The sequence below is a fragment of the Rhodococcus triatomae genome, assembly GCF_014217785.1.
Taxonomy (GTDB): Bacteria; Actinomycetota; Actinomycetes; order Mycobacteriales; family Mycobacteriaceae; genus Rhodococcus_F; species Rhodococcus_F triatomae.
This window is the reverse complement of the sequence record NZ_CP048814.1, coordinates 975137-1031883: the sequence shown is the minus strand read 5'-3', so window position 1 is coordinate 1031883 and position 56747 is coordinate 975137. Positions and strand designations below refer to the sequence as shown.

General features: G+C 68.9%; 55 protein-coding genes and 2 tRNA genes (1 of these 57 cut by a window edge). 31 read left to right on the top strand and 26 right to left on the bottom strand.

Translation table 11 applies throughout. The features are described from left to right. The 4 genes from G4H71_RS04765 to G4H71_RS04750 form a co-directional block, all read right to left on the bottom strand. On the bottom strand, nucleotides 1–406 hold the 5' portion of the coding sequence (locus tag G4H71_RS04765) for a DUF3558 family protein (RefSeq protein WP_072737980.1). It extends 146 nt beyond the left edge of the window; 406 of the gene's 552 nt are visible here — the first part of the coding sequence; its start codon is at nucleotides 404–406; its stop codon lies beyond the left edge, outside the window. Between the two features lie 141 nt (nucleotides 407–547). Beyond that, nucleotides 548–1105 (bottom strand): DUF3558 family protein, encoded by a 558-nt coding sequence (locus G4H71_RS04760; protein WP_072737979.1) that lies wholly within the window; start codon nucleotides 1103–1105, stop codon nucleotides 548–550. Next, nucleotides 1102–1518: a hypothetical protein gene (locus G4H71_RS04755; protein ID WP_072737978.1), complete on the bottom strand. Its 417-nt coding sequence runs from the start codon at nucleotides 1516–1518 to the stop codon at nucleotides 1102–1104. Before G4H71_RS04755 ends, G4H71_RS04760 begins: the two co-directional genes overlap by 4 nt. Before the next feature lie 90 nt (nucleotides 1519–1608). Then, nucleotides 1609–2484: a cyclase family protein gene (locus G4H71_RS04750; protein WP_072737977.1), complete on the bottom strand. Its 876-nt coding sequence runs from the start codon at nucleotides 2482–2484 to the stop codon at nucleotides 1609–1611. 233 nt (nucleotides 2485–2717) lie between these two features. On the opposite strand from G4H71_RS04750, the gene G4H71_RS04745 reads away from it, so the two are divergent. Next, a complete protein-coding gene (locus G4H71_RS04745) occupies nucleotides 2718–4205 on the top strand; it encodes an alanine/glycine:cation symporter family protein (protein ID WP_072737976.1) in 1488 nt (495 codons plus the stop codon). A 16-nt stretch (nucleotides 4206–4221) separates the two neighbouring features. Here the strand turns inward: G4H71_RS04745 and G4H71_RS04740 are convergent, their stop codons facing one another. From G4H71_RS04740 to G4H71_RS04720, 5 genes are all read right to left on the bottom strand, one after another. Further along, entirely contained in the window at nucleotides 4222–4914 is a 693-nt protein-coding gene (locus G4H71_RS04740; protein ID WP_072737975.1) for a hypothetical protein, read from the bottom strand. Nucleotides 4915–5055: 141 nt separating this feature from the next. Then, nucleotides 5056–5697 carry a DUF2461 domain-containing protein gene (locus G4H71_RS04735; protein ID WP_072737974.1) on the bottom strand — a complete coding sequence of 214 codons (642 nt, stop codon included), beginning with the start codon at nucleotides 5695–5697 and terminating at the stop codon, nucleotides 5056–5058. 60 nt (nucleotides 5698–5757) lie between these two features. Then, nucleotides 5758–6738 carry a ribose-phosphate diphosphokinase gene (locus G4H71_RS04730; protein ID WP_072737973.1) on the bottom strand — a complete coding sequence of 327 codons (981 nt, stop codon included), beginning with the start codon at nucleotides 6736–6738 and terminating at the stop codon, nucleotides 5758–5760. Next, nucleotides 6735–8222 (bottom strand): bifunctional UDP-N-acetylglucosamine diphosphorylase/glucosamine-1-phosphate N-acetyltransferase GlmU, encoded by a 1488-nt coding sequence (gene glmU, locus G4H71_RS04725; RefSeq protein ID WP_072737972.1) that lies wholly within the window; start codon nucleotides 8220–8222, stop codon nucleotides 6735–6737. The genes G4H71_RS04730 and glmU overlap by 4 nt, the downstream gene beginning before the upstream one ends. Before the next feature lie 39 nt (nucleotides 8223–8261). Beyond that, nucleotides 8262–8332 (bottom strand) — tRNA-Gln (locus G4H71_RS04720). A gap of 244 nt (nucleotides 8333–8576) precedes the next feature. Here G4H71_RS04720 and G4H71_RS04715 point away from each other — a divergent pair. The 3 genes from G4H71_RS04715 (at nucleotide 8577) to G4H71_RS04705 (ending at nucleotide 13814) form a co-directional block, all read left to right on the top strand. Continuing rightward, nucleotides 8577–9170 (top strand): TetR/AcrR family transcriptional regulator, encoded by a 594-nt coding sequence (locus G4H71_RS04715; RefSeq protein WP_072738077.1) that lies wholly within the window; start codon nucleotides 8577–8579, stop codon nucleotides 9168–9170. Between the two features lie 151 nt (nucleotides 9171–9321). Next, on the top strand, nucleotides 9322–12969 hold the full coding sequence (mfd, locus tag G4H71_RS04710) for a transcription-repair coupling factor (protein WP_072737971.1): 3648 nt from the start codon (nucleotides 9322–9324) through the stop codon (nucleotides 12967–12969). Then, the gene (locus G4H71_RS04705) at nucleotides 12966–13814 is read left to right on the top strand and encodes a nucleoside triphosphate pyrophosphohydrolase (protein WP_072737970.1); all 849 of its coding nucleotides are present in this window, start codon (nucleotides 12966–12968) and stop codon (nucleotides 13812–13814) included. The genes mfd and G4H71_RS04705 overlap by 4 nt, the downstream gene beginning before the upstream one ends. 58 nt (nucleotides 13815–13872) lie before the next feature. Here the strand turns inward: G4H71_RS04705 and G4H71_RS04700 are convergent, their stop codons facing one another. Continuing rightward, nucleotides 13873–14796, bottom strand: coding sequence for a type IV toxin-antitoxin system AbiEi family antitoxin domain-containing protein (locus G4H71_RS04700; RefSeq protein ID WP_072737969.1), 924 nt, complete (start codon nucleotides 14794–14796; stop codon nucleotides 13873–13875). A gap of 152 nt (nucleotides 14797–14948) precedes the next feature. Here G4H71_RS04700 and G4H71_RS04695 point away from each other — a divergent pair, with 152 nt between their 5' ends. The 7 genes from G4H71_RS04695 to G4H71_RS04665 all read left to right on the top strand — a co-directional run bounded on the left by G4H71_RS04695 (nucleotide 14949) and on the right by G4H71_RS04665 (nucleotide 19817). Then, entirely contained in the window at nucleotides 14949–15680 is a 732-nt protein-coding gene (locus G4H71_RS04695; RefSeq protein WP_246442799.1) for a lytic transglycosylase domain-containing protein, read from the top strand. A gap of 148 nt (nucleotides 15681–15828) precedes the next feature. Continuing rightward, the gene (gene eno, locus G4H71_RS04690; RefSeq protein WP_072737967.1) at nucleotides 15829–17115 is read left to right on the top strand and encodes a phosphopyruvate hydratase; all 1287 of its coding nucleotides are present in this window, start codon (nucleotides 15829–15831) and stop codon (nucleotides 17113–17115) included. A 13-nt stretch (nucleotides 17116–17128) separates the two neighbouring features. After that, a complete protein-coding gene (locus tag G4H71_RS04685; protein WP_072737966.1) occupies nucleotides 17129–17800 on the top strand; it encodes an FtsB family cell division protein in 672 nt (223 codons plus the stop codon). Further along, nucleotides 17797–18333: a DUF501 domain-containing protein gene (locus tag G4H71_RS04680; RefSeq protein ID WP_072737965.1), complete on the top strand. Its 537-nt coding sequence runs from the start codon at nucleotides 17797–17799 to the stop codon at nucleotides 18331–18333. Before G4H71_RS04685 ends, G4H71_RS04680 begins: the two co-directional genes overlap by 4 nt. Beyond that, nucleotides 18330–19274, top strand: a complete 945-nt coding sequence (locus G4H71_RS04675) for a Ppx/GppA phosphatase family protein (RefSeq protein WP_072737964.1) — start codon at nucleotides 18330–18332, stop codon at nucleotides 19272–19274. Before G4H71_RS04680 ends, G4H71_RS04675 begins: the two co-directional genes overlap by 4 nt. A 13-nt stretch (nucleotides 19275–19287) precedes the next feature. Further along, nucleotides 19288–19361 (top strand) — tRNA-Leu (locus tag G4H71_RS04670). A gap of 63 nt (nucleotides 19362–19424) precedes the next feature. Continuing rightward, nucleotides 19425–19817 (top strand): hypothetical protein, encoded by a 393-nt coding sequence (locus G4H71_RS04665; protein ID WP_072737963.1) that lies wholly within the window; start codon nucleotides 19425–19427, stop codon nucleotides 19815–19817. 107 nt (nucleotides 19818–19924) lie between these two features. On the opposite strand, the gene G4H71_RS04660 is transcribed toward G4H71_RS04665, so the two are convergent. The 11 genes from G4H71_RS04660 to G4H71_RS04610 all read right to left on the bottom strand — a co-directional run bounded on the left by G4H71_RS04660 (nucleotide 19925) and on the right by G4H71_RS04610 (nucleotide 29756). Beyond that, complete coding sequence (locus G4H71_RS04660; RefSeq protein ID WP_139183109.1) at nucleotides 19925–20128, bottom strand: hypothetical protein; 204 nt, start codon at nucleotides 20126–20128, stop codon at nucleotides 19925–19927. A 63-nt stretch (nucleotides 20129–20191) separates the two neighbouring features. Then, complete coding sequence (locus G4H71_RS04655) at nucleotides 20192–21307, bottom strand: baeRF11 domain-containing protein (protein WP_072737961.1); 1116 nt, start codon at nucleotides 21305–21307, stop codon at nucleotides 20192–20194. 94 nt (nucleotides 21308–21401) lie between these two features. Further along, complete coding sequence (locus tag G4H71_RS04650; protein WP_072738076.1) at nucleotides 21402–22364, bottom strand: TIGR03557 family F420-dependent LLM class oxidoreductase; 963 nt, start codon at nucleotides 22362–22364, stop codon at nucleotides 21402–21404. Nucleotides 22365–22381: 17 nt separating this feature from the next. After that, nucleotides 22382–22729: a UBP-type zinc finger domain-containing protein gene (locus tag G4H71_RS04645; protein ID WP_072737960.1), complete on the bottom strand. Its 348-nt coding sequence runs from the start codon at nucleotides 22727–22729 to the stop codon at nucleotides 22382–22384. Nucleotides 22730–22782: 53 nt separating this feature from the next. Continuing rightward, complete coding sequence (locus G4H71_RS04640) at nucleotides 22783–23781, bottom strand: oxidoreductase (protein WP_072737959.1); 999 nt, start codon at nucleotides 23779–23781, stop codon at nucleotides 22783–22785. Nucleotides 23782–23833: 52 nt separating this feature from the next. Next, nucleotides 23834–24976 carry an oxidoreductase gene (locus G4H71_RS04635; protein WP_072737958.1) on the bottom strand — a complete coding sequence of 381 codons (1143 nt, stop codon included), beginning with the start codon at nucleotides 24974–24976 and terminating at the stop codon, nucleotides 23834–23836. Between the two features lie 82 nt (nucleotides 24977–25058). Next, on the bottom strand, nucleotides 25059–25802 hold the full coding sequence (locus G4H71_RS04630; protein ID WP_072738075.1) for an SDR family NAD(P)-dependent oxidoreductase: 744 nt from the start codon (nucleotides 25800–25802) through the stop codon (nucleotides 25059–25061). 17 nt (nucleotides 25803–25819) lie between these two features. Next, nucleotides 25820–26743 carry a 3-oxoacyl-ACP reductase gene (locus tag G4H71_RS04625; RefSeq protein ID WP_072737957.1) on the bottom strand — a complete coding sequence of 308 codons (924 nt, stop codon included), beginning with the start codon at nucleotides 26741–26743 and terminating at the stop codon, nucleotides 25820–25822. 113 nt (nucleotides 26744–26856) lie between these two features. Then, the gene (locus G4H71_RS04620; protein WP_072737956.1) at nucleotides 26857–28311 is read right to left on the bottom strand and encodes an MFS transporter; all 1455 of its coding nucleotides are present in this window, start codon (nucleotides 28309–28311) and stop codon (nucleotides 26857–26859) included. Between the two features lie 48 nt (nucleotides 28312–28359). Then, a complete protein-coding gene (locus G4H71_RS04615; RefSeq protein WP_072737955.1) occupies nucleotides 28360–28857 on the bottom strand; it encodes a nuclear transport factor 2 family protein in 498 nt (165 codons plus the stop codon). Next, nucleotides 28854–29756: an LLM class F420-dependent oxidoreductase gene (locus tag G4H71_RS04610; protein WP_072737954.1), complete on the bottom strand. Its 903-nt coding sequence runs from the start codon at nucleotides 29754–29756 to the stop codon at nucleotides 28854–28856. The genes G4H71_RS04615 and G4H71_RS04610 overlap by 4 nt, the downstream gene beginning before the upstream one ends. A 234-nt stretch (nucleotides 29757–29990) precedes the next feature. On the opposite strand from G4H71_RS04610, the gene G4H71_RS04605 reads away from it, so the two are divergent. The 7 genes from G4H71_RS04605 (at nucleotide 29991) to bphC (ending at nucleotide 36845) form a co-directional block, all read left to right on the top strand. Then, nucleotides 29991–30878, top strand: coding sequence for an IclR family transcriptional regulator (locus G4H71_RS04605; protein ID WP_072738074.1), 888 nt, complete (start codon nucleotides 29991–29993; stop codon nucleotides 30876–30878). A gap of 81 nt (nucleotides 30879–30959) precedes the next feature. Further along, nucleotides 30960–31835: an alpha/beta fold hydrolase gene (locus tag G4H71_RS04600; RefSeq protein WP_072738073.1), complete on the top strand. Its 876-nt coding sequence runs from the start codon at nucleotides 30960–30962 to the stop codon at nucleotides 31833–31835. Beyond that, complete coding sequence (locus G4H71_RS04595) at nucleotides 31825–32652, top strand: 2-keto-4-pentenoate hydratase (protein WP_072737953.1); 828 nt, start codon at nucleotides 31825–31827, stop codon at nucleotides 32650–32652. The genes G4H71_RS04600 and G4H71_RS04595 overlap by 11 nt, the downstream gene beginning before the upstream one ends. Nucleotides 32653–32662: 10 nt before the next feature. Beyond that, nucleotides 32663–33586 carry an acetaldehyde dehydrogenase (acetylating) gene (locus tag G4H71_RS04590; RefSeq protein ID WP_072737952.1) on the top strand — a complete coding sequence of 308 codons (924 nt, stop codon included), beginning with the start codon at nucleotides 32663–32665 and terminating at the stop codon, nucleotides 33584–33586. 33 nt (nucleotides 33587–33619) lie between these two features. Then, nucleotides 33620–34663, top strand: coding sequence for a 4-hydroxy-2-oxovalerate aldolase (gene dmpG / locus G4H71_RS04585; RefSeq protein WP_072737951.1), 1044 nt, complete (start codon nucleotides 33620–33622; stop codon nucleotides 34661–34663). 44 nt (nucleotides 34664–34707) lie between these two features. After that, complete coding sequence (locus G4H71_RS04580; protein WP_072737950.1) at nucleotides 34708–35886, top strand: acyl-CoA dehydrogenase family protein; 1179 nt, start codon at nucleotides 34708–34710, stop codon at nucleotides 35884–35886. 35 nt (nucleotides 35887–35921) lie between these two features. Continuing rightward, nucleotides 35922–36845: a biphenyl-2,3-diol 1,2-dioxygenase gene (gene bphC, locus G4H71_RS04575; protein ID WP_072738072.1), complete on the top strand. Its 924-nt coding sequence runs from the start codon at nucleotides 35922–35924 to the stop codon at nucleotides 36843–36845. 83 nt (nucleotides 36846–36928) lie between these two features. On the opposite strand, the gene G4H71_RS04570 is transcribed toward bphC, so the two are convergent. Genes G4H71_RS04570 through G4H71_RS04560 form a run of 3 tightly spaced genes read right to left on the bottom strand, consistent with a single transcriptional unit; the run spans nucleotide 36929 to nucleotide 39136 of the window. Then, entirely contained in the window at nucleotides 36929–37720 is a 792-nt protein-coding gene (locus tag G4H71_RS04570; RefSeq protein ID WP_072737949.1) for an SDR family NAD(P)-dependent oxidoreductase, read from the bottom strand. Nucleotides 37721–37737: 17 nt separating this feature from the next. Then, a complete protein-coding gene (locus G4H71_RS04565; protein WP_072737948.1) occupies nucleotides 37738–38001 on the bottom strand; it encodes a hypothetical protein in 264 nt (87 codons plus the stop codon). After that, complete coding sequence (locus tag G4H71_RS04560) at nucleotides 37979–39136, bottom strand: 3-ketosteroid-9-alpha-monooxygenase, oxygenase component (protein ID WP_072737947.1); 1158 nt, start codon at nucleotides 39134–39136, stop codon at nucleotides 37979–37981. The genes G4H71_RS04565 and G4H71_RS04560 overlap by 23 nt, the downstream gene beginning before the upstream one ends. Before the next feature lie 250 nt (nucleotides 39137–39386). Between G4H71_RS04560 and hsaA the strand changes: the two genes are divergently transcribed. The 6 genes from hsaA to G4H71_RS04530 all read left to right on the top strand — a co-directional run bounded on the left by hsaA (nucleotide 39387) and on the right by G4H71_RS04530 (nucleotide 46312). Then, entirely contained in the window at nucleotides 39387–40553 is a 1167-nt protein-coding gene (hsaA, locus tag G4H71_RS04555) for a 3-hydroxy-9,10-secoandrosta-1,3,5(10)-triene-9,17-dione monooxygenase oxygenase subunit (RefSeq protein WP_072738071.1), read from the top strand. A 137-nt stretch (nucleotides 40554–40690) separates the two neighbouring features. Further along, on the top strand, nucleotides 40691–41302 hold the full coding sequence (locus tag G4H71_RS04550; RefSeq protein ID WP_072737946.1) for a TetR/AcrR family transcriptional regulator: 612 nt from the start codon (nucleotides 40691–40693) through the stop codon (nucleotides 41300–41302). A gap of 95 nt (nucleotides 41303–41397) precedes the next feature. Then, entirely contained in the window at nucleotides 41398–42561 is a 1164-nt protein-coding gene (locus G4H71_RS04545) for a steroid 3-ketoacyl-CoA thiolase (protein ID WP_072737945.1), read from the top strand. A gap of 40 nt (nucleotides 42562–42601) precedes the next feature. Next, a complete protein-coding gene (locus tag G4H71_RS04540) occupies nucleotides 42602–44791 on the top strand; it encodes an acyl-CoA dehydrogenase family protein (protein ID WP_072737944.1) in 2190 nt (729 codons plus the stop codon). 1 nt (nucleotide 44792) lies between these two features. After that, nucleotides 44793–45662 (top strand): MaoC/PaaZ C-terminal domain-containing protein, encoded by an 870-nt coding sequence (locus G4H71_RS04535; protein WP_072737943.1) that lies wholly within the window; start codon nucleotides 44793–44795, stop codon nucleotides 45660–45662. Next, nucleotides 45662–46312 carry a PaaI family thioesterase gene (locus tag G4H71_RS04530; RefSeq protein ID WP_072737942.1) on the top strand — a complete coding sequence of 217 codons (651 nt, stop codon included), beginning with the start codon at nucleotides 45662–45664 and terminating at the stop codon, nucleotides 46310–46312. Before G4H71_RS04535 ends, G4H71_RS04530 begins: the two co-directional genes overlap by 1 nt. 101 nt (nucleotides 46313–46413) lie before the next feature. Here the strand turns inward: G4H71_RS04530 and casG are convergent, their stop codons facing one another. Continuing rightward, nucleotides 46414–48075, bottom strand: coding sequence for a steroid-24-oyl-CoA synthetase (gene casG, locus G4H71_RS04525; RefSeq protein ID WP_072737941.1), 1662 nt, complete (start codon nucleotides 48073–48075; stop codon nucleotides 46414–46416). Nucleotides 48076–48244: 169 nt separating this feature from the next. Between casG and G4H71_RS04520 the strand changes: the two genes are divergently transcribed. From G4H71_RS04520 to G4H71_RS04500, 5 genes are read left to right on the top strand one after another with little or no spacing between them, the layout of a single operon-like run. Beyond that, nucleotides 48245–49465: an NADH:flavin oxidoreductase gene (locus tag G4H71_RS04520; RefSeq protein WP_072737940.1), complete on the top strand. Its 1221-nt coding sequence runs from the start codon at nucleotides 48245–48247 to the stop codon at nucleotides 49463–49465. Then, nucleotides 49462–51135 (top strand): steroid-22-oyl-CoA synthetase, encoded by a 1674-nt coding sequence (casI, locus tag G4H71_RS04515; protein ID WP_484592957.1) that lies wholly within the window; start codon nucleotides 49462–49464, stop codon nucleotides 51133–51135. The genes G4H71_RS04520 and casI overlap by 4 nt, the downstream gene beginning before the upstream one ends. A 41-nt stretch (nucleotides 51136–51176) precedes the next feature. Further along, nucleotides 51177–52061 carry an LLM class F420-dependent oxidoreductase gene (locus G4H71_RS04510; protein WP_072738069.1) on the top strand — a complete coding sequence of 295 codons (885 nt, stop codon included), beginning with the start codon at nucleotides 51177–51179 and terminating at the stop codon, nucleotides 52059–52061. Next, nucleotides 52058–52852 (top strand): SDR family NAD(P)-dependent oxidoreductase, encoded by a 795-nt coding sequence (locus G4H71_RS04505; protein ID WP_083342779.1) that lies wholly within the window; start codon nucleotides 52058–52060, stop codon nucleotides 52850–52852. Before G4H71_RS04510 ends, G4H71_RS04505 begins: the two co-directional genes overlap by 4 nt. 16 nt (nucleotides 52853–52868) lie before the next feature. After that, the gene (locus G4H71_RS04500) at nucleotides 52869–53786 is read left to right on the top strand and encodes a TIGR03619 family F420-dependent LLM class oxidoreductase (protein WP_072738068.1); all 918 of its coding nucleotides are present in this window, start codon (nucleotides 52869–52871) and stop codon (nucleotides 53784–53786) included. Nucleotides 53787–53815: 29 nt separating this feature from the next. Here the strand turns inward: G4H71_RS04500 and G4H71_RS04495 are convergent, their stop codons facing one another. After that, nucleotides 53816–54238, bottom strand: coding sequence for a nuclear transport factor 2 family protein (locus G4H71_RS04495; protein ID WP_072737938.1), 423 nt, complete (start codon nucleotides 54236–54238; stop codon nucleotides 53816–53818). Nucleotides 54239–54339: 101 nt separating this feature from the next. Here G4H71_RS04495 and G4H71_RS04490 point away from each other — a divergent pair, with 101 nt between their 5' ends. Together G4H71_RS04490 and G4H71_RS04485 are read left to right on the top strand one after the other, a co-directional pair. Then, entirely contained in the window at nucleotides 54340–55506 is a 1167-nt protein-coding gene (locus G4H71_RS04490; RefSeq protein ID WP_072737937.1) for an acyl-CoA dehydrogenase family protein, read from the top strand. 94 nt (nucleotides 55507–55600) lie between these two features. Further along, a complete protein-coding gene (locus tag G4H71_RS04485; RefSeq protein ID WP_072737936.1) occupies nucleotides 55601–56704 on the top strand; it encodes an acyl-CoA dehydrogenase family protein in 1104 nt (367 codons plus the stop codon). Nucleotides 56705–56747 lie beyond the last annotated feature (43 nt).

Sequence of the window (56747 nt, the reverse complement as noted above, 5' to 3'; positions counted from 1 at the left end):
TGTCCATGGAGGCGAAGCAGTTGGAGCCGACGGTGAAGTCGGCGATGGACACGTCACGTCCGTTGATCTGGATGCGCTTCTTTTCTTCGAGGCGCTCGTCGGCCACGACGTCGTCGAAGGTCTTACCCATCGCGGCGAAGGTGGCACCGTAGCCGGGGTGGATGTGGGCGAAGGTGCACTCGTGTGAGATCGGGTTCGGTCGGTCGGTGCGGTCGTGCTCGAGGTCGAACCCGACCTGTGCGAGTGCGTCGAAGGAGAGGTCGTCGCAGGGGTGGTAGGTGATCGGGATCGGTGCCGCGCTGGTGGCGGTCGGAGGTGTCGCGTCGTCTCCGCTGCAGGATGTGATTGTGGCCGCGGTGAGGAAGCCGAGTGCGCCGAAGACGGCGATGGAGCGCGAGTGGGTCACTGGTTGATTCCGATCGAGTGGTAGCCGCTGAGGTCGTAGGTTCGCGATCCGCGGACGTTGTGTGCACCGTGCTCTCGAAGGTTCGAGGGCGCGGTGTGCAGTATGTCCGCGGCTTCGGGGCGCCGTCGGTGTTCGTGCGGGCTAGAGCCGGTCGGGGAGGTGGGGTGCGAGTGCGGTGAGGATGCGTTCGGCTTCGCTGCAGGCCTGTTCGATGGTGGTCACGGATTCGTCGGGGCGATTGGCGGTGGGGGAGTAGGTGACGGAGAGTTGGAGGACGCCGGGTTCGATGTCCATGGTGGCGAGGCAGTCGGAGCCGACGGTGAAGTCGGCGATGGATACGTCGCGGCCGTTGATCTGGATGCGTGTGTGTTCGTCGAGGCGTTCGTCGGCGACGACGTCGTCGAAGGTCTTGCCCATCGCGGCGAAGGTGGCGCCGTAGCCGGGGTTGCGGTGGGCGAAGGTGCATTCGTGGGAGATCGGGTTCTGGCGGTCGGTGCGGTCGGGGCTTCTCACGGAGAAGCCCACTTCTTCGAGTGCGTCGAAGGAGAGGTCGTCGCAGGGGTGGTAGGTGATCGGGATCGGTGCCGCGCTGGTGGTTGTGGCGGTGGGCGAGTCGGTGTCGCTGCCGCAGGCGGTGAGTGTCGTGACGGTGAGGAGGCCGAGTGCGCCGACGGCGGCGAGGGTGCGGGGGTGGGTCACTGGTTGGTTCCGATCGAGTGGTAGCCGTCGGCGGACTGGGCATCGGTGGTGAGGTAGGCGTCGAGTACTGCCTGGAGCGAATCGCGAAGATCGAGCGCGTAGTCGATGTGCGCTTGGAGGTAGCCGACGGCGGAGCTCTCGTCGGCGATTTGGCCGCCCCCGCGGGCCTTGTGCTGGAATTTCTGCACGATCAGCCTCGAGGTCTCGATGTCTGCTTCACCGATTCCGAGGGTTTCGTAGTACAGCTCGCGGCTTGCTCGGTTCTGCAACTGTTGGAGGTCTTCAACGTAGTCGTTGCAGTAGTTGATGCACTCGCGCATCTTGTCCGGGTCGAGGCTGAGTTGGCCGCTGCCGATGGCTGCGGCGGAAAATGCCTGCCAGCTCCCCGGCGCGGGTGCGTCGCTTCCGCTCATGGTTGTGCTCCCTCCCTGTACGGCTGACGGCCGCTGCACGTCGGCCGAACTCCCCGGCGCGCACCATACCAGCAGGGGCCGGGTCGGCGACTACACGAACGCCAGCACCCGGGCAGGCCCACCGGACCCGCCCGCATGGGTCGGCGCACCGACGACGACGGAGGCGCCGACGGGAGGGAGCCGGTCGAGGTTCGCGAGCACCTCGACGGCGTAGCGCCCGGCACCCAGCGCCGCGAGGTGCGCTCCGTAGTCGGTGCTGTTGCCGGCATCGATGCTGAGCGTGTCCGACCCGAGGGCCACGATGTCGCGCTCGCGAATCAGGTACTCCACCGCTTCGGCGTCGAAGCCCGGTGTGTGCTGCACCCCGAGCCGGTCCTGATTGGTGAACGCGCCGGGCTGTCCGAGCCGGGCCTGCCAGCCCGAGTGCATCGCGACCAGCGCCCGGCGCGGGATCTCCCCGTGCGCGGCTTCCCACTCCTGGACGTCCTGCCGCGTGAGCAGCGCGTCGTTGTCGGCGTGGGCTTTCGCGGCTATGTCGACGACGACGAGCGGCGCCACCAGGTCCTCGGGCGGGATCCTCTCGACGGTGACCCCGCCGGCATCGGCATGCGCGGGGGCATCGACGTGGGTGCCCGTGTGCTCTTCGAGCCGCAGTTCGGCCGTGTAGAAGACCCCGGTGGGGATGCCGATCGATCCGAGCGAGCCGGTCCCGCCGGAGATCGACGAGAGTGTGCGCATCTCGAACGGGCGACTTCCCGGCCACACCGGAAAGCTCGGGGACAGGACGTGCGAGAGATCCACGATCGAGCGGCCGTCACCCGGTGCGGCCGCGGCACGGGTGGCCATCGCGGGCAGCATCGTCGCGCCGAGCGCGGCGGCGCCGACGGCTCCGAGTACCGATCGCCTGCTCAGTCGCCGCCGTCCGAACGCCTCGTACACGTGGTGCATGAGGTGGGGTGAGCACATGGACGGTTCCTCCGAGCCTCTGGTTGTCCGCTGTCACGCCCCGCCACAGCGCCGAGCCGCGCGCCTCAATGTAGGCGAATCGTCGAAAACCTGCGGCGAAACCGGCCCCGGCGCGCACTCGGAGCACCCGGATACCTCGCGGTAACAAGACGGTCGTATCGTTTCCCGGTCGCGACCACGCGGCGGCATTCCTCACCAGGGATGTCCAGAACGAGAAACGGGGAACCCGCACCGTGACCGACGTGCTCGAAACGATCAACAGCTGGGTGTGGAGTCCCGCACTCGTCTACCTCTGTCTCGCGGCAGGCCTGTACTTCACCATCCGCACCCGCGTCGTCCAGCTCCGCGCCGTCGGCGACATGGTGCGGCTGATGTTCCATCCGGGAAAGTCCGACGCCGGTGTCTCGTCGTTCCAGGCGCTGTCGATGTCGCTGGCGGGACGCGTCGGCACCGGCAACATCGCGGGCGTGGCCACGGCGATCGCCTTCGGCGGCCCGGGCGCGGTCTTCTGGATGTGGATGGTCGCGTTCCTCGGGGCGTCGACGTCGTTCGTGGAGAGCACCCTCGGCCAGATGTTCAAGGAGAAGGACCACCAGGGCCACTATCGGGGAGGCCCGGCCTACTACATCGAGAAGTGCATGGGCCAGCGCTGGTACGCGCTGTTGTTCGCCGCCGTCACGGTCGTGGCGACCGGGGTGCTGCTGCCCGGCATCCAGGCCAACGGCATCGCCGCGTCGATGAACACCGCGTGGGGGCTTCCCGAGTGGAGTGTCGCCATCGCGGTCGTGATCGCGCTGTCCTTCATCGTGGTCGGCGGGGTCAAGCGGATCGCGGCGTTCGCGGGCGTCGTCGTCCCGTTCATGGCGGTCGTCTACATCGGGCTCGCGCTCGTCGTGGTCCTGGTCAACGCCTCCGCGATCCCGGACGTCCTGCGGTTGATCCTGTCCAGTGCCTGGGGCCTGGATGCAGGCTTCGGTGCGGTCGTGGGCCTGGCGATCGAATGGGGTGTCAAACGCGGGATCTACAGCAACGAGGCCGGGCAGGGCACCGGCCCGCACGCGGCGGCGGCCGCCGAGGTGTCGCATCCTGCCAAACAGGGTCTGGTCCAGGCGTTCTCCGTCTACATCGACACCCTCTTCGTGTGCTCCGCCACCGCGTTCCTCATCCTCTCGACCGGCATGTACAAGGTGTGGGGCGGGGGTGGCAGCGACGGCGAAGTCCTTCACGACGGGTTCGCCGGCGCACAGGTCGAAGCCGGCCCGGCGTTCGCGCAGGCGGCATTCGACACACTCTGGTCGGGAGCGGGCGCCAGCTTCATCGCGATCTCGCTCACGTTCTTCGCCTTCACCACCGTGGTCGCCTACTACTACATGGCGGAGACCAACATCAACTACCTGCTGCGCGACGTGAGTCGGCCCGGCGTCCTTCCGGTCGCCACCCGGTTCCTGCAGCTGTTCTTCCTTGTCGCGGTCGCCTACGGGGCGGTGTCGACGGCCGGTGTCGCGTGGACACTCGGTGACATCGGAGTCGGTGTGATGGCGTGGCTGAACATCATTGCGATCTTCATTCTGCAGAAGCCCGCGCTTCTGGCTCTGCGTGACTACGAGCGGCAGAAGCGAGCGGGCCTGGACCCGCAGTTCGACCCTGTCGCGCTCGGCATCCGAAACGCGACGTTCTGGGAGAGGCGTGCGGAGGAGCGCACGCGAGACCGTGTGATCTGAGGGGGCCGGATCGCCGTCAGCGGGAGGCGGCGATCCGGGCCTTCTCGAGCGCGGCGAGCGTGCGCAGAATCGTGGCCTTCTGGTTCTCGAGATTCTTCAGGCGGGCCTTGGCCGCCAGTCCGGAAGCGTCGCCGACGAGGGCGATCTGGGCGTCGATGGCACCCATCTGATCGAGCAGGCCGGTTACCCGCGCCTCGAGAGCGGCGACGTCGACGGCGTCGGTGCGGACCGGCGACGGAGCGGGGGTCGAGGGGCGCGCAGCCTTCGGGCGGCTCGTCGCGGCAGCGGGCGGCGGCGTGGGGGCTGCGACGCCTGCGCCCGCGGAGACTCCGCTGTCGCGGTGTTCGACGACACCGGCGGCACGCGGCCGCAGAGCCTTGCGCACGGCGGCGGGGTCGGGGAGCTCCGTGAGCCGAATCTCGTTGAGCGCCCGGCGCGCATCGCGGGCGCCGAGGCGGTGCTCGTACTCCTCGTCGTCCTCGGACTGCAGGGTGCCGCCGAGGGGGCGAAGGCCGTACATCCCGAGGAACTTGCGGGCCTCGTCGATGACTTCCTCGTGAGTCCGGCAGGTCGCGCAGCGCGGTTCGTTCCGGTACATCTCCACGGAGTCGTCGTTCCCGCACCACACACAGGCTCCGGGAGTCCAACGGCGGATGTTGCGGATGGTATCGATGTCAGTGGAACCGGGAAGCGTGTGCGCGTCGATCACGAGCAGCCACAGTAAGGGACGCGAATTCGGCGCCTCACACCGGGGTAATTTCTTCCGCAACCACGTGACGCAGATCATCGGCATCGGGGGATGTACGGTGCAAAGTCTTGTGCTACACGGCGTTTGACGTACCGGTAGGTCTCATTCAGTGGAGTCCACCGCAGTGGTGAGCCACTCCACGAGGGGGCGCATCGCGCGCCACGACCGACGGATCTGCGTCGCGGCCTCGGGCGTCGCGAGCCAGTCCGGGGAGACGTGGCGGATGCTCGCGGTGAGCGATCGATGGCGGAGCAGATCCAGCCGGGGATGGTCGTCGGCCACCCCGCGGGGCCGCGTCTTCAGTCGGTCGCCGCCGATCTCGAAGCCCGTCGAGCGCACCCTGCCGACGATGCGGGCGAGCTGCCGTCCGCGCCGCTCGTCGTCCACCGCGGCTCGATACCGCGCGAGTTGCGCAGGGGTCGACGCGTAGAAGCCGCCGGCAACGAGTAGCCCGGCGGCATCGATCTGCGCGTAGTACCCGGCGCCCGAATACGATTCCACGAACAGACCCTGGTGGGTCTTGTAGGGAGACTTGTCCTTGGCGAAGCGCACGTCGCGGTGGGGGCGGAACAGCTTGCCGTCGCCGAACTCCGGCTCCAACTCCGCGAGCAGTGCCGTCATCGGAGCCCGTACCGCGTCGTCGTAGACGGACCGGTGCGCCGCCCAGAAGCTCTTGCTGTTGTCCGCCTCGAGGTCCTCGTAGAAGTCGAGTGCGGCGACCGGGATGCCCGTGAACGCGCTCATGGGTCCATCGAAGCAGATGCGGGACGGAGCGCGCAGCGTCGCGCCCCGTCCCGCATCGGCTCAGGCGTTGCCGTTGAACAGCGAGGTGACGGAACCGTTCTCGAACACTTCCTTGATGGTGCGTGCGAGCAGCGGCGCGATCGAGAGCACCGTCAGCGTCGGGAACTGCTTCGAGTCGTCGATCGGCAGCGTGTTGGTGACGATGACCTCGCGGGCACCGCACTCGGCGAGGCGGTCGCGGGCCGGATCCGAGAGGACGCCGTGGGTTGCCGCGATGATGACGTCGCCGGCCCCGGCCTCCTTCAGGATCTTCACGGCGCCGGCGATGGTGCCGCCGGTGTCGATCATGTCGTCGATGAGGATGCAGGTTCGGCCCTCGACATCGCCGACGACGCGGTTGGACTTGACCTGGTTGGGCACCAGCGGGTCGCGGGTCTTGTGGATGAACGCCAGCGGGGCGCCACCGAGGGTGTCCGCCCACTTCTCGGCGACGCGGACGCGACCCGAGTCGGGGGAGACGACGGCGATATTCTCGGTGCCGTAGTGCTCGCGGATGTACTCGGCGAGCTGGCCCTGCGCGTGCATGTGGTCGACCGGGCCGTCGAAGAAGCCCTGGATCTGGTCGGTGTGCAGGTCGACCGTGATGATCCGGTCCGCGCCCGCCGTCTTGAGCAGGTCCGCGATGAGCCGGGCCGAGATGGGCTCGCGGCCACGGTGCTTCTTGTCCTGACGGGCGTACGGGTAGAACGGGAGGATCGCCGTGATGCGCTTGGCGGATCCGCGCTTGAGCGCGTCGATCATGATGAGCTGTTCCATCACCCACTCGTTGAGCGGGGCGGGGTGGCTCTGCAGCACGAAGGCGTCGCAGCCGCGCACCGACTCCTCGAAACGGACGAAGGTCTCGCCGTTCGCGAAGTCCCGCGCGGTCTGCGGGGTGATCCGCACGTCGAGTTCCTTCGCCACCTGCTCAGCCAGCTCCGGATGGGCGCGACCTGCGAAGAGCATGAGGTTCTTCTGGTTGTCGATCCAGTTCGCGGTCACTGCTGGTTGCCATCCTTTTGTTCTTCATGGGGATCTGCATCCGGGCCGGATGCTCGTGCATTCGATGCTGCCTCAGCCGCCGGTGTGCCCGGACGGTTTCGCTGCACCCATCCTTCAATATTGCGCTGCTTGCCGCCGGAGACGGCGAGCGCCCCCGGGGGGACGTCGAAACGCAACACGGTGCCGGCGCCGGTGTATGCGCCGTCACCGACCCGGACCGGGGCCACGAACATGGTGTCGGAGCCGGTCCGGACGTGTGAACCCACAACGGTGCGTGACTTGTTCACGCCGTCGTAGTTGACGAAGACGCTCGAGGCGCCGATGTTGCTGTGGTCGCCGATGGTGGCGTCACCCACGTACGTGAGATGCGGCACCTTCGAGTGCGCACCGATCTCCGCGTTCTTGGTCTCCACATAGGTGCCGATCTTGCCGTGCGCCCCCAGCACCGTGCCCGGGCGCAGATAGGAGAAGGGGCCGACCGAGGCCTCCGCGCCGATCGACGACTCGCTGCCCTGGGTCCGCACCACCGACGCGCCGTGGCCGACGACGACGTCGGTGAGCGTGGTGTCCGGCCCGATCCGGGCGTCCTCGCCGATCACGGTGCGCCCGTGCAGTTGCGTGCCGGGATGCAGGGTGACGTCCTGGCCGAGGGTGACGTCGACGTCGATCCAGGTACTGGACGGGTCGACGACGGTCACACCCGCACGCATCCACTTCTCCAGGATCCGGCGGTTCAGCTCGCCGGCGAGGGTGGCGAGCTGAACCCGGTCGTTCGCCCCGGCGACCAGCACCGCGTCCTCGATGTGCCGGGCGCGGACCCGGCGCCCCGCCCGACGGGCGATCGCGATGACGTCGGTGAGGTAGAGCTCGCCCTGCGCGTTGTCGGCGCTGAGTTCGGACAACGCGGCGCGCAGCGTCACCGCGTCGAAGGCGTAGACGCCCGAGTTGACCTCGGTGATCGACCGCTGCGAGTCGGTGGCGTCGGCTTCCTCGACGATCGCGTTGACCTCACCGTCGGTGGTCCGCAGGATGCGTCCGTAGCCGGTCGGGTCCGGGGCGGTCGAGGTGAGCACGGTGACGGCGGCGGCCGGCTCGGCGGTGTGCTCGTCGATCAGCGCGGTGAGCGTGTCGCCGTCGAGCAGCGGGACGTCTGCGGCGGTGACGAGGACGGTGCCGGTGAAGTCGGCGGGAAGCGCTTCGAGCCCGCAGCCCACGGCGTGGCCGGTGCCGTTCTGTTCCTCCTGGACCGCGACGTCGACGGAGCGCCCCAGCGCACCGGCGACCTCTTCGACGGCGGCACCGACCCGGGCACGGTCGTGACCGACGACGGCGATCAGGTGTGCCGGGTCCAGCGAGGCTGCGGCGTGCAGGGCGTGCGCGAGCATCGTGCGTCCGCCGAGCGGATGCAGCACTTTGGGGGTCTTCGACCGCATTCGTGTCCCGGCTCCGGCGGCGAGGACGACCACGGCGGTCTGCACTGGCATGAAGCTCCCTTTGCGTCGATCTCGAGGTGCTGCTCTCAGCTCCGCCGCCAGGACTCGAACCTGAACTATCTGAACCAAAATCAGAGGTGCTGCCATTACACTACGGCGGATTGCCACGCTCTCGGGCCCTCACGCCCGGTTGCGCGAGAGAAATACTCGCACGCCGACCCGCCGCCCGTCGAACCGCTTCGCGGAATCCGGCGCGTCCGCCCGATAGGCTGGTGGCGACCTGCGGAAACTCGCGGACCCGGCAGGTCCGCTCGCAGCGTCGCGGAAGGAGCGGCAGTCACGGTGGTGTCACCGGAGGAGCAGTTGGCCCGGCCCGCGGTGCAGACCCGGCCCGCGCGCACGCGGATGACGGGTACCCAGCGTCGCGAGCAGTTGATCCAGATCGCCCGGACCCTGTTCGCCGAGCGCGGCTACGAGGCGGCGTCGATCGAGGAGATCGCGCAGCGTGCGAGCGTGTCCAAGCCCGTCGTCTACGAGCACTTCGGCGGCAAGGAAGGGCTCTACGCGGTCGTCGTCGATCGGGAGATGTCCCGGCTGCTCGAGATGGTCACCAACGCGCTGACCAAGAATCGGTCCCGCGTGCGGGTCGAGCGGGTGGCGCTGGCGCTGCTCTCCTACGTCGAGGAGCACACCGACGGGTTCCGGATCCTGGTCCGGGATTCCCCGGTGGCCGCGCCGGACGGCACGTATTCGAGCCTGCTCAACGAGGCCATCAGCCAGGTCGCGCACCTGCTCGCCGCGGATTTCTCCAAGCGCGGATTCGACCCCGGTCTCGCCACCATGTACGCCCAGGCCCTGGTCGGGATGGTGTCCACGACCGCCACCTGGTGGCTCGACGAGCGCACTCCGTCGAAGGAGGTCGTGGCCGCCCACCTCGTCAATCTCTGCTGGAACGGGCTGACCAACCTCGAGGCGAACCCGGAACTCGGTGACGACTGAATCCGGTGGCGACGGTGGTGGGGTTGACGGTGGTGGCGACTAGGCTGTGTCCGGTTGTGGGCGAGTCCCGCGCCACCGTCCCCGGTCGCCGTCCGTCACCGCCGTAGTCCGTACCGCCGTCATCCGTACTGCCGTATCTGAGGAGTCAGTCGTGTCCTCGTCCGCCACGTCCACGTCGTCACCGGGAACACCGCTCGCAGGTCTTGCGGCGGCGGCCCTCGCCGACCCGGCCCTGACCCGGGTCCGCGACGCGGTCGGGCAGGCCTCGCTCGACATCGTCGCGCCCGCCGCGGTGCGGCCGTTCGTCGCGTCCGCCGTCGCCGAGCGGACGCAGCTGCTGGTGGTGACCGCGACCGGCCGTGAGGCCGACGACCTCGCGATCGAACTGCGGGAGATGATCGGCGACGGAGTCGCCCAGTTCCCGTCCTGGGAGACGCTCCCGCACGAGCGGCTCTCGCCCAGCGCGGACACCGTGGGCCGACGGCTGGAGGTGCTCCGTCGTATCGCCCGGCCGGACGACCGGCTCTACGGGCCGCCGCTGCAGGTGATCGTCACCACGGTCCGTTCCCTCGTGCAGCCGATGGCGCCGGGTCTGGGCGAGATCGAACCGGTGGTGTTGCGCGCCGGTGTCGAGCACGATTTCGAGCGCCTGATCACGCGCCTCGTCGAGATGGCGTACACCCGTGCCGACATGGTGGGCAAACGCGGCGAGTTCGCGGTACGCGGCGGCATCCTCGACGTCTTCCCGCCGACGGCGGACCATCCGGTGCGGGTGGAGTTCTGGGGCGACGAGATCACCGAGATCCGGTCGTTCTCCGTCGCCGACCAGCGGTCGATCCCCGAAATCGAGGTTGAGACGGTCCTCGCGACACCGTGCCGGGAGCTGATGCTCACCGAGGACGTCCGGGACCGGGCCGCGCAGCTGGCGAAGGACAATCCGGCCGACGCCGCCCTGGTGGAGATGCTCGACAAGATGGCCGGCGGTATCCCGGTCGAGGGCATGGAGGCGCTACTGCCGATCCTGCGCTCGGGGGAGTTGCAGCTGCTCACCGACGTGCTGCCCGCGCAGACCCACGTGTTGGTGTGCGACCCGGAGAAGGTGCGCACCCGGGCGGCGGACCTGATGCGTACCGGCCAGGAGTTCCTGGAGGCCTCCTGGACCGCGGCCTCGATCGGTGCGGACGCACCCATCGACGCGGCCGCACTGGGTGGCGACGGCATCGATCTGGCGGCCTCCGCCTACCGCTCGCTGCGGCAGGTCCGGGACAGTGCCGAGGCCTCGGGGCGGCCCTGGTGGACCGTCAGCCCACTGGCATCGGGCAGCGGCGAGGAGATGGAGCTGCCCGTCACGGCGGCACCACAGGTACGCGGGTCGGACGAGCTCCTGTCCGAGTTGTTCGTGAGCCTGCGCGCGCACGTGAGCACGGGTGGCCGTGCGGCTGTCGTCGTCGCCGGTGCCGGTACCGCGCAGCGTGCTCTCGAACGCCTGCAGGACGCCGAGGTGCCCGCGGCCAGGGTCGAGCCGGGTACGCAGCCACCGCGTGGGCAGGTCGCCGTCCTGTGCGGCTCGTTGCACGAGGGACTGGTGCTTCCCGGCGACGCCTCGGTGCCGGGGCTCGTCGTCGTCGCCGAGGCGGACCTGACCGGCAACCGCGTCGCCCAGGCCGGCGACGGCAGGCGGCTGCCCGCCAAGCGGCGCAACCAGGTGGATCCGCTGGCCCTCACCGCGGGGGACATGGTGGTGCACGACCAGCACGGCATCGGCCGGTTCGTGGAGATGGTCGAGCGCACCGTGGGCGGCGCCAGGCGCGAGTACCTCGTGATCGAGTACGCCCCGAGCAAGCGTGGTCATCCGGGTGACCGGTTGTTCGTGCCGATGGAGTCCCTCGATCAGCTCTCCCGCTACGTCGGTGGCGAGTTGCCGGCATTGAGCAAGCTCGGGGGCTCGGATTGGGCCAACACGAAACGCAAGGCCCGCAAGGCGGTTCGGGAGATCGCCGGTGAGCTGGTGCAGCTGTACGCCGCCCGCCAGGCCGCTCCCGGTCATGCGTTCGGCTCGGACACCCCGTGGCAGAAGGAGATGGAGGACGCGTTCCCGTTCCAGGAGACGCAGGACCAGCTGACGGTCATCTCCGAGGTCAAGGGCGACATGGAGAAGCCGGTTCCGATGGACCGCGTCGTCATCGGTGACGTCGGATACGGCAAGACCGAGATCGCCGTGCGGGCGGCGTTCAAGGCGGTGCAGGACGGCAAGCAGGTTGCCGTCCTGGTGCCGACGACGCTGCTGGCGCAACAACATCTGCAGACGTTCACCGAGCGGATGGCGAGCTTCCCGGTCACCGTCGGGGGCCTCTCCCGGTTCACCGACCCCGCCGATTCGCGGCAGATCATCGAGGGCATGGCCGACGGCGAGATCGACATCGTCGTCGGTACCCACCGGTTGCTGCAGACGGGCGTGCGCTGGAAGGACCTCGGGCTGGTCATCGTCGACGAGGAGCAGCGCTTCGGTGTCGAGCACAAGGAACACATCAAGGCCCTGCGCACGCACGTCGACGTCCTCACCATGTCGGCGACGCCGATCCCGCGCACGCTGGAGATGAGCATGGCGGGCATCCGGGAGATGTCGACGATCCTCACCCCGCCGGAGGAGCGGCACCCGATCCTCACCTACGTGGGTTCCTACGCGGACAAGCAGGTGGCTGCCGCGATCCGGCGCGAGTTGCTACGCGACGGCCAGGTGTTCTACGTTCACAACCGGGTCAGCTCGATCGACAAGGCTGCCAAGAGGATTCGTGACCTGGTCCCGGAGGCGCGGGTGGTCGTCGCGCACGGGCAGATGAACGAGGACCGGCTCGAGAAGACGGTGCAGGGGTTCTGGGAACGCGAGTTCGACGTGCTGGTGTGCACCACCATCGTCGAGACCGGCCTCGACATCTCCAACGCCAACACCCTGATCGTCGAACGCGCCGACGCACTGGGCCTGTCACAGCTGCACCAGCTGCGCGGACGCGTCGGCCGCAGCCGGGAACGCGGGTACGCCTACTTCCTGTACCCGCCGGAGAAGCCGCTCACCGAGACCGCGTACGACCGGTTGGCCACCATCTCGCAGAACTCCGACCTCGGCGCCGGCATGGCGGTGGCGATGAAGGACCTCGAGATCCGGGGCGCCGGAAACGTGCTGGGCGCCGAGCAGTCCGGCCATGTCGCGGGCGTCGGTTTCGACCTGTACGTCCGGCTGGTCGGCGAGGCCGTCGAGGCGTACCGGGCCGCCGCCGACGGTAGGCCGATCACCACCGAGGAGGCCCCGAAGGAGGTCCGTATCGACCTGCCCGTCGACGCGCACATCCCGCCGGACTACGTCACCAGCGACCGGCTCCGGCTCGAGGGATACCGCAAGCTCGCCGCCGCGTCGGACGACGAGTCGATCGGTGCCGTCGTGGACGAGCTGGTCGACCGGTACGGTCCGCTGCCGGAGGAGGTCGCGCGTCTGGTGTCGGTCGCGAAGCTGCGGCTGCTCGCCCGGGAGTACGGGCTCGAGGAGATCGCCGTGGTCGGCACCCAGATCAAGATCTCGCCGATGCCACTGCCCGATTCGAAGCAGTTGCGGCTCAAGCGGATCTACCCGAGCGCCCAGTACCGGGCCACCACCGGGATGGTGCAGCTGCCGGTGCCCCGGGGCGGGTCGGGTGGCATCGGGGCGGATCGGTTGCGGGATGTCGAACTGCTGCAGTACATCGCCGACCTGATTCTCGCCCTCGACGGCAAAGCCGCGGGTGCGGTGTCGATGGGGATGCGATGACGGTCGTCCTCCTCGACCCGCTGCGCCCGACGTCGGTACCGCTCGAGGCCGTCGGGTTGCTGGCCGGGGGAGTGCGGTTCGCCTCCGACGTGCCGGCGCAGACGCGGGAACTGCTGGCCGAGAACCCGGACTCGGAGGTGCTCGTCACCGCGTCTGCCGATCTGGCGAGTGAGTACGACGGCCGGGTGATCGCGGCGCCGAAACTACCCGGAGACAACCTGATCGAAGCGGCCGAGGTGATGGACCGGCTGTGGAGCTACGGCGGCTGGGAGGTCACCCAGACCCATCGCAGCCTCTCCCACTACCTGGTGGAGGAAACCTACGAGGTGCTCGACGCCATCGAGGACGGCAGCGGCGAACATCTTCGCGAGGAGCTCGGTGACCTGCTGCTGCAGGTACTGTTCCACTCCCGCATCGCCTCCGCCTCCGGCGGATTCGACGTGGACGACGTCGCCGCAGGTCTCGTGGCCAAGCTGGTGCATCGCAGTCCGCATCTCGCCGACGACGTCGTCGGCCCCATCGACATCGCGGAGCAGGAACGCGCGTGGGAGATCCGCAAGGCGGCGGAGAAGGCTCGACAGTCCGTCGTCGACGGCGTCGCGATGAGCCAGCCGCCGATCTCGCTGGCGTCGAAGGTGATCGGACGGGCACTCGAGGCGGGGCTGCCGTCGGATCTGGTGCCGGAGGCCCTCGCCACCGGCGCCGACGAGGTCGAGGCCGCGCAGAACGCCCTGCGTGCGGACATCGACACGTTCATCGTGCGGTTGCGGGCCGCCGAGGACCGCGCTCGAGCCGAAGGCGTCGCGCCGCTGACCGGCGACGACTGGCGCCGGTTCTGGGAGTAGGTTTCGCGAACCCTGCGAGCATCCGCGCACGTTGTAGCCCCCGCGAGGGTGACGCAACCTACGCGGATCCTCGCGCAGCGGCGAAGGCGTATCCGAGGCGCGTCCGGATGGTGTCGGGAGTGGCGAGATGCCCCCAGGTCCAGCGGGCGACGATGAATCCCAGCGCGCGGAGTTCGTCTTCACGTAGCTTCTCGCGCCTGAACGCTTCCTGTTCGCTGATCCCGGGAGACATCGAGTACTTCGCCATGCCGTCGAACTCGCCGATGACGTGTTCTTCCTCCCAGAGGAAGTCGACACGAGCAACGACGTGGCTGTCCGTACCCACGATCGGGACCTGCAAGCGTGGAGCGGGATACCCCATTCGGTCGAGCGCGACGCGGCTGCGGGATTCGCCCACGCTCTCGCTGAGTCCGTCAAGGAACTGGAGGGTGCGTGCCGCACGGTGCACCCCCGTCCGACTGCGCGCATGTTTCAGCGTGTCCTGTATTCGGGACCGGTCGGTGAGTTCCAGGCGCAACGCGCTGTCGCCGATCACGGTGGCCTCCTCGAACGGGAGGGTGCGAGCGAGGTCGACGATGGTCCGCTCGATCGACGTGACGGCGACGCCGTCGATGTGCACGATCTCGTTTTCACGGATCGGTGTGGCGTGGACGTGGCGAGTGGGGTGCCTGCGGCCACCGCCTCGTCGGTCGACGGTGAGGTGCACAGTGTCGAGCGGTACGTTCCACAGGTCCACGCCGTGAAATGCCGCGGCGGAAACGTGGCTCACCACCGTGTTGGTGGACGACTCCCACGTGGCTCGGGCAAGGACCCGATGGCGACCGATCTCATCGAGTTCTCGATGGTCGGCGGCACGTAGGTAGTGGCCGCGGCGCAGGCACACCAGTTCTCCGTGGGTCCGCGCGGCTCGCAGTTCGCGGTCGGTGAATCCGCGTGCGATCGCGTCGCCACGGCCGATGATGCCTTCGGGAAGATGATCCACGTTTCGAGCCTGCCCCGACCGAGCATGGGATGGAACCGCTCCGGCGGCAGGCTGTGGATAACCCGAAATCCGCGCAGGCTGCCGACCATGCGCGCACCATGCAACCTGCTCGAATGGCTCGATCGTGCGCGCATCCACAGGTCATCTGGATGATGGATGGAGTGACTCCTACTCGTCTGCTCGTGGTTCTCGCGGCGGCAGCCTGCCTGGTGGCGGCGTGCGGCAGCCCGACGCCCCGCCCGGAGATCCCCGAGGATGTACCTCCGCCGCCGGGGGCTCCGTTGCCGTTCATCGACGTCAACGGGCCGGGACGGACCGCGGACCTGCTCGCCGGCTGGGCGGCCGGGCTGTCCGACGCGACCGGAATCGGGCAGACGGCACTCGAGGCGTACGGCCACGCGGCGGCGGTGCTCGCGCAGAGCCGGCCCGAGTGCGGTATCGCGTGGACGACGCTGGCGGGGATCGGCAGTGTGGAGAGCGGTCACGGCACCCATGCGGGCGCCGTCGTCGGCCCGACCGGGCAGGTCGAGCCACCGATCCGCGGCATTCCGCTCGACGGGGGACCGGGGGTGGCGGAGATTCCCGACACCGACGGCGGACGACTCGACGGCGACCCCGAGTTCGACCGGGCGATCGGCCCGATGCAGTTCATCCCCGAGACGTGGGTCCGGTGGGGCGTCGACGCCAACGGGGACGGTGTCGCCGACCCGGACAACATCGACGACGCCGCACTCAGCGCGGCGCGCTATCTGTGTGCTCGCGGCGGTGACCTGCGCACTCCCGACGGCTGGTACACCGCGCTCATGGCCTACAACCTGTCCGGCGACTACCTGCGGTTGGTGCGGGACCGGGCGGCGGCCTACTCCGTCGGAGTGCGTCCGTGACCGAGTGGCCGCGATAGCGGGCGCGCCGACCGCCGCGGAGTTTCCCCTGCCGTTAGGCTGTCAGGCAGCACGATCCCCGTGGTCGGTGCGTTAACGATGTGCACCGGGTCGGTGCAAGCGGCGAAGCCCATCAAAGGAGAATCAGCTAGTGGCCATCATTGAGCAGGTCGGAGCCAGGGAGATCCTCGACTCGCGCGGTAACCCCACCGTGGAAGTGGAAGTGCTGCTCGACGACGGCAGTTTCGCGCGTGCAGACGTCCCGTCCGGTGCATCCACCGGCGAGCACGAGGCCGTCGAGCTGCGTGACGGTGGCGAGCGCTACAACGGCAAGGGCGTGGAGAAGGCTGTCGAGGCCGTCCTCGGTGAGATCGCGCCGGCCATCATCGGCCTGGATGCCACCGAACAGCGCACCGTCGATCAGGCGCTGCTGGACACCGACGGCACCCCGGACAAGTCCCGACTCGGGGCCAACGCCCTGCTCGGTGCGTCGCTGGCGGTTGCCCGCGCCGCTGCCGAGTCCTCGGGGCTGGAGCTGTTCCGTTACGTCGGTGGCCCCAACGCCCACATCCTGCCGGTACCGATGATGAACATCCTCAACGGCGGTGCGCACGCGGACAGCGGCGTCGACGTGCAGGAGTTCATGGTCGCTCCGCTCGGTGCGTCCTCGTTCAAGGAGTCGCTGCGCTGGGGCGCCGAGGTCTACCACTCGCTGAAGTCGGTGCTGAAGAAGCAGGGCCTGAACACCGGTCTCGGCGACGAGGGTGGGTTCGCACCGTCCGTCGACGGCACGCGTGAGGCGCTGGATCTGATCAGCACCGCCATCGCGGCCACCGGACTCAAGCTCGGCGAGGACGTCGCGCTGGCGCTCGACGTCGCGGCTACCGAGTTCTACAGCGAGGCCGACGGCTACGCGTTCGAGGGCAAGAACCGCACGGCCGAGGAGATGGCCGTGTTCTACGAGGAACTGCTCACCGCGTACCCGCTGGTGTCCATCGAGGACCCGCTCAGCGAGGACGACTGGGCCGGGTGGATCGCGCTCACCGACAAGATCGGCGACAAGATCCAGCTCGTCGGCGACGACCTGTTCGTCACCAACCCCGAGCGCCTCGAAGAGGGCATCGTCAAGGGTGCCGCGAACGCGCTGCTGGTGAAGGTCAACCAGATCGGCACGCTCACCGAGACGCTCGACGCCGTCGATCTCGCGCACCGCAACGGCTACAAGACGATGATGAGCCACCGGTCCGGCGAGACCGAAGACACCACCATCGCCGACCTCGCGGTTGCCGTCGGCAGCGGTCAGATCAAGACCGGCGCCCCGGCCCGCAGCGAGCGTGTCGCCAAGTACAACCAGCTGCTCCGTATCGAGGAGAACCTCGGAGACGCCGCCCGGTACGCCGGCGAGGTCGCCTTCCCGCGGTTCACCTTCGAGGGCTGACGGGCCTTCGTCAGTGGCTGAGCGCCGTAAGCCGCGGTCGTCCGGGGGTTCCTCGGGCGGCCGCGGCTCCGCGCGCAGCGAGCGCGGTCGGCGCAAACCGGATTCGGCTCCGTCCGCGCGGCGGCCCAGCCGCGGTGGCGGTGGCGCCGGGCCACGCGCGGGCGCGTCGGCGTCGGAGAGCAAGAACGTCCGTCCCGGTGGCCGTCCGCGCACCCCGAAGACGTCCAACCGTGCCGAGCACACCATCTTCGGGCTCTCCACGGGGAGGGCCTTGATCCTCGCGATGGTGGTGCTCGCGCTCGCGCTGACCCTGGCGGTGCCGCTGCGCACCTACCTCACCCAGCGTGCGGAGGCCGACCGTCTGGACGCCGAGCGAGTCCAGCTCGAGCAGGACATCGCGGCACTGCAGATCCTCGAGGAGCAGTACTCCGACCCCGCCTACATCGAGGCCCAGGCCCGTAAACGGCTCCGATTCGTCAAGCCCGGGGACACTCCGTTCCAGGTGCAGCTTCCCGGCGACTATCAGGAGCCGGAGAAGCACGAGAGTGTCGACGACACCCTCACCGGGCCGTGGTATTCGGACCTGTGGAAGACGGTGTCCGAGCCGGACGCCCTCGACACCGAGGAACCCCCGCCGCCGCGGATGCCGGTGATGGAAGAAGAACCAGGAGAACCGACCGGGTGACCGATCAACCCACGCCCACCCCCGAAGACCTCGTCGCGGTCGCCGAGCAGCTCGGCCGCGAGCCGCGCGGTGTCCTCGAGATCGCCTACCGCACCCCGGACGGGCGGCCCGCCGTGGTCAAGACCGCGCCGAAACTGCCGGACGGGACACCCTTTCCGACGTTGTACTACCTCACCGACCCGCGGCTCACCGCCGAGGCGAGCCGGCAGGAGTCGGCCGGCGTCATGCGGGAGATGACCGAACGGCTGCAGCACGACGAGGATCTGGCCCGCGGGTACCGCGCGGCGCACGAGTCGTACCTGGCCGAGCGGGACGCGATCGAGTCGTTGGGTACCGACTTCACGGGTGGCGGCATGCCGGAGCGGGTCAAGTGCCTGCACGTGCTGATGGCTCACTCGTTGGCGAAGGGGCCCGGCGTCAACCCGCTCGGCGACGAGTCGGTGGCTCTCGCGGCCCGGGCGGACGGTGGAAAGCTGCGTGGCACTGCGGTTCCCGCGGACTGGCCGGGCATCGACGAACAGGACGAGCAGTGACTCGCGTCGCCGCCGTCGATTGTGGGACCAACTCGATCCGCCTGCTCGTCGCGGACATCGACGACACGGGCACACTGCACGATGTGCACCGGGAGATGCGGGTGGTGCGGCTCGGGCAGGGCGTGGACGCGACGGGCTCGCTCGCGCCCGAGGCGATCGAGCGGACCCGGATCGCGCTCACCGAGTACGCCGCGGTGATTGCGTCGACCGGTGCGAGCGCGGTGCGGATGGTGGCGACGTCGGCCACCCGCGATGCCGCGAACCGCGAGGACTTCTTCTCGATGACCCGCGAGGTGCTGGGCGCCGTGATCGCCGGTGCCGAGGCCGAGGTGATTTCCGGCGACGAGGAGGCACGCCTGTCGTTCGCCGGTGCCGTCGGTGATCTCGATCCCGCGGAGGGGCCGTTCGTCGTCGTCGATCTGGGCGGCGGCTCCACCGAGGTGGTGCTCGGGGACAGCGCCGGTGTGTCGGCGGCGTTCTCTGCGGACATCGGCTGTGTGCGCGTCACCGAACGTTGCCTGCCGGGCGACCCTCCCACCCGGGACGAGGTCTCGGCCGCACGGTCTTTCGCTGCAGAGCGGCTGGCGGAGGCATTCGCGCGCGTGCCCGTGGAGCGGGCGCGCACCTGGGTCGGTGTCGCCGGCACGATGACGACCTTGTCCGCCATCGCGCAGGACCTTCCCGAGTACGACCCGGAGAGGGTGCACCTTTCGCGAGTATCGTTGCCGCAGTTGCGTTCCGTGTGCGACGAGCTGATCGCGATGCCCCGTGCCCGCCGTGCCGAGTTCGGGCCCATGCACCCGGGACGGGTCGATGTCATCGGCGGCGGCGCCGTCGTCACCGAAGTGCTCGCCGACGCGTTCGAGCAGCGAGCCGGCATCACCGAACTCGTCGTCAGCGAGCACGACATCCTCGACGGCATCGCGCTGTCCATCGTCTAACGTTGTTTCGGCAGCCCCTATAGCCCAATTGGCAGAGGCAGTGGACTTAAAATCCATTCAGTGTCGGTTCGAGTCCGACTGGGGGCACTACTGCCACGAACTCCGTGCCTGCCGAAAGCCCCCATCCGACAGAACGGTCGCCATGTGGCCATGGATCCGCGACGCGAGGACAGTCTGGTCTGGCGTCTGCCGATGTTCGGTGGTGCCGGGGCACCGGACAATCCCGAGTTCGACCTGCCGCAGGCATGGGCGCATGCTCTCGATGCCGTTGCCCGCGACCTTCGGTGCCTACGGGCCGGGCGGGACGTGAATCTGGACCGATTGGCATGGAAGTTCGCCGTCGACGACGAGTACCTCGTGGCGATCGGATGGGACGGGGTCCGAGGTCTCGGCGGCTTCATGCGTCGCGACGGTCTGATGCTGGACGCCGGCTACGACGAGGCCGTGGTCTGGGTCGCGGACACCGTGCAGACGGAACTGGCCGGCTACGAGTTCGTGCAGTGGCCCAGCGAAGGCTGTCACCTCTTCCTCACGCCGCACTGAATCCGCGCACCCCGCGGACGATCCGCGCAGGGAGCATCCCACGCAAGTGGCTGCAGCGTGCGCGGATTCGCCTGATGCGGCGACATCGACGCCTCAGACGAGCGATATCAAGGCCTGTCCAGCCAGACCTTCACGGTGGTACCACGATCGCCACGGTGGGCGACGGCGTGCCCGGAGCGGGGCGTGTCGTCGAGGTCGACGGTGACGTTCCGCCGGATCAGGCTCCCGACCAGCGGGGCGGAGCGCAGCGCCACCGCAACCACGTTGACGCGGTCGGCGGCTCGGGCCAGAAGCGAACGTTCGGACGACACGAACCCCAATATAGCGGCGATCCCGGCCCCGGGCAGTGCCTGAGGCCGGGATCGATTCGATTCTTATCCGCCGGTGGGCGCGTACCGCAGGATCGCGGCGGCGGCACCGCCGCCCGGCACCTCCTCGGCGCGTAGGGCGAGGACGCGTCCGCTCGACAGCAGTGTGCGCCGGGCGATCTCGTCGACGACGCCGTAGACGTCGCCGCCTTCGTCACCGAAGCTCACGGTGCCGTCGTCCGGGTCGATCGATCCCGGGACGACCGCGTCGATGTCGACGAACAGCGTGTCGATCGCACCGAAGGTCGCGGACTTGGCGAGGTCCGACAGGTCGGTCTGGGTACGGCCCTCGGAGGTCCGGGAATCGAACTGCTCGGCGAGGTCGGCGACCTGCAGCTTGTAGAAGTTGTCGAGCACCTCCCGTGACCGCGAGGCCAGTTCGTCGTCCGAGGTGTGCTCCGGATTGCCGTCGATGCCCTCGTCGAGCAGCCCGGTGTAGCTGTTGACCGATCGATAGATCGACGACGTCGGCTCGGCCGATGCCAGGATCAGCGGGACGCCGCGGGCACCGAGGAGGGACCTCAGCTGATGGTCGATCGCGCGGGCGTACTCTGCGACCCGCGTCTTCTTGCCGACATCCTGCACTCCGCCGAGCCGGGCTCGGTAGGACTGGGGCGAATCGTCCGCGAAACTTGCTGTGCTGGTGGGCAGCCCGGTGATCTTCACCTCCTGCGCCGGTGGCTCGGCGGAGACCTCCACCACGCGTACCGACCCCTCGGCGAGAGCGAGGACGAACGCGGATTGCGGGAAGGTCACGGCACGCAGCAGTGGTTTGACGAAGAAGCGATCACCCACCGAAGTGCGCTCGAGCAGACGGTTCGGCAGCCGGAACGTGCGCAGCCGTTCGGTGGTCGCGAAGACGGCGAGGGTGCGCGACTGGTAGCGCCAGTACTCCTCGTCCTCGAGCAGGCCGGCGAACTGCTCCTCGAACGCGGCGCGCTCGTGCTTGTCGCTCACGTGCTCGAGGGCTTCACGCACCTGGTTGGCGAAGCCCGTGTGGTTCTTCTCCGACGCGTTGGACGTCGCGCGCTCGGTGGGGGTGTAGATCGAGATGCACGTGGGGCCCACGGTGGTGGCGAGGGCCGTGATGTCGTCGGTGCCGGGTACGTCGTTGTGCAGCATCGGTTCGCTCCTGAGGTAGACAAGCCGTATCACCGACCCTACCGACGGTGCGGCGACAGGTCCGGTGAATCGGTCCGGCCTGCTTGGAGATCCGTCACACGTCCAACTCGGTGAGCCGGGGGCGGAGTTCCTCGGTGAAGAAAGTGAAGAACCCGTCCACGTCCGGGCCGGCGTTGATGAGCGCGAGATGGTCGAACCCCGCGTCGACGAAGCCGCGGGCGACCTCGACGTGACGGTCGACGTCGGGTCCGCAGGCGAAGGCCTCGCGCATGTCCTCGGGACGCACCCATGAGGCCGCGGCCTCGAAGTTGATCGGGTTCGGCAGCTCTGCCTGCACCTTCCAGCCGAGCACGCCGAAGCGGAACTTCTCGTGCGCCGAGGCGACGGCGGTGTCCTCGTCCGGCGCCCAGGCCAGCGGCACCTCGCCGTACCGGGGCCCGGAACCGCCCGACTGCCGGTACGCCTCGACCAGTTCGGAGCGGGGCTCGGTCGCGAACAGGCCGTCGCCGTGGTCGGCGGCGAGGGTCGCGGCCCGCGCCCCACCCGCCGCGACGACGATCTGCGGGGGAGTCTCCGGGAGGTCGAAGACCCGCGCGTCGTCGAGGGCCAGGTGCCGTCCGCGATACGAGTGGTAGCCGCCGGACCACAGCCGGCGAATGATCTCGAGGGCCTCGGTGAGCTGTTCGTGTCGGATGTCCGCCGACGGCCAGCCGCCCCCGACGACGTGCTCGTTGAGCCGCTCGCCGGAACCGACGCCCAGGGTGAACCGACCGTCCGCGAGAATCGCGGTGGTGGCCGCCGCCTGGGCGACGATCGCGGGATGGATCCGCGTCGTCGGGCAGGTGACGCCGGTGGCGAGCTCGAGCTGTTCGGTGCGGACGGCGATCGCAGCGAGCATCGACCAGACGAACCCGGAGTGTCCGTGTGAGTAGAGCCAGGGATGGTAGTGGTCGCTGACCTCGACGAAATCGAAACCGGCGGCCTCGGCGGCGACCGCCTGGGCGACGATCTCCTTCGGCCCGTACGCCTCCGCGAGCAGTTTGTACCCGAGTCTCAGTGCCATGGCATCCCCGATCAGCTCAGCAACCGCTGCCAGTCCGCAGGAACGTTGCCTGCCGGGCCGGGCACCGGTTGATCGGCCGGACGGGATTCCGGCGGGGCGAGGTGCGGGCCCTCGTAGAACTGTCCGTCCCGATAGTTGTAGAACCAGTTCTCACCCGGCTCGAAGCTGGTGATGATCGGGTGTCCGGTGGAGTCGTGGTGCGCGGTGCCGTGCCGTCCGGGCGAGTTGTCGCAGCATCCGATGTGCCCGCACTGAGCACATCGGCGCAGGTGCAGCCACCAGCCGTGCCTGGCCAGACACTCCACGCACCCGGTACCGCTCGGTGGGATGGAAGGGTCGATGCCGGGAACATCCGTCATCACCCCAGTGAACCGCTGCGCCGACGTCGGCGGCAACGGATTCGGTGAACTGCTCAGAATCCGCCGGCGACGCGGACGACCGCACGGCCGGTGTGCCGGCCCTCACGGATCTCGTCGAGCACGGCCGTGACATCGCGGACGGGTACCTCGGTGGTCACCCGGTCCAGGTGGCGCGGGCGGAGATCGGACCCGAGCCGCTGCCACAGACTGCGTCGCGCGGCGATCGGCAGCTGCACGGAGTCGATACCGAGCAGAGCCACTCCACGCAGGATGAACGGCATGACGGTGGTGGACAGCGCGGCGCCACCGGTGAGCCCGCTCGCCGCGACGGCGCCGCCGTACCGGGTGGTGCTCAGCGCGTAGGCGAGGGTCTTGCCGCCCACGCAGTCGACGACGCCCGCCCATTCGGCCTTGCCGAGCGGCCTGATCTTCGCCTCCGGGTCCTCCGGCAGCCGTCCGATCACCGAGGTGGCTCCGATCGCCGTGAGCAGATCGTGGGCTGCCTCCTTCCCCGTCGATGCCACCACCTCGAATCCCGCCGCGGCCAGCAGATCGACGGCGACGCTGCCGACGCCGCCGCTCGCGCCCGTCACCAGGACCGGGCCGGACTCGGGCGTCAGTCCCCGCTCCTGCAGCGCCTGTATGCTCATCGCCGCGGTGAACCCGGCGGTTCCGATCGCTGCGGCCTCGCGGGTCTCGAGCCCCGTGAGTGGCACCACCCACTCGGCAGGAACCCGGGCGAGTTCCGCGTAGCCACCGTGTCGGCCGGTACCGATCTCGTAGCCGTGTGCCAGCACCTTGTCTCCGACGGCGACGGACGGATCCTCCGAGCCAACGACCTCGCCCGCGAGGTCGATTCCCGGGACGATCGGGTACTCGCGCACCACCCCGCCGCGCGGGGTGACCGCGAGGGCGTCCTTGAAGTTCACGCTCGAGTACTCGACCCGAACGGTGACCGCACCCTCCGGCAGATCCGTGTCCTGGAGCGTTCGGGGTGCGAACTCGACAGTGCCGTCGTCGTCGCGGGCCAGCCATGCGGTGAAAGAAGACATGGGAACACCATAGCGACGCAGCAGGTGCCGGTCGGTGGTGTAGGCCGGTCTGTCAGGTCAGCCGGCCCTCGTGCACGGCTCGGTCGAACCGGGGGAGCGGATCGCCCCGGAGCAGCCGGGTGGCCAGGGCCGGATCGGCCAGATGCAGCCTTCCGATGGAGACGAGGTCGAACTCGCCCGCGGACATCCGCCGTTCGAGTTCGGCGATGTTGTCCAGCGTCGGTGCGGACCCGTCGAGCCTGCTCTCTCGCAGCGACTTTCCGATGCCGACACTTCCGACGGCCCCGGTCAGCGCGCCGGTCGTCTTCTTCGCCCACCCGGCGAGGCCGAGTTCGCTGCCCTCGAACGCCGGGACGTCGAAACGGCGGATGCTGGCGTCGAGCACGTCGACCCCGGCATCGACGAGGGCGCCCAGCAGGACGCCGAGTTCCTCCGGCGTATCGGCGATCCGGGCGGTGTAGTTCTGCTGCTTGTGCTGCGAGAAGCGATAGAACACCGGAGGTTCGGTCCCGATCGCGGAGCGGATCGCGGCGACGACGGCGGCGGGAAATCTGCTGCGCCTCTCCAGGTCGCCACCCCATCGGTCGTCGCGCCGGTTGGTGCCCGACCACAGGAACGAGTCGAGGAGATAACCGTGTCCGCCGTGGACGGCGACTCCGTCGAAGCCGATCTCGGCAGCGACTCGGGCCGCCTCGGCATAGGCGTCGACGACCTCGGCGATGTCGTCCTCGGTCATGGGAGCGGTCGGTTCGAGAGCGCGGGAGACGTACTCGTCCGGGTACGACGTGGCGCCGGGCTCACCCCACACGCCGGAGGGCCGCATCGGCCGGATCGCAGGATCGACCGGGCTCATCGCGCCCCACAGGGGCCCGACGTGCCACAGTTGCGGCACGATCCGCCCGCCCGCACGGTGCACCTCGTCGACGACGTGAGCCCATCCTTCGACCGCGTCGTCGCCGTATATCCGCGGCACCCGCGGATTGTCGACGGCCGACGGGTGATCGATCGCGACTCCCTCGGTGACGATCAGGCCGGTCCCGCCCTCGGCGCGGCGTCGGTAGTACGCGGCCACGTCCCGGCCGGGCACGCCGCCAGGGGAGTGCGACCGGGTCATCGGGGACATGACGATGCGGTTCGACAGCCGGACCGATCGAATCGTCAAGGGGCGGAAAAGAGGTGAATCCTGTCGTGTCATCTGTGGGCTCTCGTGGATCGGAAGAGGTCGGAGGTCTGGGCGGCCCGAAGGAGTGGCGTCGGCCCGTCTCGTGCGGTGGATGTCACCGCAGCGTGATGGAGCCGCCGTCTGCCATCAGGGTCTGGCCGGTCATGTACCTCGAGTCGTCGCCGGCGAGGAACACGACGACGGGGGCGATGTCGGTCTCCGGGTCGCCGATCCGGCCGAGCGGGACCTTGGCGGTGCTGGCCGCTGCCGCCTCGGGGAAACGCTCTCGCCAGGCGACCACACCCTCGGTGGCGGCGAACGGGCACAGGACGTTGACCCGGATCCCGTCCGGGGCCCACTCGTTGGCCGCGACCCGGCTGACCCCACGGATCGCTTCCTTGGCTGCCGCATAGGAGGACTGGGTCGGCATGCCGGTCAGCCCGGAGCCGGAGGCGAAGTTGACCACCGACCCGCCCGTTGCCTTCAACTGCTCGTAGCAGGCCTGCATGAGATGGACCGTGGGATAGAAACCGGTGCCGAACGACAGGTCGAACATCTCCTGGGTGTGCTCGACCAGGGGTGCCTGTGTGGAGGCGTGGGCGTTGTTGACCAGGATGTCGATCCGACCGAATGCCGCCACGGCGGCATCGCGAATGGCGTCGGCGGAGTGGGTTGCTGTCAGATCCGCCGAGAGGAATCGGACGCTGTCACCCAGTTCGTCCGCCAGCTCCCGGCCGCGGGTGTCGTCGATGTCGACGATCAGCACGCGTGCGCCCTCGGCGACGAATGCGCGTGCGATCGCACGCCCGATCCCGCCTGCGCCGCCGGTGACGATCGCGACCTTGTCCTGCAGCCTCATCGCGTGTGTGCTCACGGTCAGGCGTCGACGGCCAGGGCCGGCTTCTCGAGCGCGGCGACCCCGTACGCCGCGTACGTCTCGTACGGGCCGCGGCCGGTGAAGTACGCGCCGAGATCGGCGGCGAGCTCCTCGACGGTGAACTCGGAACCTGCTGCATCGAACCGATTCTCGACCTGGGGGGCCTGCATCAACGCGACCATCTTGCCGTAGACCACGAACACCTGTCCGGTGATCTCGTCCGATGCGGGAGAAGCCAGGTACTGCACCAGCGTCGCCACGCGCTCGGGCGCCAGTGGGTCGAGACCGTCGTATTCGCCTCCGTCCCCGAACGTGGATTCGGTCATCGCGGTGCGGGCACGCGGGCAGATGGCGTTGGCGCGCACACCGTATCGGGACAGGCCCTGGGCCGTGGAGAGAGTGAGGGCGGTGATGCCTGCCTTGGCCGCCGAGTAGTTCGGTTGTCCGGCGGATCCGAACAGGAACGCTTCGGACGAGGTGTTGATCACGCGTCCGTACACGGGGCCCGCGGCCTCCTTGCTCGCGGCGCGCCAGTGCACCGCAGCGGCGCGGGACGTGGCCGCATGGCCCTTGAGGTGCACCCGGATCACGTCGTCCCAATCCGATTCGGACAGGTTGAAGATCATCTTGTCCCGCAGGATTCCCGCGTTGTTGACCAGGATGTCGAACGAGCCGTACCGGCGGACCGCCTCGTCGACCAGGCGCGCACCGAGCGACCACTCCGAGACGTCCCCGGTGACGGCGACGGCCTGGCCGCCCGAGGCGGTGATCTCCTCGGCCACCGCATGCGCGGCGTCGCCCATGTCGTTCACCACCACCGCTGCGCCCGCCGATGCGAGGGCCAACGCCTCGGCCCGCCCCAGACCGGCGCCGCCGCCGGTGACCACCGCGGTCCGTCCCTCGAGGCTGGAGGTCTGCGTCATGTCGTGTCTCCCGTTCCCGTCCGTTACCGGATGCCGATCACTGATTACCGATTGCCGGTTTCTGATATTGATTTCAGTGATACCCGGCTGGTGCGAGTCGGACTGCCGACGTCTCACTCACCGGACGAGGTCGGGGTGCGATCCGGGCGAGGCGGATGCCGGGGAATGAACAGGGTGAACAGCATCGTCACGGCGGCCGCGGCGATCGTGAGCGAGATCGCCACGGTGAAGCCCGTCGACGACGGAATGGTGCGATCGCCGAGATCGACGGTGAGATGTGCGAGCACGACGCCGATCACGGCTGCCGACGACGAGGTCCCCACTGCACGCATGAGCGAATTGAGGCCGTTCGCCGCCGCGGTCTCGCTCACCGGCACTGCTCCCATCACCAGGGCCGGCATCGCGGCGAACGCGAGCCCGATCCCGGCGCCGATGATCATGGTGGCCAGGAGGATCTGCCAGACGTGCGTCCGCATCGCGAGCAGGACGAGGTAGCCCGAACCGAGCACCGCCGCTCCCACAGCGAGGGTGGTGCGGGCTCCGTACCGGGCGCTGATCGCCGCCGAGATCGGGGAGAAGGCGAACATGACGAGACCGGAGGGGGCCAGAACCAGGCCCGCACCGATCATCGACAGCCCGGGTCCGTGCCCGCCCTCCGCCGGTGCCATGAGGATCTGGGTGGGGACGAGGGACATTCCGAACATGGCGAACCCCACCGAGATCGAGGCGAGGTTCGTGAACAACACCTGGGGTCGCGCCGAGACCCGGAGGTCGACCAGCGGTGCCGAACGACGCAGTTGGTATCTGCCCCAGACCCCGAAGACGACCACGGATCCGGCGAGCGAGCCGATCGTCGCCGGGCTGGTCCATCCCCAGTCGCCGCCCTTGGTGATCGGCAGGAGTAGCGCCAGGAGCCCCACCGCCATGCCGAGCGCGCCCAGATGGTCGAACCGGGCCGGAGTGGTGACCGGCGACTCGGGCACGACCAGGAGCACCGCCACGAGGGCGGTGACGCCGAGGCCCGCCGACGCCCAGAACAGCGCGTGCCAGTCCGCCTTCTCGGCGATCGTCGCGGCCACCGGAATGCCGACCGCGCCGCCGATACCCATCGTCGCGCTCATGATCGCGATCGCCGAACCGACCCTGTCGGGAGGCAGTTCGTCCCGCATGATCGAGATCCCCAGCGCGATCGCGCCCATCGCCGCGCCCTGCAGGACGCGACCGGCGACGACCGGCGCGAGCGTGGAGGACACCGCGCACACCAGGGATCCGGCGGTGAGTGAGACGAGGCTGGCGACGAGAATCAGCCGCTTGCCGTACATGTCGCCCAGGCGCCCGGCGATCGGAGTGACGACGGCACCGGCGAGCAGCGTCGCGGTCACCGCCCAGGAGGCGTTCGCCGCGGACGTTCCCAGGATCTGGGGGAGGATCGGGACCAGGGGCACGATGAGCGTCTGCATGAGCGCCACCACCACGCCACAGAACCCGAGGACCGCGACCACCAGGCCGGGACGGTCCGGGCGCCCCGCGGTGGCCGCCGCGTAGCGGCGGGAGATGTCGAGCGTCATCGGCGTCTCACCCTCGCCTCCGCATCCGCCGCTGCTGGACGGGCCCGGTCAGGAGACGCCGGCCGCGAGCAGGGCCCGTGCCTCCGGTCGTCCGTCGAGTACGCGACCGGTGCGGCGAGTCACCTTCCATTCGCCGTCCGCCTTCGCCAGTTCCCAGCGGTTCGCCGTTACGCGCAGTACGCGGAAGCCGTCGCCGTCGTCGTCGCGAACGATCAACTGCGACTTGCAGGTCGCCACGGCCCGGTCCCCGTCGACCCGGATGTGACCTGGCTCGAGGACGTGGCCACAGCCTCCGTCGATCCATCCCCGGTGCGCATCCGAACGCACCATGGCGAGGATTTCCGCGTGCCCGTTCATCACACCGGTGTCCACGTCGTAGATGCCGTCCTCGGTCCACAGCCGGGCCACCGCCTCGGCGGACCCGCTGTCGACGGCGGGCCCGTACGCGGTCATCAATTCGAGGATGGCGAGCTTGTCCTCGAGGACGCCGACGCGATCGGCGAGCCGGCGGACGAGGGTGTCGGTGTCGGTGTCGGTGGTGGTCATGGCGTCTTTCCTCCGGTCGGTGATACGGAATGTGGGGCGGGATCGAATTCGACGCCGAGGTCGTCGCCGATCTCGCGCAGCGCGGCGAGTTGATCGCAGTAGTGCGCGCAGTCCCGGGCGAGGATCGAGACATTGACGATCGAGCAGCCGACGTCGCGGCGGGCGACGAGTGCGCGCCGGGCCCGGTCGCGATCGGCGACGGGGTCGACGGTGGCGGGCAGGACCACGGTGAATCCGTCCGGCAGATCGTGGGTGCCGAGCAGGTGTCCGAGCGCGGGCAGGTCGAGCCCGAACGGCACCCACCCGTCACCCAGCGCGATGGCCCGGCGCAGTGATCGACGGGTCCTTCCACCGATCCACAGCGGTACCCGTGGTTGGACGGCGTGCGGGCGCACGACGACGTCCGCGAAGTCGTGGAACCTGCCGTGGTAGCGCGGGTCCGGACACGACAGTGCCGCGCGAAGTGCGGCGATCGCGTCGTCCGCGCGGGTGCCCCGATCCTCGAACGGTGCACCGAGAATCTCGAATTCGGCACGCAGTGAGCCGACGCCGAGGCCCAGGACCACCCGGCCGGCGGAGAGCCGGTCGAGTGTTCCGTAGCGCTTCGCCAGCTCGAGGGGGTGGTGGTATCCGAGGACGAGGACGAGGGTGGCCAGCCGGATCGTTCGCGTGCGGGCCGCCAGATAGGAGAGCGTCGACAGGGGGTCCCAATAGGTCCCGCCACGCTCGGACGCGATGTCGGTCGGCACCGCGACGTGCTCGCTGCAGGTGAGGTGGTGGAACCCCAGTTCGTCCGCGGTCGCGGCCACCCGTTCGAGTTCGGCGATCCCGGCGTGCTGCTCCCAGCGCGGTGCGCCGGGAGGCGCGATCACCACGGGTGAGGCGATTCCGATGCGCATGTGCCTCCTCTGCCGACGCTGTGGCCGGTTCGCCGCTCTGTCCAGTTCTAGCCGTCACACCCGTGCCCGTTCGGGGGCTCGTCCCGGTGACCGGAACAGGGCCTTCTGTGGCGCAGCACGCGTCGGGGCAGGAATGTAGTCCACTTCACAACCGGGTCGCGAGTCTGCTAATTTAAGAATTCATTTCAATTTTGACCGAATCCGGGGCTGTGACCAGCGCACATGGAGGTACCGATGACCGTCGTCGACGTGGATATCCCCGCAACCTCGGCCAAGCAGGCCGTACCGGCATCGATGGTGGAGCGGATGACGTTGATCCTCGACGCGTTCGAGGGGCGGGCATCGCGTCTCACTCTCGAGGAGGTCGCATGCCGTTCGGGGCTGCCGCGCTCGACGGTGCACCGCATCCTGGACCAGCTCGTCCGTGTCGGATGGGTGGACCATGCGTCGTTCGGATACTGCCTCGGCAGGCGCGCCCTGGGAATGGGCGGCGGCGACAACGGTCAGGGACAGATCCGTGCCGCGGCGGCACCTCTGCTGCACGAGCTGCACATGCAGACCGGCATGGTGGTGCACCTGAGCGTGCTCGACGGCGGCGAAGGGGTCTATCTGGACAAGCTCGGTGGCCGGCTCGCCGCGACCCTCACCTCTCGGGTGGGCGGCCGGGTGCCCGCCTACTCCACCGCGGCAGGCAAGGCGATGCTCGCGTGGGTGGATCCGGAACGAGTCGATGCGCTGTACGGGCCACGCCTGACCAGAACCACCGACCGAACGATCGGCGACCTCACCACGTTGCATCAGGAACTCAATCGGATCCGGCGCAGGCGGGGCCTCGCCTTCGAACGTGGCGAGGCGATGCGGGGCGTCGCGTGCGTCGGGGCTGCGGTTCGCGGGCACGACGGCCCGGTCGCCGGGATCTCGCTGTGCGGGGACGCGCGCACCGCGGCACTCGAACGGGTCGCCCCACTGGTCGTCGATGCCGCCCGCGAGGTGTCCCGCACGCTCTATCCCGAGCTCGGCGCTCCCCGCCGCGGCCGGCGTCAGGCGCAGGTTCCCGAAAGTTCCTGGTCGCCACAGGCGCTCGACCGTCTCCTGTCGGTGCCGGCCGGTCAATGGCTCTGAGGGCCGGCACGTCGAACACGACGTCTCGCTGGGTGGGAGCGCGTATGTGCAGGTACGGGCGCCGCTGGCAACGTGATCGACATGACGATCGACACGAGCCACGACGGCACACTCGAGGAGTTGCACACCGATCTCGGAGTGCTCCGGTACCACGAGGCCGGTGACGGTCCGCCGCTCCTGCTGCTGCACGGATCCGGACCCGGGGTCACCGGATGGCGGAACTTCCGTGGAAATCTCGGCTTCTTCGCGGAGCACTTCCGGACGTTGATCCTGGAGTTCCCCGGCTTCGGCGTGAGCGACGACTTCGGCGGACACCCGATGCTCACGGCTCAGGACGCGGTGGTCCGGTTTCTCGACGGGCTCGGACTCGACGACGTGGCGGTGATCGGCAACTCGATGGGTGGAATCGTCGCCACCAACTTGGCGATCAACCACCCCGCGCGGGTGAACAAGCTCGTCACGATCGGCGGCATCGGCCGAAATCTGTTCAGCCCCGGCCCGGGTGAGGGCATCAAACTCCTCATGGAGTTCACCGAGAACCCCACCCGGGAACGGCTGATCGAATGGCTGCACTCGATGGTGTTCGATCCGGCGATGGTGACCGAGGAACTCATCGAGGAGCGCTGGCAGCAGGCCACCGATCCGGAGACCCTCGACAGCGCGCGGCGGATGTACAGCAAGGCCGCGATGGCCGCCGCGGCGCAGGCCGCCACCGCTGCGGATGCCGTTCCGTACTGGGCGCAGTTGCACAAGGTGACGGCGCCGACCCTGCTCACCTGGGGCCGCGACGACCGGGTCAGCCCGATGGACATGGCGATCATCCCGATGCGTCTGATCCCCGGAGCCGAACTGCACGTGTTCCCCAACTGCGGGCACTGGGCGATGATCGAGCAGAAGACGGCATTCGAATCCGCCGTGCTCGCGTTCCTGCTGCGGAAGGAATTCGATGAGCGCTGACGGTCACTCCGGCACCGGCAGTCTCACCGATGCACACAGGGCGGAAGCCGCCCGGCTGCTGCGGGAGGCCGAGCGCAGCCGTGTGGCCGTCGCCCCGCTCGGTGAGACCTTCCCCGGCATCGACGTCGTCGATGCCTACGAGATCCAGCTGATCAACATTCGTCGTCGACTCGAGGCAGGCGAGCGGGTCTACGGCCACAAGGTCGGGCTCTCCTCCGAGGTCATGCAGAAGATGATGGGAGTCGACGAGCCGGACTACGGCCATCTGCTGGACACGATGGTCTACCCCGAGGGGACGCCGATCGACACCTCCCGATTCTGTCTGCCGCGGATCGAGGTCGAGATCGGGTACGTTCTCGGCGCGACTCTGCCGGGTGAGGGCTGCACCGAGCGAGACGTCCTCGACGCCACCGAGTACATCGTGCCGTCGATCGAACTGATCGACAGCCGGATCGAGGACTGGCGGATCGGCCTCGCCGACACCATCGCGGACAACGCCTCGTCGGCGGGGATCACCCTCGGCCGAGGGCGTGTCGAGCCCTCGAAGGTGGACATCGGAGCGGTGTCGGCGGTGCTGTGGAAGCAGACGAGCGGCGGCGACGAGGAGATCGCGCGCGGTGACGCGTCGGCGGTGCTCGGCGATCCGACGCGGGCGGTCGCGTGGCTCGCCCGCAAGGTCGCGAGTTTCGGGGTCCGGCTCGAGGCCGGGCACGTGATCCTTCCCGGTTCGTGCACGCGCGCGATCGACGCCAGGCCCGGAGACGTGTTCCGCGCCGATTTCAGTGACATCGGCTCCGTGACAGTTGAATTCAAGTGAGGAACTTCCAGTGAGCAAAGCCACCGCCGCCATCGTCGGGTCCGGGAACATCGGTACCGACCTGATGTACAAGCTGTTGCGTTCGGACATCGTCGAGCCGCGTTGGATGATCGGCGTCGATCCGGCCAGTGAGGGTCTGAAGCGGGCCGCAGACCAGGGAATGATCGCCAGCGCCGAGGGTGTGGACTGGCTCCTCTCGCAGGGCGAGTTGCCGGATCTGGTGTTCGAGGCGACGTCCGCCTACGTCCATCGCGCGAACGCGCCGAGGTACCGCGAGTTGGGCATCCAGGCGATCGACCTCACGCCCGCGGCTCTCGGGCCCGCCGTGGTCCCCGCCGTCAACATGGGTGAACACCTCGATGCGGCGAACGTCAACCTCATCACCTGTGGCGGACAGGCCACCATTCCGATGGTGTACGCCGTGTCGCGGGTGGTGGAGGTGGCCTACGCGGAGATCGTGGCCAGTGTCGCCTCGCCGTCCGCGGGGCCGGGAACCCGGGCCAACATCGACGAGTTCACCATCACCACGAGCCGGGGAATCGAGACGATCGGCGGCGCTCGCCGCGGCAAGGCGATCATCATCCTCAACCCGGCCGAGCCGCCGATGCTGATGAAGGACACCGTGTTCTGCTCGATTCCCGCCGATGCGGACCGGGCAGCGATCACCGCCTCGGTCCACGAGGTCGCCGACACCGTTCGGCAATACGTCCCCGGATACCGGCTGCGTGCGGAACCGCAGTACGACGTTCCGACCCCGATCAGCGGTGGGCTCGCCCGGGTCGCGATCTTCCTCGAGGTCGAGGGTGCAGGGGATTTCCTGCCGCCGTATTCGGGCAACCTCGACATCATGACGGCCGCGGCCACCAGGGTGGGCGAGAGCTTCGCCGAGCAGATCCTCGCTGCCAGGACCGCCGACGCGACGTCCTCCGTCTGAGTTCCGACTCCATATCTCTCCCTAGGACATACCATGCCTTTCAGCGCCGAACTCGACATCCGGATCACCGATTCCTCACTCCGTGACGGGTCGCACGCCAAGCGCCACCAGTTCACCGTCGACGACGTCACCGCCATCGTCACCGCGCTCGACGCCGCGGGTGTGCCCGTGATCGAGGTGACACACGGCGACGGGCTCGGCGGCTCGTCGTTCAATTACGGATTCAGCCACACCCCCGAACAGGAACTGATCTCCGCGGCCGTCGCCGCGGCGAAGCAGGCGAAGATCGCCTTTCTGATGTTGCCCGGGCTCGGCGTCCAGTCCGACATCCGGGAGGCCGCCGACAACGGCGCGAGCATCTGCCGGATCGCGACCCACTGCACCGAGGCCGACATCTCGGTGCAGCATTTCGGTCTGGCTCGCGAACTCGGCCTCGACACAGTCGGATTCCTGATGATGTCGCACAGCCAGCCGCCCGAGGTACTCGCGCGACAGGCGCGGATCATGGCGGACGCCGGCTGCCAGTGCGTCTACATCGTCGACTCGGCCGGAGCCCTGATCATGAACGCCGTGGGCGACCGGGTGTCGGCGCTCGTCGCCGAACTCGGAGACGACGCCCAGGTGGGGTTCCACGGTCACGAGAATCTCGGCCTGGGCGTGGCCAACTCGGTCATCGCCGTGCAGGCCGGCGCGCTCCAGATCGACGGCTCCACCCGTCGTTTCGGTGCGGGCGCCGGCAACACCCCGGTCGAGGCATTCGTCGCCGTCGCCGAAAAGCTGGGAATCCGAACGGGAGTGGACACTCTGAAGATCGTCGACGCCGCCGAGGACGTGGTTCGACCGGTGATGGACGGCGAGTGCCTGCTCGACCGGATGTCACTGATGATGGGCTACGCCGGCGTCTACTCGAGTTTCCTCAAGCACGCCGACGGTCATGCACGCCGCTACGGAGTGTCCGGTGCCGAGATCCTCCGCGAGGCCGGCCGCCGGAAACTCGTCGGTGGGCAGGAGGACCAGCTCATCGAGATCGCCATCGGTCTGGCCGGTGGGGTCCCGGCCGCCGCACAGTCTGCCTAGGCGAATCCGCCGGGTACCCGATTCACCACAGGAGCGAGAAGACCATGGGCAAGGTTCTGGACAGGATCGAACAGTATGCGGACGAGCTCCGTGCGGAGGGCACCGAGGGCGACCGGTTGATGCGCCTGTCGGACACGTCTGCCAAGCGGCTGCGTGATTCCGGTGTCATCCGCATGTTCCAGCCGAAGGAGTTCGGCGGACAGGAGGCACACCCGCGAGAGTTCGCCGAAACGGTCATGCGGATCGCCTCACTCGACGGCGCGACCGGATGGGTCAGCGGCATCGTCGGCGTCCACCCGTGGGAGCTCGCCTTCTTCGATCCGCAGGCACAGCAGGACGTCTGGGGCGAGGATCCCGAGATGTGGATGGCCTCGCCCTATGCGCCGATGGGCGTCGCGCGCCCCGTCGACGGCGGCTACATCCTCAACGGCCGGTGGTCGTTCTCGTCCGGAACCGACCACTGCGGGTGGATCATGATCGGTGCCGCGCTCGGTGGCGACGACGGCAAGCCGCTGATGCCGCCGCAGGCGATGCACGTCCTGCTGCCGCGCTCCGACTACGACATCGACCAGGAGAGCTGGAACGTCGTCGGTCTGCGCGGAACCGGGAGCAAGGACCTGATCGTGAAGGACGCGTTCATTCCGACGCACCGCACGCTCTCGGCGGACAAGGTGATGGACGGCCGCGCCCCCAAGGAAGCCGGCCGGACCGAGACCCTGTACAACTTCCCGTTCTCCTGCATCTTCCCGCTGGGTATCACGTCCTCTCTGATCGGTTGTGCCGAGGGCGCTCTCGCGGCGAACATCGCGGCCCAGCGCGAGCGGGTCACCGTGTACGGCACGCCCATCAAGGACGATCCGTACGTGTTGTTCGCGATCGGCGAGGCTGCCGCCGAGATCGCCGCGTCGCGGGCCGCGATCCTCGAGACCGTGGACCGATTCTGGGACATGACGGAGAAGGGGCAGGAGGTCACCTTCGAACAGCGTGCCGTCGGCCGTCGCACCCAGACCGCCGCGGCGTGGCGCGCCGTGCGCGCCGTCGACGAGATCTTCGCGCGTTCCGGGGGCGGTGCCCTGCAGCTGAGCACGCCGTTGCAGCGGTTCTGGCGGGATGCGCACGCCGGCCTGCAGCACGCGATCCACGTGCCCGGCTCCATCTTCCACGCGTCCGCGCTGACACAGCTGGGCGGTGAGCCGCAGGGCGTGCACCGCTCGATGATCTGAGCGGACCGATGGATCCGAGAGGAGGACCGTCGACCATGACGGACATTCGAGGACTCGGCTATCTCCGAATCCGTACGCGAGACGTGGCTCGCTGGCGCGAGCTGCTCGTCGACGGGCTGGGCATGGCCGTCGGCTCGGGCCCGGAGCCGGACGGCCTGTACGCCCGTGTCGACGAGCGCCGCGCCCGTCTGGCGGTCCTGCCGGGGGACACGGACAAGGCGCTCGCGGTGGGCTGGGAGGTGCGGGATCAGTTCGCACTGGCGCGGGTGCAGGAGTCGGTGGAGAAGGCCGGAGTGTCGGTGGACGTGCTGTCCGAGGAGGAGGCACGCTATCGCGACGCGGAGCAGGTGATCGCGTTCGACGACCCGTCCGGCACCCGCGTCGAGGTGTTCTTCGGCCCGGTGCTCGACCACAGCCCGGTCGTGACACCGTTCGGGGGCCGCTTCGTCACCGGCGCGCAGGGTCTCGGACACGTCGTGTTGCCGACCCCGCAGTTCGAGGAGGCCTACCGGTTCTACACCGAGGTGCTCGGCTTCCTCCCCCGCGGTTCGATCCGGATCGGTGATCCCGATGCTCCCGGGCCCGCGCGCCGCGTCCGGTTCATGGGCGTCAACCAGCGGCACCACTCGCTCGCCCTGTGTCCCGCGCCGCCGACGGAGGCACCGGGGATGGTGCACCTGATGACGGAGGTGGATTCGCTCGACGCGGTCGGCCAGGCCCTCGATCGGCTGGGGAAGCTGGGCTTCTCGATCTCGTCGACTCTCGGACGGCACACCAACGACAAGATGGTCTCGTTCTACGTCCGCGCGCCGGGCGGCTGGGATCTCGAGTTCGGCACCGAGGGGATGCTCGTCGACGAGACCTTCTACACGGCAGAGGAAATCACCGCGGACAGCTATTGGGGCCACGACTGGTCCGATTCGGAGCCGCTGGCGGCCTTCGCCCCGCCGTCCCCCTGACGTCGGCCTCCCGGATGGGTGAAAGGACCCTTCGACCGATCAGATCGGTCGAAGGGTCCTTTCACCCGAGGGGGAGGGGGGTGTCAGCGTCTGCCGAGGAGGGCGCGCATCGACCGCGCCGCCGCGCGCACCATGGGCGCGCGGGGAAAGGCGTTGCGCTTCTGTGCGGCGTCGTAGTTGCCGCCCGCCACCCACACGGGTCCGTCCGCGAGATGCTCGAGGCCCTCACGGGCGACGTCCTCCGGTTCCGCGACGTTCATACCGGGGATGTCGAAGTTCAGGCCGGCGCGCACCATCGCCGGAGTCCTGGTCACACCGAGGACCAGTTCGACGACGTGCACGCCGTACGGATCCAGTTCGAGCCACAGGCTCTCGGCGAAGATCCGGCTGAACGCCTTGGCGCCGGAGTAGATGCTCTGATCCTCCGCGCCCATGTAGCCGGACAACGAACCGAGCAGCACGATGCCCCCGCGCCCGCGCGTCCGCATGAGAGCGCCGAAGTGGTGCGAGAGCTCGAGCTGCTTGACCACGTTGAGTTCGAGGACGTCGCGGAAGCGGTCCATGTCGCCGGTGACGAACTCGTGCCCGTAGCTGTTCGCCCCGGCATTGAAGATGAGAAGTCCGACCTCGACGTCGTCGGTGAGCGTCCGGATCCGTGCGAGTGCGTCCGGATCGAGCAGGTCCAGGGCGAGGGTGCGTACCTGTACTCCGTGGGCTCGGGCCTTCGCCGCGGTGTCCTCGAGCGGGCCCGATTTCCTGGCGACGAGCACCAGATGGATTCCGGCACGTGCCAGCTCGTCGGTGAAGGCCGCGCCGACGCCTTCCGAGCCGCCGGCGACGACGGCCCAGGGGCCGTAGATCTGTGGGTCGATCATGGAGTGATTCCGTTCGCTCAGGGGACGACGATCGGCGTGGGAACCGGCCGATCGTCGTGGACGGGTACGGCACCGGATTCCGCTGCGGCGGTGACGCTGTCGGACAGGGCGGGGCAGGCACGCCGGGGCGCACCGGGGCGGCCGTCCCGGCCCGGATCTCCGGCGCCGAGGACCTGGCATCGTGCGCGGGCAGCAGCGTTCCACTGCACCGACGTGTGCTCCCAGCTGAACTTCTCGACGCCGACCAGCGCTCCGCACTCAGTGCACTGCAGCGGCTGCATCGGCTTCGGCCTTCTTGCGCGCGAGGTTCGCCTGCATCTCCTTCTTCCACGACTCCACCGGCCGGGTGGTGTCCAGTTCGAACTCGAACCGATCGGTCATCTCCGGGGTGACGTCGGCGACGTCGACGTAGAACTGCTCGTACCACCGCCGCAGCTGGTAGACGGGGCCGTCCTCCTCGCACAGCAGCGGGTTCTCGATGCGGGTCTTGTTCTTCCAGATCTCGATGTCCTGCTCGAATCCCTTGGCGATGAAGGTGCCGAAGCCCGCGGCGGTCGCGGCGGCGGTGTCGGAGTCCAGTTGCGGCGACTTCTTGACGATGATCCCGTACTGGAGCACGAACTCGGTCGCGCTGACCGGGTAGTGACAGTTGATCAGGATGGACTCGACGTCGTAACCCTCGTAGCGGTAGGTCAGGTCGTCGACCATGAACGAGGGTCCGAAGTAGGTTGCGTCGGAACTGCTCCCGAGCATCCTCGGCTGTCCGGTGGCGTGGGGGCGCATGTCCTCGCGGGCCTCGCCCCGCATGAACTGGCTGGCGACGTGGCCTTCGAAGACGTTCTTGAAGTAGGTCGGGAACGAGTAGTGCACGTAGAAGAAGTGGGCCATGTCGACGACGTTGTCGACCACTTCGCGGCAGTTGGTGCCGACGGTCGTCCGATACCAGACCCAGTCCGTCCACTCGTCGCTCAGTGCGCCTTCGATCCTGGGAATCGTCACGTCCGCGGGAGGAGGGTTGCCCTCCGGGTCGTTCCACACGAAGAGCATTCCGTCCTGGTCGAGAGTGTGCCAGGCGCGGGTGCGGGCGAGTGGGGGGACACGGCGTGCGTAGGGAATCGCGGTACACCGGCCGTTCGCCCCCCATCGCCAGTCGTGGAAGGGACAGGCGACGGAGTCACCTTTGACCGAGCCTCTGCTCAGGTCTCCTCCCATGTGTCGGCAGTAGGCGTCGAGGACGGCCAGCTCGCCCGCCGAGTCGGCGAACACGACGAGCTTCGTGCCGAATGCCTGGAGGGAGTGCGGCTGCCCGTCCCGGAAGTCCTCGGACAGGCCGAGGCAATGCCAGCCACGAGCGAAACGAGCAGGTGCGCTGCCGGTTTCGATCTCGCGGATCGTGTCGGTTTCCGCTCTGGTCACTGGTGTCCGTCCTCTCCGTACAGGTGCGCCGTCCCCACGACGCCGGTCGGTCCGGACGCTAGGGGAGGGGTGTGGGGTCGGTACCGGGCGTCCCGCTGGGCGGGACCGGAGCCGACGCGGTTTCTCCCGGTCAGCGAGACGGTGGGACCGCGCGGCCGGGCGGCGACCTAGTGTCGGCGCAGTCGCTCCGACAGGCCGGGACACCGTGGTCCGTGCCGGGTGCGGCGAGGTGTGGGAGGTGTTGTCGGAAGTGGCCAACGAGGTACTCGCTGCGGTACGCGAACTCCTGCCGGACATCGCTGCCCGGGCCGAGTGGGTGGACGAGTCGCGTCGTCTCCCTGCCGACGTCGTCGGGCGGCTCACGGAGTCCGGTGTGTTCCGAATGCTCCAGCCGCGGCGGTACGGCGGCGCGGAGTGCGATCCGGGACTGTTCTACGAGGTGATCCGCGAGTTGTCCGGTGCCTGTGGGTCGACCGGGTGGGTGGCCTCCGTGCTCGGGGTGCATCCGTGGCATCTCGCGTTGTTTCCCGATGCCGCGCAGAAGGACGTGTGGGGCGCGGACCCCGACGCGCTGGTGTGCTCCGCGTACGCCCCGATCGGGCGGCTCGAACCGGTTGAGGGCGGATTCGAGCTGTCGGGGAAGTGGCAGTTCTCCTCCGGCTGCGACCACGCGTCGTGGGCGTTGCTCGGGGCGATGGTGATCGGTGCCGAGGGGCGACCGGTCGACTTCCTCACCGTGCTCGTGCCGCGCTCCGACTACGTCGTCAACGACGTGTGGGACGTCGTGGGGATGCGCGGCACCGGGAGCAACGAGATCGTCGTCGGTCAGGCGTACGTCCCCGAGCATCGCGTCAAACGCAACTACGAGACCACCCGTCTGGTCGGGCCCGGGCAGAAGGTGAATCGCGGCCCGCTCTACCGGCTGCCGTTCGGCACGATCTTCACCACCGCGGTCACCGTGCCGATCGTCGGGACGGTCGCCGGCTGCTTCGACCGCTACGTCGGCGCGATGCAGGAACGGGTGCGGCTGAGCCTCGGTGGCGGAAGGTTCGTGGAGGATCCGTTCGCCCAGGTCGCCGTCGCACGTGCGTCGTCGGAGATCGATGCTTCCGTGTTGCAGACGGAACGCAACGTGGCGGCACTCTGGGACCTGGCCAGGCGGGGTGAGGAACTGCCGATGGCGCTGCGGTTGCGGGCTCGCCGGGACCAGGTGCGAGCCACCGAACGTGCGCTCGAGGCGATCGACCTCCTGTTCAAGACCGCCGGCGGAGCCTCGCTGGCCCGCGGCAACCGGATCGAGCGCGCCTGGCGGGACGCGCACGCGGCCGGGGTACACGTCGCGAACGAACCCGAGCGCGCGCTCGCACTCTACGGGCGGGGCGTGTTCGGGCTCCCGGTCGAGGACACGCTGGTGTGAGCGGACGAAATCCCACCGATCCGACCCGATCCCACTGACCGGGCGTGAGCCCCGACCGGGACGGAGAGGTGACAGAATCGGCACCGTACGGCGGTGTCCCGCCACCGTCACGGGGATGAACGAGAGGGGGCCCGAGGATGCCGAGGATCGCCGAGGCGCGCGATGCGGCAGAGCCGAGCTCGGAGGAACAGCGTGCACGTCACCACCGCATGCTCGAGGCCGCCGAGGCTCTGGCCAGCGAGAAGGAGTTGGCGCGGGTACAGATGCACGAGGTGGCCAAGCGTGCCGGTGTCGCGATCGGCACCCTGTATCGGTACTTCCCGTCCAAGACGCACCTGTTCGTCGCCGTGATGGTGGACCAGATCGAGAGAATGGGCCGTGGCTTCGCTCGGGTGCCGCCGGCGGGAGACTCGCCGCAGGACGCGGTGTACGACGTCCTGGTGCGGGCGACCAGAGGGCTGTTGCGGCGACCGGCGTTGTCGACCGCGATGATCCAGTCCACCAGCACCGCCAACGCGGCGACGATTCCCGATGCGATGAAGGTGGATACGCTCTTCCGGCAGTTGCTGCTCGACGCGGCGGGTATCGACGCACCGTCGGAGGGCGATCTGACGTCGCTGCGGCTGCTCATGCAACTGTGGTTCGGCGTGATCCAGTCCTGTCTGAACGGCCGGATCTCGATACCGGATGCCGAGGCCGACATCCGTCGCGGTTGCGACCTGCTGCTGAACGGGCTCGCCGAGCACTGACGCCCTCGCGCTCGCGGGACGGGCGCACAGGCGTCTCCAAAGAAATGAAATGAATTCTAATACAGCCCCCGGAGTCGGGGATCAGGGAGATCGACATGAGCAACGTAGTGATCGTCGAGGCGGCGCGGACACCGATCGGGCGGCGCCGCGGCGCGCTCAGCGGGCTGCATCCCGCCCCACTGCTCGGCCACGTCCAGCAGGCCGTTCTCGACCGCGCCGGGGTGGCCGCCACGGATGTGGGCCAGATCGTCGGCGGCTGCGTCACCCAGGCCGGTGAACAGTCCAACAACGTGACGCGCCAGGCGTGGTTGCACGCCGGCCTGCCCTACACCACCGCTGCGACCACGATCGATTGCGCGTGCGGCTCGTCCCAGCAGGCGGTCCACATGGTGGCAGGGCTGATCGCCTCCGGGCAGATCGATGCCGGAATCGGTTGCGGCGTAGAAGCGATGAGCCGGGTGTTCCTCGGTCAGGCGGTGACCCCGGACACCGGCAGCCCCTATCCCGACGACTGGACGATCGACATGGGCGACCAGTTCACGTCCGCGCAGCGGATCGCGGAACTGCGCGGCATCACCCGTGCCGACGTCGATGCCTTCGGGCTCGAGTCGCAGCGTCGCGCCGCCCGCGCGTGGAGCCAAGGTCGGTTCGACCGGGAAGTCGTACCGTTGAAGGCCCCCGTGTTCGGGGCGGACGGCGTGCCCACCGGCGAGACCACACTCGTCTCACGGGATCAGGGGTTGCGCGAGACCACGGCGGAGGCGCTCGCCGGCCTGAAGCCCGTGATCGACGGCCATGTCCACACCGCAGGCAACTCGTCGCAGATCAGTGACGGTGCCGCCGCGGTCCTGCTGACGAGTGAGGCCCGCGCTCGCGAACTCGGTCTCCGGCCGCGGGCTCGGATCGTCGCCTCGACGATGGTCGGGGCCGACCCGTACTTCCACCTCGACGGTCCGATCGACGCCACGCGCGCCGTCCTCGAGCGGGCCGGGATGTCCTTGGCGGACATCGACCTCGTCGAGATCAACGAGGCGTTCGCCTCGGTGGTCCTGTCCTGGGCCGCCGTCCACGGTGCCGACCTGGACAAGGTCAACGTCAACGGCGGTGCCATCGCACTCGGGCATCCCGTCGGTTCCACCGGAGCGCGGCTCCTCACCACCGCCCTGCACGAACTCGAACGCACGGACCGCGGTACCGCACTGGTCACGATGTGCGCCGGCGGGGCCCTCTCGACCGCGACCGTGCTCGAGCGCATCTGACGCGTCGCTCCCTTCGACATCTCGGAATCACGAGGCAGACATGACCATTGGAATGACCGACGACGACCGCGCGCTCCGCGACTCGGTGCGCGCCTGGGCGGCCAGGCACGTGAGCGCGACGGTGCTCCGCGAGGCCGTCGAAGCCGAAGCCGAGACTCGCCCGCTGTTCTGGGAATCCCTCGCGGAACTGGGTGTTCTCGGCCTGCACCTGCCGGAGGAACACGGTGGGGCCGGGTGCGGACTCGTCGAACTCGCCGTCGTCGTCGAGGAACTCGGCCGCGCGCTGGTACCGGGGCCCTTCCTTCCCACCGTCGTCACCAGCGCCGTCCTGCAGGAGGCGGGCCGTACGGACGAGTTGGCCGCCTTCGCCGACGGCCGCGTTCTCGGGGCACTCGCACTCGAGCCGGGAACTCTCACACTGACCCGCGACGCGGGCACCGTCACGGTCTCGGGCACGTCGAGCCATGTCCTCGGCGGGCAGATCGCAGATCTGTTCCTGACCGCGGTGCAGGACGGCGATTCGCTCGCGTTCGTCACGCTGCCGCGGACGGCGATCGAGGTCACCGCGCTGTCCAGCCACGATGTGGTGCGTCGTGGTGCCGAGTTCACCGCGCCGCGGCTCGTTCTCCCCGACGATGCCGTCCTCACCCTCGATCCGCAGCGGGTCCTCGACATCGCCGCGACCCTGTTCGCGGCCGAGGCCTCGGGGATCGCCGACTGGGCCACCACCACCGCCGCCGACTACGCCCGGGTCCGTCGCCAGTTCGGCCGGGTGATCGGGCAGTACCAGGGGGTGAAACACAGGATTGCGCGGATGCTCTCGCTCGCCGAGCAGGCGCGGGCCACCGCCTGGGACGCCGCAAACGCCACGGCGGCCTCGATGGCCGAATCCTCGCTCGCTGCGGCCGTGGCCGCGTCCGTCGCCCCGGAGGCCGCCTTCCAGGTGGCCAAGGACTGTGTGCAGGTGCTCGGCGGCATCGGATACACCTGGGAACACGACGCGCATCTGTATCTGCGTCGCGCACAATCCCTGCGTCTGCTTCTCGGTTCCACGACATCGTGGCGGCGTCGCGTCGCGCGGCTCACTCTCGACGGAACGCGCCGCGTGCTCGGTGTCGACCTACCACCGGAAGCGGAGCGCCTGCGCGCGGTGATACGTGCCGAACTCGCTCCGGCGCGCGAACTCGACGGCGCCGTGCGCGCGTCCTATCTCGCCGAGAAGGGATACACCGCACCGCATCTCCCGACGCCGTGGGGCAGGGGAGCGGGACCGGTCGAACAACTCGTCATCGCCGAGGAACTTCGTGCGGCGGGCCTCGAACCGCACGACATGATCATCGGCAACTGGGTGGTACCGACCCTCGTCGAACACGGCGACGCCGCGCAGCAGGAGCGTTTCGTGCCGCCGTCGCTGCGTGGTGACCTGGTGTGGTGCCAGCTGTTCTCCGAGCCCGGCGCCGGGTCCGATCTCGCCGGCCTGTCCACCCGGGCCACCGCGGTGGACGGCGGCTGGCAACTCCGGGGACAGAAGGTGTGGACGTCCATGGCCCGGGACGCGGACTGGGGAATCTGCCTCGCCCGCACCGATCCGGATGCTCCCAGGCACAAGGGGCTGTCCTACTTCCTGGTCGACATGAAAGCCAGTGCGGGACCGGATATCCGGCCCCTGCGGGAGATGACCGGGGAGGCTCTGTTCAACGAGGTGTTCCTCGACGACGTGTTCGTTCCGGACGAACTGCTCGTCGGCGCACCGGGAGACGGCTGGAAACTCGCGCGCACCACCCTGGCCAACGAGCGGGTCTCGCTCTCGAACGACTCGTCTCTGGGATCGGGCGGGGAGGCCCTGCTGGCGCTCGCGGCCGAACGGCCCGCAGGACTCGACGACGAGCAGCTGACCGTCCTCGGCAAGGTGCTCTGTGACGCCCAGTCCGTCGGTCTGTTGGGCCTGCGCACCACATTGCGCTCGCTGGCGGGCGTCCAGCCCGGTGCGGAATCGTCGATCGCGAAACTGCTCGGGGTCGAACACATCCAGCAGGTCTGGGAGGTGGCGATGGACTGGGCCGGACCCGCCGCACTGCGCAGCGATCTGGGTCGCGAGTCCTCGACTCACATGTTCCTGAACGCGCAGTGCATGTCCATTGCCGGCGGTACCACCAACATTCAACTCAACATCATCGGCGAGCGGCTCCTCGGACTGCCGCGCGATCCCGAACCCGTGAAGGAGAACTGACGTGCCGATCGACGTAGCGGCCGCGCTGTCCGCCGCACCGACCGTCCGTGAGGCGTCCTGGACCGAGCGAGACGTGATGCTGTATCACCTCGGTGTCGGCGCCGGGGCCCGGCCGCTCGACCCCGCGGATCTGGCCTGGACGTACGAGAAGCAGTTGAAGGTACTGCCCACGTTCGCGATGGTGGCCGGCCAGGGCATCTCCGCCGGGCCGCACACTGCCGCGGCGATGGCGATGCCCGGCGTCGACGTCGACCTGCGTGCCGTCCTGCACGCCGGACAGTCGCTCACCGTGCACCGGCCGCTCCCGACCCGGGGGACGGCGACGATCACCTCACGCGTCGCCGACGTCTGGGACAAGTCCAAGGCCGCAGTGGTCGTGCTCGAACAGCACGCCGTCGACGGCTCGGGCCAACCGCTGTGGACCTCCTCGATGCAGATCTGGTCCCGCGGCGAGGGCGGGTTCGGCGGGAGGTCCGGACCTTCGGACGGAGCACCGGCGCCCGACCGGGATCCCGATGTGGTGCTGACCGCTCCCACCGCGCCCGGGCAGGCGCTGGTGTATCGGCTCAGCGGAGACATGAACCCCCTGCACGCCGACCCGGCATTCGCTGCCGCGGCCGGTTTCGAGCGGCCCATCCTGCACGGACTCGCCACTTACGGCATCGTCTGCAGGGCCGTCGTCGACGACCTGCTCGACGGCGATCCGGCCCGAGTGCGTGAGTACTCCGTGCGGTTCGCCGGTTCGCTCCACCCCGGCGAGACCGTCGAGACGTGGGTATGGCGTGACGGGGACATGCTGACGCTGCGCGCGATCTGCCCGGAGCGGGCCGGCCAACCGTTGCTCACGCACGCCACGATGGAGGTGCGGTGATGGAACTCGGAACCCACCCGACGTTCCGGGACAGCGCCGACGGCACCGTGCTCACGTCGGCCCGGGCGGGAGACCCGATCGATCGGGCGACGGACGCCGCACGCCGCGTCGTCGACGCCCTGTTGCGCACCGACCGCACCAACGCCAACCTCGAACGGGTCACCGAGGAACTGGACGGCATCGCCGAACATCTCGAGGAGCATGCACCGGCCGTGGCGGAGCGCCTGATCGACATGTGGAGCGGTGAGGGCGTCACCCGCCACGATCCGGTGACCGGTCCCGAGAACGCGATCGCCCCACCGCTCGTGCTGGAGGGGCGAGGCGACGGAACCGTGTGCGGGACCGTCACTCTCACGATGGCTTATCAGGGACCACCGGGGCATGTCCACGGTGGTGTCTCGGCCCTGCTGCTCGACCACGTCCTCGGCGTGGCGAACGCGTGGTACGGGCGGTCCGGGATGACCGCGCAGTTGAGCACTCGGTACCACCGGCCCACGCCGCTGTTCGAGCCGCTGACGATCAGCGGGAGGGTCGCGTCCGTCGACGGACGAAAGATCCACGCAGAGGGAGACATCCGCACCGCCGACGGGCAGGTGTGTGTCTCGGTGGAAGGATTGTTCATCGACAAGACGGTGCCGCGTCCGCGGTAGGGACAAGACGGTGCCGCGTCCGCGGTAGGGACAAGACGGTGCCGCGTCCGCGGTAGGGACAGGTCGCCGTCCTGCCCCCACCGCGGTGGATCAGCGGCCGGTCAGACGCTGATCTCCCGCCGCATCATCTTCCCGGTGGCATTGCGGGGCAGATGGTCCCGGGTGATACGCCAGCGCGAGGGCACCTTGAAGTAGGAGAGTCGTTCCTTCGCGAACGCCTGCAGTTCGTCCTCCGTGACGTCCGCACCCTCGCGGAGGACGACGACGGCGCACACTTCCTGGCCGAGGTCGGGGTGCGGGCTACCGATCACGGCGCACTCGGACACGGCGGGATGTTCGTCCAGACACTGCTCGATCTCGGTGGGGTAGACGTTCTCGCCCCCACGCAGGATCAGGTCGGAGCGTCGGCCGGTGAGGCGCAACCGGCCGTCCTCCACGACGCCGTAGTCGCCGGTGCGGAGCCATCGCCCCGGGGCGATGGCGGCTTCGGTGGCCGCGTCGTCGTTCCAGTAGCCGAGCATGACGAACGGGCTGCGTACGCAGACCTGACCCTCTTCGCCGTCCGGCAGCCACTCGTCGAACTCGTCGCGGATCTCGAGGCTGACGGTGATGATCGGTCGGCCGAGCGTGCCGGGGAAGTGCTCGAGCTCGGGGCCCGCGGCCACCGCGATGGCCGTGCTGCACTCGGTGAGCCCGTAGCTGTCCACCAGTGCGTCCCGAGCGAAGGTGAACCGAGCCTTCAGCCGTTCCTTGAAAGCCACGGACGACGGTGCCGACGCCAGGGCGAACGCCGTCAGGGAGGACAGGTCGTACTTGTCGACGTCCGGATGCTCGAGCAGGCGTGCCGCCATGGTGGGGACCGCACCCCAATTGGTGACCCGCTCACGCTCGATCAGCCCCAGCACGGTGTCGACGTCGAACGATCCCTCGTTGATCACCACCGCGCCCCCGGTGGCGAGGCGAGGTACCACCAGGTTGTGCAGGCTCGCGATGTGGAACAGCGGCGAGGTGAGCAGGTACCGCAACGGGCTCGGCCGAGACGGGTCGTACTCGCGGCCGGTGAACGCGGCCCCGAGGGCGTCGCTGAACCGGTGATAGTCGACCACCGCCATGAGATTGCGGTGCGAGTGCAGCGCCCCTTTCGGCCGGCCGCTGGTTCCGGACGTGTACAGAATGGTGGACGGATCGTCCTCGTCGACATCCTCCCGAGGCAGTTCGGCGCCTGCGAATTCGGTCGTCAGGCGAGCGATGTCCTCCTCGATCGTGAGGATCGGGATGTCGGTGCCCACCGCGGCGAGCGTCTGTGCGCGTTTCGCGTCGGCGACGACGATCGACGGGGTGGAGTGTCGGAGGGCATAGTCCACCTCACGCGGAACCCACCAGCCGTTGAGGCCGACCGCGATGGCTCCGAGGGCCTGGGTCGCGAAGTAGACGGACACCCATTCAGGGCTGTTGGCGGCGAGAATCGCGACGCGATCACCCTTCCGGATGCCATAGCGCTCCCGGAGTGCGGTGGCGAGCGCGGCCACCTGCGCGTGGTGCTCGGTGAACGAGATGCGCCGCGTCGTGGTGACGAGGTAGTCCCGGTCGCCCCAGCGCAACGAGTCGCGGACGAGCTCGCCGACGGCGTGGCCGCGGGTCTTCATCACCGGCATGGTGGTGCCGAGAACCTCCTCCTCGGCGATCTCGAACGGTGCGCCTGGCCCGGTCAGACGAGACATCACCTGGTCCAGGTACAGCTGCGGATCTGCGGGGGCAGTCATGGGCGGCCCTTTCGTTGTGCTCCGGATGTGGAGCCGACGTGATTTCCGGCTCAATTTCTCACGCCGTTCGACGCCGTCCGGTCCGGTTACCACTGAGCGAGACCGCTCGCCGTGGACCCCGTACCGGCGGGGCTAGCGTGGCGGCGAATCGCAGCTGGAGGACACACACATGACGATAGATCTCGACCCGCCGAAGGTGAAGATCGACCCGCTGGCACCCGCCCGGCTCGGGCCTGTCACCTTGCGTAACCGAGTGATCAAGGCGGCGACCTTCGAGGGGTTGACGCCGAAGGGGTTGGTGACGGACGAACTGATCGAGTTCCACCGTCGCCCCGCGGCAGGCGGGGTGGGAATGACGACGGTCGCGTACTGCGCCGTCGCCCCGGACGGACGGACCGCTCCCGGACAGCTCCAGTGGACCGACGAGACGCTACCCGGGATGCGGCGGCTCACCGATGCGGTACACGCCGAGGGCGCCGCCGTCTCCGCGCAGATCGGCCATGCCGGTCCGGTCGCGGCATCGAAGTACATCGGCCATCCAGCGCTCGGCCCCTCGCGACAGTTCCGGATGACGACGCAGAACTTCTCCAAGCCCGCGACCAAGGCCGACATCGCCCGCATCACCGAGGGCCACGTGCAGGCCGCGCTCCGGGCGATCGATGCGGGGTTCGACGCGGTGGAGATCCACTTCGGCCACAACTACCTCATCAGCTCCTTCCTCAGTCCCCGGGTCAACAAGCGCAAGGACGAGTACGGCGGATCGCTCGAGAACCGGGCGCGGTTCGCGTTGGAGACGGCCCGGGCAGTCCGGGACGCGGTCGGTGACAGGATCGCGATCCTGGCGAAGCTGAACATGGACGACGGCGCACCCGGCGGATTCTGGCTCGACGAGTCGATCCAGGTCGCGCAGTGGCTCGAGGCCGACGGAAGTCTCGATGCCCTCGAGCTGACCGCGGGTAGCTCGCTGCTCAATCCGATGTACCTGTTCAAGGGGGACGCCCCACTGCGCGAGTTCGCCGCGGTGATGCCGCAGCCGACCAAGCTGGGTATCCGGCTCGTCGGGAAGCACTTCCTCAAGGAGTACCCGTACCGCGACGGATATCTCCTCGAGGATGCCAAGCAATTCCGCTCTCGACTGAAGATGCCGCTGGTCCTGCTCGGTGGGATCACGAACAAGGCCGTGATGGACGAGGCCATGGCCGAGGGGTTCCAGTTCGTCGCCGTGGCCCGGGCGCTGCTGCGGGATCCGGCGATGGTGGACAAGATCCGTGCGGACGAGACCACACGGTCGCTGTGCAACCACTGCAACAAGTGCATGTGCGCGATCTACGGCGGCACCCATTGCGTGCTGAATCCTCGACCCGCCGACCCGCCGGCGCGGACCTCGTGAGCGCGGCGATCGAGCGCGAGTCCGTCGCGCAGATGCTGATGGACCGGCTCGGCGACGGGCACCCGGGACTGCGTACCCGGGAGCAGACGTGGACGTGGGACGAGGTGGTCCGGGAGAGTGCCACCCGCAGCGCTCTCGCGCGGGAGCTCCGTCGGGAGGGCCCGTTCCATGTCGGCGTGCTGCTCGAGAACACTCCCGAGTTCGTCTTCTGGCTCGGTGGTGCCGCGCTGGCCGGTGCCACGATCGTCGGCATCAATCCGACCCGGCGTGGCGTGGAACTCGAAGCCGAAGTTCGCTATGTCGATTGCCAATTGATCGTCACCGACCACGCCGGAATGCAGTTGCTGAGCGAGCTGGACCTCGGGCTCGACCGGGAACGGTTCCTGCTCGTGGACGAGCCCGGCTACCGGGATCTGCTGGGGCAGCACACCGTGGACACTCCGGCCGTCGATGCCGGGGTCGACGCGTCGTCGCTGTTCCTGCTGCTGTTCACCTCGGGCACCACCGGAACGTCGAAAGCGGTGCGCTGCAGCCAGGGGCGGCTGACGCGTCTCGCCTACGCCAACAGCCGCAAGTACGGCCACGTCCGGGAGGACGTCGACTACTGCTGTATGCCCCTCTTCCACGGCAACGCGCTCATGGCCCTGTGGGCCCCGGCGCTGGCGAACGGTGCGACCGTCTGTCTGACTCCCAAGTTCACGGCGTCCGGGTTCCTGCCGGACGTGCGATTCTTCGGTGCCACGTTCTTCACCTACGTCGGCAAGGCGTTGGCCTACCTCATGGCCACTCCCGAGCAGCCCGACGACCGGGACAACACGCTGGTCCGCGGCTTCGGGACGGAGGCATCTCCGGAGGACCGGGCGGAGTTCGTCCGCCGGTTCGGGGCCGAACTGTTCGAGGGCTACGGATCCAGCGAGGGGGCCGGCTCGGTCACGCTCGACCCGACGGCACCCGAGGGTGCTCTCGGGCGCCCGGCTTCGGAGCACATCGCGATCGTGGACCCGCAGACCTGTGCCGACAAGGACCGCGCGCGCGTCGACGAACACGGCCGCGTCCTCAACCCGGACGAGGCGATCGGGGAAATGGTCGACAAGGCCGGGGCAGGCAAGTTCGAGGGCTACTACAAGAACGAGGACGCGATCGCCGAGCGAATACGGCACGGCTGGTACTGGACCGGTGACCTCGGGTACATCGACGAGGCAGGGTTCATCTACTTCGCCGGACGCAAGGGCGACTGGATCCGGGTGGACGGCGAGAACACGTCGGCCCTGATGATCGAGCGGGTTCTCCGTCGTCACCCCGACGTCATCGCGACCGGTGTGTACGCGGTTCCCGATCCGCGCTCGGGCGATCAGGTGATGGCCGCGGTCGAGATGGAGCGGCTCGAGGAGTTCGATCCGGCGGAGTTCGCCCGATTCCTCGCCGAGCAGGACGATCTCGGAACGAAGGCGGCGCCCAGATTCGTCCGTGTGTCGACGAATCTTCCCGTCACCGGCTCGAACAAGGTACTCAAGAGGCAATTGCAGGGCGAGCGCTGGCACACCGGCGATCCGGTCTTCCGCTGGGTGGGACGAGGAGTTCCCGAGTACGTGCTGATGACCGACGCTGACAAGGAGACGCTCGACGACGAGTTCGCCGTGCACGGACGCCAGCGATTCCTGGGAGTGTGAATGAACTGCTTTCGCCTCTCCGCCACCGCGGAGAACGCGCGATGAAGCTCGGTGTGGTGATCCCCGTCGAGCACGGTCGAAGTGCCGAACCCGACTGGGTCCTCGATTTCGCCCGGGCCGCAGAGAGGCTCGGCTTCGACGAGATCTCTGCGGTGGAGCACTCCGTCGTGGTCGCGGACACCGCGAGCCGGTACCCGTACGCGCCGTCGGGAAAATCGCACCTGCCCGACGACTGCGACATCCCCGATCCTCTCGAGCTGTTGTCGTTCGTGGCCGGGGCCACCTCCCGGCTCGGCCTGGCGACCGGCGTGCTGGTGCTGCCCAACCACAATCCGGTCGTCCTGGCCAAGCGGCTGGCGACGCTGGACCGCCTGTCGGACGCGCGCACCCGCATCTGCCTCGGCCTGGGCTGGATGCGGGAGGAGATCGAGGCGTGTGGCGGGGATTTCGAGCATCGGGGCAGGAGTGCCGACGAAGCGATCCGGCTGATGCGGGCACTGTGGGCCGGTGGCGGCGAGGGAGTCGACTTCGACGGCGAGTTCTTTCGGGTCTCCACAGCGCACAGCTGGCCGAAACCCGCTTCACGGCACGGAGTTCCCCTTCACATCGGCGGCCACAGCAAGGCTGCCGCGAGGCGTGCCGGGCGCCTGGGCGACGGCTTCCAGCCGCTGGGGCTCGCCGGGGAGGAACTGGAGGCCGCGATCACCACGATGCGCGACGCAGCGCACGACGCCGGACGAGACTCCGGTGACGTCGAACTCGTGCTCGGGGCGTCCCTGCCCCGCCTCGACGAGGCGAAGCTCGACCGGGCCCGCGGTCTCGGGGCCACCCGGATGGTGCTGTCGGTGTCCCGGCATGCCCGGACCCTCGACGAGGTGATCGCCGAGATGGCCGACTGCGCGGATCGCGTGGCGGTGACCCGGTGAGCGTGGTCTTCTCGCCCGGGCCGCTGTTGGACGGGCGCCGGGCCGTCGTGACCGGTGGGGCCGCCGGTATCGGCGCCGCCGTCGCCGGAGCGTTCGCGGCGCACGGTGCCACGGTGCTGATCGTGGACGTCGCGGACGCGGCTGTCCCGGAGGGGCCGGGACACGAGTCGTGGGTCGCCGACGTCCGCGAGGGGTCGACCGCGCAGTCGATCGCGGACTGGTCTCCGGACGTGCTGGTGAACAATGTCGGTCACTTCCTGCGACCACCTGCCAGGTTCGCCGAGACCGAGACGAACCACTGGGCCGAACTCGCCGATGTCAACTTCGAGCACGTGCTACGCGTGACCCGCGCGGTGCTGCCGGGAATGGCGGGTCGCGGCGGAGGATCGATCGTCAACCTCACCACCGTCGAGGCGCACCGTGCGATCCCCGGCCACACCGTGTATTCGGCGTACAAGGCGGCGCTCGTGCAGTTCACCCGGAGCCTCGGCGTCGAGGAGGGGCCGAACGGCGTGCGGGTCAACGCGATCGCACCGGATCTCATCGAGACCGACCAGGTTCCCTATCGAGACCTGGTGGCCGATTCGGACTGGGACACCTGGCCGTTCTGGGCCCCTCTCGGCGGTCCCGGCCGCGCCGAGGACGTCGCGGGCGCCGCCCTGTACCTGGCGTCGGAGCTGTCCCGTTACGTCACCGGCACCACCGTGCACGTGGACGGTGGCAGCCATGCGGCGGGCGGCTGGTTCCGTCGCGGTGAGGGCGGCTGGACCAACCGCCCGCGTAACGCGTGACCGGAAAGGCGTGTTCATGACGACTCTCAGCCTCAACGTACCCAACTTCGGCCCCCTGCTCGGAGGTGACCGCTACGGTCGTCTGCTGAGCGTGTGCGAGGCGGCCGACGAGGCCGGCTTCGACCGGCTGCTGCTCACCGACCACGTCGTGATGGGAGCGGACACGTCCGGCTACACCTGGTCCGCGTTCCCCACCGAACCGGATGCGAACTGGCTCGAGCCGCTCACCACCCTCGCCGTCCTCGCCGGGCGGACCCGGAGGATCCGGTTGGGCACGGGCATCGTCATCGCCGCGCTCCGCGGGGGAGCGGTGCTCGCCAAGACGGCCGCGACACTCGATCTGCTGTCGAGCGGTCGGCTCGATCTCGGTGTCGGAACCGGCTGGCAGGCCAAGGAATACGAGGCGGTCGGCCTCGACTTCCGGGCGCGTGGGCGCCTGCTCGACGACACCCTGCAGGTGTGCAGGGCACTGTGGTCCGGTGCGCCGGCGTCGGTGGACACCCCGAGTGTCGCGTTCACCGGCGTCTACAGTGCGCCCAGGCCGGAGGGCGCGATCCCGATCTGGGTGTCCGGGTCGCTGTCGAAAGCCGTCGTCCGACGGACGGTGCGCTTCGGCGACGGGTGGATTCCGATCATGGGCGCCACGGACGACGACCTCGCCGCCGGTACCCGGGTCATGCGGGACGCGTTCGCCGAGGCGGGCCGCGACCCCGACGATCTCGCGGTACGAGGGCGGCTCACCGTCGCGAAGACCGGGGACGGAGCGGTGGACGGGGCGCGGACGATGGAGCACGCCGCGGCGCTGATCGAGGCGGGTGCGACGGACCTGATGGTGCCGCTGCAGGCGATCGATGCGGACCCACAGCGGGCGGTCGAGCAATTCCCGGCGCTGGTCGCGGCATTTCGGGACGAGATCGGCGCACCGGCTCGCTGACGTCGGACGAAACGGGCCCGGCTGTCCGCTCAGCTCGGTAGCCGCACCGGCACGTCCTCGGCGAAGTCGACGGCCAGCGCCCGGGACGCGAACACCCAGGAGCCGCCGGTGTCGGTGAACCGGTCGTGGTAGCGCAGGGCGATCCGGTTGTCCCGCACGCGCTCGTCGCGGGTGTAGAGGTGATGTGCCGTGCAGTAGGTCACCCCGGTGGTCCCGTCGATCACCTGCTGGAACACCTCGTGGCGGGTGGCGATCAGCGGCGACACGGCCTCGACGACCGCCTCGGCGATGGCCACCGCCCCGGAAAGGGTGGTGGGCTCGGTCGCCCCGGTCAGTGCGGGCGGGAGGGTGAACGTCGCGTCGGGCGCGAACAGCGCCGCGACCGCCGGGACGTCTCGCTCGTCGACTGCTCGTGCATAGAGGCCGGGGAGTTCGGTCCGAGTCCGCGTCATGACACCATCACACCCGCTCCGCGGAGGGAGAGCGTCGCGTGCTCCCGCTGTCCGAGACAACTCCCGTGGCGTCGTCGTCTCCGCCGCTAGCGTCCCGGCTCATGGAACTGAGGGAAAGTCCCGGTCAGCTGGCGCTGCGCCGGGAACTGCGCGAGTACTTCGCGGGCCTGCTGCCGGCGGACACCCGCCGTCTCGCGGGTGAGCAGGGAGTCGGTGGCGAACACTTTCGTGACATCGTGACGATGCTGGGAAAGGACGGCTGGCTCGGTATCGGCTGGCCGGTCGAGTACGGCGGTCAGGGCCGGTCCGTCGAGGACCAGTTCGTCTTCTTCGACGAGGTGCAGCGGGCCGGACTGCCGTTCCCGTTCGTCACCGTGAACACCGTCGGCCCGACCCTCATGAAGTACGGCACCGACGACCAGAAGCAACGGTTCCTACCCGGGATCCTCACCGGTGACATCGTCTTCGCCATCGGGTACACCGAGCCGGGCGCGGGCACGGATCTCGCCTCCCTGCAGACGCGAGCCGTGCGCGCGGAGGACGGCTGGGTCGTCGACGGAAACAAGATCTTCACCTCGGGTGCGAACACCGCCGACTATGTGTGGCTGGCTGCCCGCACCGATCCGAACGCGCCGAAGCACGAGGGCATCTCCATCCTGGTCGTACCCACCGCCGACCCCGGGTTCTCCTGGTCGCCGATACACACGGTCGGTGGACTGACGGTCACCTCCACCTACTACAGCGGGGTCCGGGTGGGGGACGAGGACGTCGTCGGCGACGTGCACGGAGGATGGAAGCTGATCACGGCCCAGCTCAATCACGAGCGGATCGGCCTCGCCGCACTCGGTGGCCGCACCTACCAGTTGTGGGCCCAGGTGCTGGAGTGGGCCCGCTCCAACGGGGCGATCGAGATTCCCTGGGTGCGCCAGGAATTGGCGGGCACCCACGCCCGGCTCGAGGCCATGAGGCTGATGAACTGGAAGATGACTGCCGCGGTCGCGAACGACACTCTCACCGGTGCCGAGGCGGGGGCTGCCAAGACGTACGGCACGGAGACACACGTGGACGTGTATCGAGCACTGCTGGCCGTCCTCGGTGCGGCGGGCAGGATCCGGCCGGGATCGCCGGGTGCGGTCCTCGCCGGGCAGGTCGAGCAGATCTCTCGGCAGGGTGTGGTGAACACCTTCGGTGGCGGCGTCAACGAGGTCCTGCGCGACATGGTGGGGACCGTGGGCCTCGGGCTCGTCCGGGAGAGGAGGGCGGTGTGAGCACGTACCCGGCTCGTTCGTGTGAGTTCGATGGATGCACGATCGTCCCCGACATGACCCTGCCGGACTTCCGGCCCGCGAACCAGGAGTAGCCGTGGATTTCTCGTACAGCGAAGAGCAGGAAGCGGTTCGGAGCCTGTCGGCGGATGTCTTCGAATCCGTGGCGGCGCGTCTCGGCCGTGTCGAGGCGACGGAGGAGCGGATCGACAGGGAACTGTGGCGTAGCCTCGCCGACACCGGACTGCTGGGGATCGCACTGCCGGAACAGCTCGGCGGTGGCGTGAGGGGGATGGCGGAGCTGAGTGTGCTGCTCGAGCAGCAGGGGCGCGCCGTTGCCCCGATACCGCTGTGGCCGGGCGCTCTCGCCGCCTGCGCGATCGGCCGATTCGGCACGGACGATCAATGTCGTCGGGCCGCGTCGTTCGCGGCCGGAGACACATTTCTCACGGTGGCACTGGAGGAGTTCGGGCCGTACGTGGACCGCGATCCCGACACCACGGCTCGACGCGTCGGCGAGGGCTGGGTGGTGCGTGGAGCCAAGGCCGCGGTACCGGCCGCGCACGTCGCCGCGAGCATCGTCGTATCCGCCACCACCGATACCGGGCCGGCGCTGTTTCTGGTCGATCCGCGGGGCGAGGGGGTCCGAGCCGAACTCGCCGAGTCCACGACCCGCGAGATCTGCGCCGATCTGACCTTCGACGACGCGCCCGGCGACCTCCTGGGGCCGATCGGTCCGTCGACGGTGTCCTGGCTGCGGGAGCGGGTGGAGGTCGCGCTCGCCGCCGTACAGTCCGGCGTCGCCGCGGCCGCGGTGGAACAGTCGGTGGCCTATCTCAACGAGCGACACCAGTTCGGCAGGCCGCTGGCGACTTTCCAGTCCGTGCGCCATCAGCTCGCCGACTGCTACATCGATCTCGAGGCGATGCGGGTGACCCTGTGGCAGGCGGCGCAGCTGCTCGACGAGGGTGCGGACCCGGGGACCGCGGTGCTGGTGGCGAAGTGGTGGGCCACCGATGCCGGCCGGCGCGTCGTGCACCGGACCCAGCACGTCCACGGTGGTATCGGCGTGGACACGGAGTACCCGTTGCACCGGTATCTGTTGTGGGGCATGCAGATCGCCGCGACCCTCGGCGGGTCTGCGGCGGACCTCGAACGTATCGGGGCGCTGCTCGCCGGCGACGAGGAGGTATTCGTGTGAGCACGCCCGCGGAACTGCGTCCACGCCCGGCCCGGGCTGTCGA

Bases quoted from the DNA above. Each gene is read 5' to 3' on its own strand.
- G4H71_RS04540 (WP_072737944.1), top strand. From the start codon at position 42,602: ATGACCATTGGAATGACCGACGACGACCGCGCGCTCCGCGACTCGGTG.
- G4H71_RS04600 (WP_072738073.1), top strand. From the start codon at position 30,960: ATGACGATCGACACGAGCCACGACGGCACACTCGAGGAGTTGCACACC.
- glmU (WP_072737972.1), bottom strand. From the start codon at position 8,222: ATGCCAGTGCAGACCGCCGTGGTCGTCCTCGCCGCCGGAGCCGGGACA.
- G4H71_RS04615 (WP_072737955.1), bottom strand. From the start codon at position 28,857: ATGACCACCACCGACACCGACACCGACACCCTCGTCCGCCGGCTCGCC.
- G4H71_RS04595 (WP_072737953.1), top strand. From the start codon at position 31,825: ATGAGCGCTGACGGTCACTCCGGCACCGGCAGTCTCACCGATGCACAC.
- G4H71_RS04510 (WP_072738069.1), top strand. From the start codon at position 51,177: ATGAAGCTCGGTGTGGTGATCCCCGTCGAGCACGGTCGAAGTGCCGAA.
- G4H71_RS04530 (WP_072737942.1), top strand. From the start codon at position 45,662: ATGGAACTCGGAACCCACCCGACGTTCCGGGACAGCGCCGACGGCACC.
- G4H71_RS04640 (WP_072737959.1), bottom strand. From the start codon at position 23,781: ATGTCTTCTTTCACCGCATGGCTGGCCCGCGACGACGACGGCACTGTC.
- dmpG (WP_072737951.1), top strand. From the start codon at position 33,620: ATGCCTTTCAGCGCCGAACTCGACATCCGGATCACCGATTCCTCACTC.
- casG (WP_072737941.1), bottom strand. From the start codon at position 48,075: ATGACTGCCCCCGCAGATCCGCAGCTGTACCTGGACCAGGTGATGTCT.
- G4H71_RS04550 (WP_072737946.1), top strand. From the start codon at position 40,691: ATGCCGAGGATCGCCGAGGCGCGCGATGCGGCAGAGCCGAGCTCGGAG.
- G4H71_RS04655 (WP_072737961.1), bottom strand. From the start codon at position 21,307: ATGCTGCACAACGACGTACCCGGCACCGACGACATCACGGCCCTCGCC.
- G4H71_RS04520 (WP_072737940.1), top strand. From the start codon at position 48,245: ATGACGATAGATCTCGACCCGCCGAAGGTGAAGATCGACCCGCTGGCA.
- G4H71_RS04665 (WP_072737963.1), top strand. From the start codon at position 19,425: ATGGATCCGCGACGCGAGGACAGTCTGGTCTGGCGTCTGCCGATGTTC.
- G4H71_RS04500 (WP_072738068.1), top strand. From the start codon at position 52,869: ATGACGACTCTCAGCCTCAACGTACCCAACTTCGGCCCCCTGCTCGGA.
- G4H71_RS04705 (WP_072737970.1), top strand. From the start codon at position 12,966: ATGACGGTCGTCCTCCTCGACCCGCTGCGCCCGACGTCGGTACCGCTC.
- G4H71_RS04630 (WP_072738075.1), bottom strand. From the start codon at position 25,802: ATGAGGCTGCAGGACAAGGTCGCGATCGTCACCGGCGGCGCAGGCGGG.
- G4H71_RS04750 (WP_072737977.1), bottom strand. From the start codon at position 2,484: ATGTGCTCACCCCACCTCATGCACCACGTGTACGAGGCGTTCGGACGG.
- G4H71_RS04735 (WP_072737974.1), bottom strand. From the start codon at position 5,697: ATGAGCGCGTTCACGGGCATCCCGGTCGCCGCACTCGACTTCTACGAG.
- G4H71_RS04610 (WP_072737954.1), bottom strand. From the start codon at position 29,756: ATGCGCATCGGAATCGCCTCACCCGTGGTGATCGCGCCTCCCGGCGCA.
- bphC (WP_072738072.1), top strand. From the start codon at position 35,922: ATGACGGACATTCGAGGACTCGGCTATCTCCGAATCCGTACGCGAGAC.
- G4H71_RS04625 (WP_072737957.1), bottom strand. From the start codon at position 26,743: ATGACGCAGACCTCCAGCCTCGAGGGACGGACCGCGGTGGTCACCGGC.
- G4H71_RS04620 (WP_072737956.1), bottom strand. From the start codon at position 28,311: ATGACGCTCGACATCTCCCGCCGCTACGCGGCGGCCACCGCGGGGCGC.
- G4H71_RS04490 (WP_072737937.1), top strand. From the start codon at position 54,340: ATGGAACTGAGGGAAAGTCCCGGTCAGCTGGCGCTGCGCCGGGAACTG.
- G4H71_RS04545 (WP_072737945.1), top strand. From the start codon at position 41,398: ATGAGCAACGTAGTGATCGTCGAGGCGGCGCGGACACCGATCGGGCGG.
- G4H71_RS04580 (WP_072737950.1), top strand. From the start codon at position 34,708: ATGGGCAAGGTTCTGGACAGGATCGAACAGTATGCGGACGAGCTCCGT.
- G4H71_RS04695 (WP_246442799.1), top strand. From the start codon at position 14,949: ATGGATGGAGTGACTCCTACTCGTCTGCTCGTGGTTCTCGCGGCGGCA.
- G4H71_RS04495 (WP_072737938.1), bottom strand. From the start codon at position 54,238: ATGACGCGGACTCGGACCGAACTCCCCGGCCTCTATGCACGAGCAGTC.
- G4H71_RS04755 (WP_072737978.1), bottom strand. From the start codon at position 1,518: ATGAGCGGAAGCGACGCACCCGCGCCGGGGAGCTGGCAGGCATTTTCC.
- G4H71_RS04565 (WP_072737948.1), bottom strand. From the start codon at position 38,001: ATGCAGCCGCTGCAGTGCACTGAGTGCGGAGCGCTGGTCGGCGTCGAG.
- G4H71_RS04645 (WP_072737960.1), bottom strand. From the start codon at position 22,729: ATGACGGATGTTCCCGGCATCGACCCTTCCATCCCACCGAGCGGTACC.
- G4H71_RS04715 (WP_072738077.1), top strand. From the start codon at position 8,577: ATGACGGGTACCCAGCGTCGCGAGCAGTTGATCCAGATCGCCCGGACC.
- G4H71_RS04570 (WP_072737949.1), bottom strand. From the start codon at position 37,720: ATGATCGACCCACAGATCTACGGCCCCTGGGCCGTCGTCGCCGGCGGC.
- G4H71_RS04635 (WP_072737958.1), bottom strand. From the start codon at position 24,976: ATGACACGACAGGATTCACCTCTTTTCCGCCCCTTGACGATTCGATCG.
- G4H71_RS04605 (WP_072738074.1), top strand. From the start codon at position 29,991: ATGACCGTCGTCGACGTGGATATCCCCGCAACCTCGGCCAAGCAGGCC.